At 53.0% G+C, this 57,671-nt stretch carries 53 protein-coding genes, 10 tRNA genes and 5 rRNA genes (2 of these 68 running past the window's edge); 67 read left to right on the forward strand and 1 reads right to left on the reverse strand.

Features of this window, described 5'->3' with window-relative positions; genetic code table 11:
• From ACR1UW_RS02015 to rsmI, 10 genes are all read left to right on the forward strand, one after another.
• Positions 1–507: ribosomal RNA gene (locus ACR1UW_RS02015) — 23S ribosomal RNA — on the forward strand (it extends 2,421 nt beyond the left edge of the window).
• A 240-nt stretch (positions 508–747) separates the two neighbouring features.
• Positions 748–864 (forward strand): 5S ribosomal RNA (rrf, locus tag ACR1UW_RS02020).
• Between the two features lie 34 nt (positions 865–898).
• The gene (locus tag ACR1UW_RS02025) at positions 899–1,189 is read left to right on the forward strand and encodes a sigma factor G inhibitor Gin (protein ID WP_080729565.1); all 291 of its coding nucleotides are present in this window, start codon (positions 899–901) and stop codon (positions 1,187–1,189) included.
• A 318-nt stretch (positions 1,190–1,507) separates the two neighbouring features.
• A complete protein-coding gene (locus tag ACR1UW_RS02030; RefSeq protein ID WP_044746532.1) occupies positions 1,508–2,947 on the forward strand; it encodes an aminotransferase class I/II-fold pyridoxal phosphate-dependent enzyme in 1,440 nt (479 codons plus the stop codon).
• 20 nt (positions 2,948–2,967) lie between these two features.
• Complete coding sequence (gene tmk, locus ACR1UW_RS02035; protein WP_498934419.1) at positions 2,968–3,642, forward strand: dTMP kinase; 675 nt, start codon at positions 2,968–2,970, stop codon at positions 3,640–3,642.
• A 37-nt stretch (positions 3,643–3,679) separates the two neighbouring features.
• Positions 3,680–4,672 carry a DNA polymerase III subunit delta' gene (holB, locus tag ACR1UW_RS02040; protein ID WP_033009012.1) on the forward strand — a complete coding sequence of 331 codons (993 nt, stop codon included), beginning with the start codon at positions 3,680–3,682 and terminating at the stop codon, positions 4,670–4,672.
• 13 nt (positions 4,673–4,685) lie between these two features.
• Positions 4,686–5,513: a PSP1 domain-containing protein gene (locus tag ACR1UW_RS02045; protein WP_033009010.1), complete on the forward strand. Its 828-nt coding sequence runs from the start codon at positions 4,686–4,688 to the stop codon at positions 5,511–5,513.
• Between the two features lie 16 nt (positions 5,514–5,529).
• Positions 5,530–5,892, forward strand: a complete 363-nt coding sequence (yabA, locus tag ACR1UW_RS02050) for a DNA replication initiation control protein YabA (protein ID WP_033009009.1) — start codon at positions 5,530–5,532, stop codon at positions 5,890–5,892.
• A gap of 62 nt (positions 5,893–5,954) precedes the next feature.
• A complete protein-coding gene (locus ACR1UW_RS02055; protein ID WP_498934422.1) occupies positions 5,955–6,704 on the forward strand; it encodes a tRNA1(Val) (adenine(37)-N6)-methyltransferase in 750 nt (249 codons plus the stop codon).
• Positions 6,705–6,719: 15 nt separating this feature from the next.
• On the forward strand, positions 6,720–7,721 hold the full coding sequence (gene rsmI / locus ACR1UW_RS02060) for a 16S rRNA (cytidine(1402)-2'-O)-methyltransferase (RefSeq protein ID WP_498934424.1): 1,002 nt from the start codon (positions 6,720–6,722) through the stop codon (positions 7,719–7,721).
• Here rsmI and abrB read toward each other — a convergent pair.
• Entirely contained in the window at positions 7,647–7,940 is a 294-nt protein-coding gene (gene abrB / locus ACR1UW_RS02065; RefSeq protein WP_237419669.1) for a transition state genes transcriptional regulator AbrB, read from the reverse strand. The genes rsmI and abrB overlap by 75 nt on opposite strands.
• Positions 7,941–8,334: 394 nt before the next feature.
• Here abrB and metG point away from each other — a divergent pair, with 394 nt between their 5' ends.
• The 57 genes from metG to ACR1UW_RS02350 all read left to right on the forward strand — a co-directional run.
• Complete coding sequence (gene metG / locus ACR1UW_RS02070; protein WP_033009006.1) at positions 8,335–10,284, forward strand: methionine--tRNA ligase; 1,950 nt, start codon at positions 8,335–8,337, stop codon at positions 10,282–10,284.
• A 133-nt stretch (positions 10,285–10,417) separates the two neighbouring features.
• The gene (locus ACR1UW_RS02075) at positions 10,418–11,188 is read left to right on the forward strand and encodes a TatD family hydrolase (protein ID WP_033009004.1); all 771 of its coding nucleotides are present in this window, start codon (positions 10,418–10,420) and stop codon (positions 11,186–11,188) included.
• Between the two features lie 197 nt (positions 11,189–11,385).
• The gene (locus tag ACR1UW_RS02080) at positions 11,386–12,591 is read left to right on the forward strand and encodes a G5 and 3D domain-containing protein (protein ID WP_094239407.1); all 1,206 of its coding nucleotides are present in this window, start codon (positions 11,386–11,388) and stop codon (positions 12,589–12,591) included.
• Between the two features lie 258 nt (positions 12,592–12,849).
• Positions 12,850–13,413 carry a ribonuclease M5 gene (rnmV, locus tag ACR1UW_RS02085; RefSeq protein WP_033009000.1) on the forward strand — a complete coding sequence of 188 codons (564 nt, stop codon included), beginning with the start codon at positions 12,850–12,852 and terminating at the stop codon, positions 13,411–13,413.
• Positions 13,406–14,287: a 16S rRNA (adenine(1518)-N(6)/adenine(1519)-N(6))-dimethyltransferase RsmA gene (gene rsmA, locus ACR1UW_RS02090; RefSeq protein ID WP_498934428.1), complete on the forward strand. Its 882-nt coding sequence runs from the start codon at positions 13,406–13,408 to the stop codon at positions 14,285–14,287. Before rnmV ends, rsmA begins: the two co-directional genes overlap by 8 nt.
• A gap of 92 nt (positions 14,288–14,379) precedes the next feature.
• Complete coding sequence (gene yabG / locus ACR1UW_RS02095) at positions 14,380–15,276, forward strand: sporulation peptidase YabG (protein WP_429878382.1); 897 nt, start codon at positions 14,380–14,382, stop codon at positions 15,274–15,276.
• Between the two features lie 181 nt (positions 15,277–15,457).
• Positions 15,458–15,715 (forward strand): biofilm formation stimulator Veg, encoded by a 258-nt coding sequence (veg, locus tag ACR1UW_RS02100; RefSeq protein ID WP_033008996.1) that lies wholly within the window; start codon positions 15,458–15,460, stop codon positions 15,713–15,715.
• A 193-nt stretch (positions 15,716–15,908) separates the two neighbouring features.
• Positions 15,909–16,088 carry a small, acid-soluble spore protein, alpha/beta type gene (locus ACR1UW_RS02105; RefSeq protein WP_011886605.1) on the forward strand — a complete coding sequence of 60 codons (180 nt, stop codon included), beginning with the start codon at positions 15,909–15,911 and terminating at the stop codon, positions 16,086–16,088.
• Between the two features lie 223 nt (positions 16,089–16,311).
• Positions 16,312–17,184 (forward strand): 4-(cytidine 5'-diphospho)-2-C-methyl-D-erythritol kinase, encoded by an 873-nt coding sequence (gene ispE, locus ACR1UW_RS02110; protein ID WP_033008994.1) that lies wholly within the window; start codon positions 16,312–16,314, stop codon positions 17,182–17,184.
• 55 nt (positions 17,185–17,239) lie between these two features.
• Positions 17,240–18,061, forward strand: a complete 822-nt coding sequence (gene purR, locus ACR1UW_RS02115) for a pur operon repressor (RefSeq protein WP_237419671.1) — start codon at positions 17,240–17,242, stop codon at positions 18,059–18,061.
• A 47-nt stretch (positions 18,062–18,108) separates the two neighbouring features.
• On the forward strand, positions 18,109–18,483 hold the full coding sequence (locus ACR1UW_RS02120; RefSeq protein ID WP_033008991.1) for a RidA family protein: 375 nt from the start codon (positions 18,109–18,111) through the stop codon (positions 18,481–18,483).
• 127 nt (positions 18,484–18,610) lie between these two features.
• The gene (gene spoVG, locus ACR1UW_RS02125) at positions 18,611–18,901 is read left to right on the forward strand and encodes a septation regulator SpoVG (protein WP_003247437.1); all 291 of its coding nucleotides are present in this window, start codon (positions 18,611–18,613) and stop codon (positions 18,899–18,901) included.
• A gap of 468 nt (positions 18,902–19,369) precedes the next feature.
• Positions 19,370–20,746 (forward strand): bifunctional UDP-N-acetylglucosamine diphosphorylase/glucosamine-1-phosphate N-acetyltransferase GlmU, encoded by a 1,377-nt coding sequence (glmU, locus tag ACR1UW_RS02130; RefSeq protein WP_498934433.1) that lies wholly within the window; start codon positions 19,370–19,372, stop codon positions 20,744–20,746.
• A gap of 12 nt (positions 20,747–20,758) precedes the next feature.
• Positions 20,759–21,706, forward strand: a complete 948-nt coding sequence (locus tag ACR1UW_RS02135; protein ID WP_050368038.1) for a ribose-phosphate diphosphokinase — start codon at positions 20,759–20,761, stop codon at positions 21,704–21,706.
• A 74-nt stretch (positions 21,707–21,780) separates the two neighbouring features.
• Positions 21,781–22,413, forward strand: coding sequence for a 50S ribosomal protein L25/general stress protein Ctc (locus tag ACR1UW_RS02140; protein WP_033014203.1), 633 nt, complete (start codon positions 21,781–21,783; stop codon positions 22,411–22,413).
• 60 nt (positions 22,414–22,473) lie between these two features.
• The gene (gene pth / locus ACR1UW_RS02145) at positions 22,474–23,034 is read left to right on the forward strand and encodes an aminoacyl-tRNA hydrolase (RefSeq protein WP_033008986.1); all 561 of its coding nucleotides are present in this window, start codon (positions 22,474–22,476) and stop codon (positions 23,032–23,034) included.
• A gap of 102 nt (positions 23,035–23,136) precedes the next feature.
• The gene (gene fin, locus ACR1UW_RS02150; RefSeq protein WP_237419673.1) at positions 23,137–23,367 is read left to right on the forward strand and encodes an anti-sigma-F factor Fin; all 231 of its coding nucleotides are present in this window, start codon (positions 23,137–23,139) and stop codon (positions 23,365–23,367) included.
• 88 nt (positions 23,368–23,455) lie between these two features.
• Positions 23,456–26,989: a transcription-repair coupling factor gene (gene mfd / locus ACR1UW_RS02155; protein ID WP_498934437.1), complete on the forward strand. Its 3,534-nt coding sequence runs from the start codon at positions 23,456–23,458 to the stop codon at positions 26,987–26,989.
• Positions 26,990–27,217: 228 nt separating this feature from the next.
• Positions 27,218–27,754, forward strand: coding sequence for a stage V sporulation protein T (spoVT, locus tag ACR1UW_RS02160; RefSeq protein WP_033014196.1), 537 nt, complete (start codon positions 27,218–27,220; stop codon positions 27,752–27,754).
• A 319-nt stretch (positions 27,755–28,073) separates the two neighbouring features.
• Positions 28,074–29,630: a putative polysaccharide biosynthesis protein gene (locus ACR1UW_RS02165; RefSeq protein ID WP_498934439.1), complete on the forward strand. Its 1,557-nt coding sequence runs from the start codon at positions 28,074–28,076 to the stop codon at positions 29,628–29,630.
• Between the two features lie 6 nt (positions 29,631–29,636).
• Complete coding sequence (gene yabN / locus ACR1UW_RS02170; protein WP_033008979.1) at positions 29,637–31,097, forward strand: bifunctional methyltransferase/pyrophosphohydrolase YabN; 1,461 nt, start codon at positions 29,637–29,639, stop codon at positions 31,095–31,097.
• 12 nt (positions 31,098–31,109) lie between these two features.
• A complete protein-coding gene (locus ACR1UW_RS02175; protein WP_033008978.1) occupies positions 31,110–31,391 on the forward strand; it encodes an RNA-binding S4 domain-containing protein in 282 nt (93 codons plus the stop codon).
• Positions 31,392–31,753: 362 nt separating this feature from the next.
• Positions 31,754–32,059: a sporulation protein YabP gene (yabP, locus tag ACR1UW_RS02180; protein ID WP_237419676.1), complete on the forward strand. Its 306-nt coding sequence runs from the start codon at positions 31,754–31,756 to the stop codon at positions 32,057–32,059.
• The gene (yabQ, locus tag ACR1UW_RS02185) at positions 32,056–32,688 is read left to right on the forward strand and encodes a spore cortex biosynthesis protein YabQ (RefSeq protein ID WP_237419677.1); all 633 of its coding nucleotides are present in this window, start codon (positions 32,056–32,058) and stop codon (positions 32,686–32,688) included. Before yabP ends, yabQ begins: the two co-directional genes overlap by 4 nt.
• A gap of 16 nt (positions 32,689–32,704) precedes the next feature.
• Positions 32,705–33,076 carry an FtsB family cell division protein gene (locus tag ACR1UW_RS02190; protein WP_237419678.1) on the forward strand — a complete coding sequence of 124 codons (372 nt, stop codon included), beginning with the start codon at positions 32,705–32,707 and terminating at the stop codon, positions 33,074–33,076.
• Between the two features lie 118 nt (positions 33,077–33,194).
• On the forward strand, positions 33,195–33,590 hold the full coding sequence (locus ACR1UW_RS02195) for a S1 domain-containing RNA-binding protein (RefSeq protein ID WP_049624445.1): 396 nt from the start codon (positions 33,195–33,197) through the stop codon (positions 33,588–33,590).
• Positions 33,591–33,757: 167 nt separating this feature from the next.
• Positions 33,758–33,834 (forward strand) — tRNA-Met (locus tag ACR1UW_RS02200).
• Between the two features lie 11 nt (positions 33,835–33,845).
• A tRNA-Glu gene (locus ACR1UW_RS02205) sits at positions 33,846–33,917 on the forward strand.
• A gap of 204 nt (positions 33,918–34,121) precedes the next feature.
• On the forward strand, positions 34,122–36,599 hold the full coding sequence (gene spoIIE / locus ACR1UW_RS02210; RefSeq protein WP_237419679.1) for a stage II sporulation protein E: 2,478 nt from the start codon (positions 34,122–34,124) through the stop codon (positions 36,597–36,599).
• Positions 36,600–36,612: 13 nt separating this feature from the next.
• On the forward strand, positions 36,613–37,407 hold the full coding sequence (locus ACR1UW_RS02215) for a vWA domain-containing protein (RefSeq protein WP_080706498.1): 795 nt from the start codon (positions 36,613–36,615) through the stop codon (positions 37,405–37,407).
• Positions 37,370–38,353, forward strand: coding sequence for a serine/threonine protein kinase PrkT (gene prkT, locus ACR1UW_RS02220; RefSeq protein ID WP_033009022.1), 984 nt, complete (start codon positions 37,370–37,372; stop codon positions 38,351–38,353). Before ACR1UW_RS02215 ends, prkT begins: the two co-directional genes overlap by 38 nt.
• Positions 38,354–38,440: 87 nt before the next feature.
• Complete coding sequence (gene tilS / locus ACR1UW_RS02225; RefSeq protein ID WP_033008967.1) at positions 38,441–39,835, forward strand: tRNA lysidine(34) synthetase TilS; 1,395 nt, start codon at positions 38,441–38,443, stop codon at positions 39,833–39,835.
• Positions 39,836–39,846: 11 nt separating this feature from the next.
• Entirely contained in the window at positions 39,847–40,392 is a 546-nt protein-coding gene (hpt, locus tag ACR1UW_RS02230; protein WP_012820458.1) for a hypoxanthine phosphoribosyltransferase, read from the forward strand.
• 94 nt (positions 40,393–40,486) lie between these two features.
• Positions 40,487–42,385 (forward strand): ATP-dependent zinc metalloprotease FtsH, encoded by a 1,899-nt coding sequence (gene ftsH / locus ACR1UW_RS02235; protein WP_063330348.1) that lies wholly within the window; start codon positions 40,487–40,489, stop codon positions 42,383–42,385.
• Between the two features lie 132 nt (positions 42,386–42,517).
• Complete coding sequence (locus ACR1UW_RS02240; RefSeq protein ID WP_033009019.1) at positions 42,518–43,294, forward strand: type III pantothenate kinase; 777 nt, start codon at positions 42,518–42,520, stop codon at positions 43,292–43,294.
• A 14-nt stretch (positions 43,295–43,308) separates the two neighbouring features.
• Positions 43,309–44,187, forward strand: a complete 879-nt coding sequence (gene hslO / locus ACR1UW_RS02245; protein WP_033014188.1) for an Hsp33 family molecular chaperone HslO — start codon at positions 43,309–43,311, stop codon at positions 44,185–44,187.
• Between the two features lie 86 nt (positions 44,188–44,273).
• Positions 44,274–45,200 carry a cysteine synthase A gene (cysK, locus tag ACR1UW_RS02250; protein ID WP_033014187.1) on the forward strand — a complete coding sequence of 309 codons (927 nt, stop codon included), beginning with the start codon at positions 44,274–44,276 and terminating at the stop codon, positions 45,198–45,200.
• A gap of 118 nt (positions 45,201–45,318) precedes the next feature.
• Positions 45,319–46,740: an aminodeoxychorismate synthase, component I gene (gene pabB, locus ACR1UW_RS02255; RefSeq protein WP_049624449.1), complete on the forward strand. Its 1,422-nt coding sequence runs from the start codon at positions 45,319–45,321 to the stop codon at positions 46,738–46,740.
• 5 nt (positions 46,741–46,745) lie between these two features.
• Positions 46,746–47,321: an aminodeoxychorismate/anthranilate synthase component II gene (gene pabA / locus ACR1UW_RS02260; RefSeq protein ID WP_033008961.1), complete on the forward strand. Its 576-nt coding sequence runs from the start codon at positions 46,746–46,748 to the stop codon at positions 47,319–47,321.
• A 7-nt stretch (positions 47,322–47,328) separates the two neighbouring features.
• A complete protein-coding gene (gene pabC / locus ACR1UW_RS02265; RefSeq protein WP_055358735.1) occupies positions 47,329–48,204 on the forward strand; it encodes an aminodeoxychorismate lyase in 876 nt (291 codons plus the stop codon).
• On the forward strand, positions 48,201–49,055 hold the full coding sequence (folP, locus tag ACR1UW_RS02270; protein ID WP_050368050.1) for a dihydropteroate synthase: 855 nt from the start codon (positions 48,201–48,203) through the stop codon (positions 49,053–49,055). Before pabC ends, folP begins: the two co-directional genes overlap by 4 nt.
• Positions 49,048–49,407, forward strand: coding sequence for a dihydroneopterin aldolase (folB, locus tag ACR1UW_RS02275; RefSeq protein WP_287136198.1), 360 nt, complete (start codon positions 49,048–49,050; stop codon positions 49,405–49,407). Before folP ends, folB begins: the two co-directional genes overlap by 8 nt.
• Position 49,408: 1 nt before the next feature.
• Positions 49,409–49,936, forward strand: coding sequence for a 2-amino-4-hydroxy-6-hydroxymethyldihydropteridine diphosphokinase (folK, locus tag ACR1UW_RS02280; protein WP_033008956.1), 528 nt, complete (start codon positions 49,409–49,411; stop codon positions 49,934–49,936).
• The gene (locus ACR1UW_RS02285) at positions 49,888–50,109 is read left to right on the forward strand and encodes a helix-turn-helix domain-containing protein (RefSeq protein WP_033008955.1); all 222 of its coding nucleotides are present in this window, start codon (positions 49,888–49,890) and stop codon (positions 50,107–50,109) included. The genes folK and ACR1UW_RS02285 overlap by 49 nt, the downstream gene beginning before the upstream one ends.
• 15 nt (positions 50,110–50,124) lie before the next feature.
• Entirely contained in the window at positions 50,125–51,123 is a 999-nt protein-coding gene (gene dusB, locus ACR1UW_RS02290; RefSeq protein WP_033008953.1) for a tRNA dihydrouridine synthase DusB, read from the forward strand.
• Between the two features lie 330 nt (positions 51,124–51,453).
• Positions 51,454–52,938: a lysine--tRNA ligase gene (gene lysS / locus ACR1UW_RS02295; RefSeq protein ID WP_033008952.1), complete on the forward strand. Its 1,485-nt coding sequence runs from the start codon at positions 51,454–51,456 to the stop codon at positions 52,936–52,938.
• Positions 52,939–53,445: 507 nt separating this feature from the next.
• Positions 53,446–53,562 (forward strand): 5S ribosomal RNA (rrf, locus tag ACR1UW_RS02300).
• 8 nt (positions 53,563–53,570) lie between these two features.
• A tRNA-Val gene (locus ACR1UW_RS02305) sits at positions 53,571–53,646 on the forward strand.
• A gap of 424 nt (positions 53,647–54,070) precedes the next feature.
• Positions 54,071–54,146 (forward strand) — tRNA-Lys (locus tag ACR1UW_RS02310).
• A 14-nt stretch (positions 54,147–54,160) separates the two neighbouring features.
• Positions 54,161–54,245: transfer RNA gene (locus ACR1UW_RS02315), tRNA-Leu, on the forward strand.
• Positions 54,246–54,256: 11 nt separating this feature from the next.
• Positions 54,257–54,331, forward strand: a tRNA-Gly gene (locus ACR1UW_RS02320).
• A gap of 15 nt (positions 54,332–54,346) precedes the next feature.
• Positions 54,347–54,432 (forward strand) — tRNA-Leu (locus tag ACR1UW_RS02325).
• 3 nt (positions 54,433–54,435) lie between these two features.
• A tRNA-Arg gene (locus ACR1UW_RS02330) sits at positions 54,436–54,509 on the forward strand.
• A gap of 4 nt (positions 54,510–54,513) precedes the next feature.
• Positions 54,514–54,587 (forward strand) — tRNA-Pro (locus tag ACR1UW_RS02335).
• Between the two features lie 12 nt (positions 54,588–54,599).
• Positions 54,600–54,672 (forward strand) — tRNA-Ala (locus tag ACR1UW_RS02340).
• A 204-nt stretch (positions 54,673–54,876) separates the two neighbouring features.
• A 16S ribosomal RNA gene (locus ACR1UW_RS02345) occupies positions 54,877–56,435 on the forward strand.
• 648 nt (positions 56,436–57,083) lie between these two features.
• Positions 57,084–57,671 (forward strand): 23S ribosomal RNA (locus tag ACR1UW_RS02350); it runs 2,340 nt beyond the window's last position.
• The 16S, 23S and 5S rRNA genes sit together here with 8 tRNA genes alongside, the layout of an rRNA operon.

Here is a 57,671-nt window from a genome sequence, read left to right on the forward strand (position 1 = left end):
CCGGTGGTTCCGCATGGAAGGGCCATCGCTCAACGGATAAAAGCTACCCCGGGGATAACAGGCTGATCTCCCCCAAGAGTCCACATCGACGGGGAGGTTTGGCACCTCGATGTCGGCTCATCGCATCCTGGGGCTGTAGTCGGTCCCAAGGGTTGGGCTGTTCGCCCATTAAAGCGGTACGCGAGCTGGGTTCAGAACGTCGTGAGACAGTTCGGTCCCTATCCGTCGCGGGCGCAGGAAATTTGAGAGGAGCTGTCCTTAGTACGAGAGGACCGGGATGGACGCACCGCTGGTGTACCAGTTGTCCCGCCAGGGGCACCGCTGGGTAGCTATGTGCGGACGGGATAAGCGCTGAAAGCATCTAAGCGTGAAGCCCCCCTCAAGATGAGATTTCCCACCGCGTCAGGCGGGTAAGATCCCTCGAAGATGACGAGGTCGATAGGTCCGAGGTGGAAGCGTGGCGACACGTGGAGCTGACGGATACTAATCGATCGAGGGCTTAACCTAGAAAAGTGAAAGCGCCGCGATTAGCTCTCGAAGCCAAATGTTCTTCACCCGCAGGGGTGCTAGCACCCCGAGGGGGAAGGTTATTTGGCAGAAGAGAGCTAGGCGCTGGAACTGGACAAAGAAAAGCGGAGGCGAGCGGCGGCGAGCCGGAGCTAGACAATGAAAAGTGGAGGCGCCGCGGCTTCTTCCCGAAACGGTTATCTAGTTTTCAGGGAACGAATTCCTGACAACCTCATATGGCCTAGTGGTGATAGCAGAGGGGAAACACCCGTTCCCATCCCGAACACGGAAGTTAAGCCCTCCAGCGCCGATGGTAGTTGGGGCCAGCGCCCCTGCAAGGGTAGGTCGCTGCTAGGCGGAAAACAGAGCACCTCATTGTGCATGACGCGCAATGGGGTGCTTTTTTTACCCTTTATCGTCTACTAGTATAGAATGTTATCAGTGTGGGAAACATAGAGAATGGGAGGTGGAGAGCGTGGGGGCGCCGGTGATTGGGAAAAATCGACGTGAAAAAGTTTGTCTCGTTTGTGAGCAAGAAAAAGAGAAGGGCATTTTCCTTTTTGGCCATTTTCTTTGTATTGACTGCAACCAAGCGATTGTACAAACGAATACGGATGATCCAAATTACGCATTTTATGTGCAGAAGCTTCGGAAAATGGTTGCGTCGAAAATTTACTCATGAAGGCCTGTACAGGGCCTGTTTTTATTTTTCTTCGGGAAAAATGGCGGCCGCTGTCTGTTCATTTTCTTTCCGGCTGGTTCATGTTAATATTATTTTTAGCATTTCCCATCAGGCTGGCGAAACACAATGATTTCGGCCGACCCGTGTTTTGGGCTGCAAGGGAAGAGCTGTTTTGAAAAGGTTTCTCATCTTGGAAAAAGCACGTTTGGGGCCGATGGTTCAACCAATCATCAGCCTTCATACATATCGGGTGTCTGTGTACTTTTGGTGCATGCGGCCGTTGCACTTCGTAAATGATGATTAGGAAAGAGGATCATGATGGATCAAGCGAAAACTCCTTTATATGATGCATTGGCACGGCATTGGGCCCGCCGCCCCGTGTCTTTCCATGTGCCGGGGCATAAGTATGGGGCGTTGTTTCCGCCGCAGGCAACGGAATTTTTTGCGCCGTTGCTGGCTCTTGATGCGACGGAGATCGGGGGGCTTGACGATTTGCATCATCCGGAATCGGTTATCGCTGAGGCGCAGTCATTGGCGGCTGAACTGTATGGGGCTGCTAAGACATTTTTCCTTGTCAACGGGTCAACAGCGGGCAATTTGGCGATGATTGCCGCTGTATGCGATAAAAATAAACAGAAAGTCATCGTACAGCGCAACTGCCATAAGTCAGTGATGCATGCGCTGCAAATCGCGGGGGCGGCTCCGGTTCTCCTTTCCCCCGAATTTGACAGCGATGTACGCGTCGCCTCGCATGTTCGTGCCGAAGCTGTCAAGGAAGCGCTTGAGCTTCATCGCGATGCGGCGGCTGTTGTGTTGACCAATCCAAACTATTACGGGATGTCCATTGATGTAACGGACATCGTCCGCTTTGCCCATGAACGCGGCGTTCCCGTTCTAGTTGATGAAGCGCATGGCGCCCATTTTGCGGCTGGCCCGCCGTTTCCTCAGTCAGCGCTTGCCTGCGGCGCCGATGTCGTTATCCAGTCGGCGCATAAAACGCTGCCGGCGATGACGATGGGAGCGTTTTTGCATGTAAACAGCGAGCGGGTTGATCTTGAACGGTTGAAATATTTTTTGCAGTTGTTTCAGTCAAGCAGCCCGTCTTACCCGATTATGGCCTCGCTCGATTTGGCGCGGCGCTACGTCGCTCAGCTGACGGCGGACGATGTCGCGGCGATTGTCGCTGAAATTGACGGATTTAAGACAGCGCTTGATCGTATTAGCGGGGTGGCGGTCGTTTCCTCCCGTCAGCCCGGTGTTCAAACCGATCCGCTGAAGGTGACGGTGCAGACGCGCAGCTCGCTGACGGGCTATGAACTGCAGCGTCGTCTTGAGGAAGAAGGAGTGTTTGCCGAACTGGCTGATCCTTCCAATGTTTTGCTCATTTGCCCGCTTGCTGCCACTGGACGGTTGATGGAGGCGGCGGAGAAAATCAAATGGGCGTGGCGCGATCTGCCGGTTGAGGAAACGCCGCCGTTTGACTTCATCCCTTGCGTACATCCTCCGATGTCGACGGTGGTTCCATACGATGAGTTGCGCCATGTGCGGACAAAAGCCGTCGCGATCGAGGAGGCGGAAGGGTGCATAGCGGCGGAAACGGTTATTCCGTATCCACCCGGGGTGCCGCTCGTTTGGGTTGGGGAGCGGATTGACGGGCGCCATATTGAGCAGATTCGCCGTCTTCTCGGCCATCGGGCGCATATACAAGGAGGGAGCCGGCTTAGGCACGGGCAGCTGGTCGTCTATGAACTCGAATGAGAGAAAGGATGCCGTGAACGATGAACGGGTATTTTTTTTCGTTTGAAGGGCCGGAGGGGGCTGGAAAAACGACGATGGTCGGCAAGCTCGAATCGTTGTTGCGCAAGCGTGGATTTGACGTGATGGCGACGAGGGAGCCGGGCGGGGTGCGCATCGCCGAGGCGATTCGCGCCATTATTTTGAATCGCGATTATACGGAAATGGATGGACGGACGGAAGCATTGCTGTACGCGGCGGCCCGGCGCCAACACTTGCTCGAGAAGATCGTGCCGGCGCTTGAGGCGGGGCGCATTGTTCTTTGCGACCGGTTTGTGGACAGTTCGTTGGCTTACCAAGGGTTTGCCCGTGGGCTTGGCATTGAGGAGGTATGGAAAATTAACGAGTTTGCCATTGATGGATATATGCCATCGCTCACCATTTATTTCGATCTTGACCCAAAAATCGGGCTCGAACGGATTCGGAAACATACGGGGCGGGAGGTCAACCGGCTCGACCTCGAGGCGTTGTCTTTCCATACGAAAGTCAGGGAGGGGTACTGGAAGCTCGCCAAGCGGTTTGCCGACCGAATCGTGGTGATCGATGCGAGCCGGCCGCTCGATGTCGTGTTTGACGAGACGGCCGCGGCAGTGCTCGCCTGCCTGGAAGGAAGATCAAAGCGCGATTTCCATGAATCCGACCGTGATGATTTGCCATAAACATGATAGAATAGAAGGTAAGAAATGAGAGAGAGTGATGGCGATGCGATGGGAGCAGCTGGCCAAGCATCAGCCGGTGGCGGCGAAAATGCTGCAAAGCGGCCTTGAAAAAGGGCGGATTTCCCATGCGTACTTGTTTGAAGGGCAGAGGGGGACGGGAAAAAAAGCCGCTAGCTTGTTGTTGGCAAAAAGCTTGTTTTGCTTGTCCCCGTCAGGAATCGCCCCGTGTTTGGAATGCCGCAACTGCCGGCGCATCGATTCCGGCAACCATCCGGACGTTCGGATGATCAGCCCGGATGGAGGGTCGATCAAGAAAGAGCAAATCGAATGGCTGCAACAAGAGTTTACAAAAACAGCCGTTGAGTCGGATAAGAAGATGTATATCGTCGAGCACGCCGATCAAATGACAGCCAGCGCAGCCAACAGCCTGCTGAAGTTTCTGGAGGAGCCGCATCCGGGAACGGTGGCCGTGCTGTTGACCGAGCAATATCACCGAATGTTAGGAACGATTATTTCCCGCTGTCAAGTTCTTTCTTTCCGACCGCTGCCGCCGGCGGAACTCGCGGCCCGGCTCATGGAGGAGCGCGTGCCGCCTTCGTTGGCGTTGCTGGCGGCCCACGTGACGAACAGCTACGATGAGGCGTTGGCGATCAGTCAAGACCGTTGGTTTGCTGATGCGCGAACGTTAGTGCTACAATTGTATGAGATGCTCGGCAAACCGGAACTGCAGTTGCTGTTTTTCATCCACGATCGTGTGGTTCCGCACTTTTCGGAAAAACACCAGCTTGACCTTGGCCTCGATTTGCTTTTATATATATACCGCGATTTATTGCATATTCAGGTGGGACGGAGCGAGGGCGCCCTCTATCGCGACCATCTTGACCGCCTGCAGCAGTGGGCGCTTTCTTGCCCGCAGCGGCGGATTTTGGACAGCATGGAAGCGATTTTGCAAGCGAAAGCGCGTTTAAATACAACGAACATGAGCCAGGCGCTGTTGATGGAGCAGCTCGTTCTTCAATTAAAGCGGTAAAGGAGGGGGAGCGTTGTATACTGTCGTCGGTGTCCGCTTTAAAAAAGCGGGGAAAATTTATTATTTTGATCCAGGTGATTTCATCATTCCCGTCGGCGAATTTGTCATCGTCGAAACGGCGCGCGGCATTGAATACGGAAAAGTCGTCGTCGCCAATAAACAAGTCGATGAAAACGATGTGGTGCTGCCGCTGAAAAAAGTGATCCGCGTCGCGAACGAAAAAGACAAATGGGTCGTTGAAGAAAATAAAAAAGCGGCGCGCGAGGCGTACGACATTTGTTTGCGCAAAGTGGAAGAGCACGGGCTGGAAATGAAGCTTGTTGATGTTGAATATACGTTTGACCGCAACAAAGTCATCTTTTATTTCACCGCCGATGGCCGCGTCGATTTCCGTGAGCTTGTTAAAGACTTGGCCTCGATTTTCCGGACGCGCATCGAGCTGCGGCAAATCGGGGTGCGCGATGAGGCGAAAATGCTTGGCGGCATTGGACCGTGCGGCCGCATGCTTTGCTGTTCAACCTTTCTTGGCGATTTTGAGCCGGTGTCGATCAAGATGGCGAAGGATCAAAACTTATCGCTCAACCCGACGAAAATTTCCGGGTTGTGCGGACGTCTCATGTGCTGCTTAAAATATGAGAGCGAGGAGTACGAAACAGCGAAAGAACAACTTCCTGATTTAGGGGAATATGTCGAAACGCCGTATGGCTTTGGCAAAGTCGTCGGGTTAAACATTTTGGAGCGGGTGTTGCAGATCGAATTGCCGGAGCACGGGCGGGTCGTTGAATATACGCTCGATGAGCTGATGAAGAACGGGACGCTGTCCATTCGTGTCGCAGATTAATTTGGGGTGGGGCCATGTGGAAAAGGTAGACAAAAAAGAAGTGTTTCAATTGGTGGCCAATATGGAGGAGCAGCTGAGCCATTTTTACCGTGAGCTTGTGCAGCTGAAGCAACGCGTATCAGAACTTCTCGAGGAGAACCATCAGCTGCAGATTGAAAACGCCCATTTGCGCCGGCGGCTCGAGCAGATGTCGGAAGCATGGGATGAGGAGAAGAAAAAAGAAACGAAACAGGGCAAAAAGCTGCTTGACATTGGCGAAGGGTATGACAATTTGGCACGCCTTTACCAAGAAGGATTCCATATTTGCCACGTCCACTACGGAAGCGTTCGCACGGAAGGCGATTGTTTGTTTTGCTTGTCGTTTTTGAACAAAAAATAAAGGCAGTGCTCCCCTTTCCATTTCGGAAAGGTTATTTTTTTCTATGGAGGATTGTGCGCAAAATGGTGGAATTGTACGCAGATGAACGACTTGATTATTTGCTCAATGAGGAGCTTCGCATTATCCAAAGTCCGTCTGTGTTTTCCTTTTCCCTTGATGCCGTGCTGCTTGCCCATTTTGCCTACATGCCGATTCAAAAGGGGAAGATTGTCGATTTATGCACAGGCAATGGGGTCATCCCGCTGCTGTTAAGCCGGCGGACAAAGGGGAAGATTATCGGCATCGAAATTCAGGAGCGGCTTTGCGACATGGCGAGGCGGAGCGTCGCATACAACGGACTTGAAGGACAAATTGAAATCATACACGGTGACATTAAAGAGGCGCCGCAGCGCATCGGCTACAGCCAGTATGATGTTGTCACATGCAACCCTCCGTATTTTCCGACTGTCGGCCGAGAGGAGCTAAGCAAAAATGAACATTTTGCCATCGCCCGCCATGAAATTTACTGCACGCTGGAGGATGTCGTTCGTGTCAGCAGCCAGCTGCTGAAACAAGGCGGAAAGGCGGCGTTCGTCCATCGGCCTGGACGGCTGTCCGACCTTGTGATGTTTATGCGCCGATACCGGCTTGAGCCGAAACGGCTTCGGTTTGTATATCCAAAAGCGGGCAAAGAAGCGAACATGATTTTAATCGAGGGGATGAAAGATGCGAACCCGGACTTAAAAGTGTTGCCCCCGCTCATCGTGTATGGCGAGGATGATGAATATACCGAAGAAACGAAGCGCATTCTATACGGCATCATTTCATCGTAAAGGGGCGGGAGACGGATGCTTTGGCACCAAAAAAGCTTTGCTGACCGAGATAAACAAGGAACGCTGTACATCGTGCCGACGCCGATCGGCAATTTGGAGGATATGACGTTTCGGGCTGTGCGGATCCTGCGGGAGGCGGACGTGATCGCTGCGGAAGACACAAGGCAGACGAAAAAGCTGTTGTCGCATTTCGACATTCATACGCCGCTCGTCAGCTACCATGAACACAATAAATATGCGAGCGGCCGGCAGCTTGTCGAATGGCTGAAAGAAGGGAAAACGGTGGCGCTGGTGAGCGACGCCGGCATGCCCGGCATTTCCGACCCTGGCTATGAGCTTGTTGCTGCTGCACTGGATGAACGGTGCCGCGTCGTGCCGCTTCCCGGAGCCAACGCGGCAGTGACGGCGCTCGTCGCCTCCGGGCTGCCAACGGAGCGTTTTTTGTTCGTCGGTTTTTTGGACCGGTCGAAAAAAGAAAAACGAGAGCAGCTGCTGTCGTTGAAAACAGCGCGGGAAACGTTGATTTTTTATGAGGCGCCCCATCGCTTGAAAGAAACGCTTGCTGTCATGTACGACGTGTTCGGTGAACGGCGCATTGCTCTTTGCCGTGAGCTGACGAAACGGTTTGAGGAATTCATCCGCGGCGATTTGAGCGAGGCGGTTGCTTGGGCCGAGACGGCGGACATCCGCGGCGAATTTTGCCTCATTGTCGAAGGGGCGCGCGGCGGTGGACATGAAGCCATGCAAGAGGAGGGGGCATGGTGGCAGCCGCTGTCGATTGTCGAACATGTCGACTATTATGTTCAAGAGCAGGGCCTTTCCGTAAAAGAAGCCGCAAAGCAGGCAGCGGCTGATCGGCATATGTCCAAACGCGACGTCTATCAACAGTACCATCAGCAGCAAGAAAAAAAGAGTTTCTCTGAAACCAGAGAAACTCTTTTTTTACTCGTTGTCCGCCGCTTCTTGCAAATGCTGGCGGATTTCCTGCAGCAAAATTTCCGCGCCTTCGCGGCTTAAAATGATTTTGCCGCCCGCTAATTTAAAGTTGTCGTCCGATACTTCCCCCGTGACGACGCATGTCATATTCGGCTTATATTTTTTCAAAATGATGCGATCGTCATCGACGTAAATTTCCAATGCATCCTTTTCGTTAATGTCCAGTGTACGGCGCAACTCAATCGGGATGACGATACGGCCCAACTCATCGACTTTACGTACGATCCCCGTCGATTTCATCGTCTGCTCTCCTCTCCGCAATGATTTTTGTCGTTTATTCGTCAATATTCGACAAATTTCCTACACCCTAATCATATCAGTGTTTCCATTATGCGTCAATCCTTTAATATGTAAAATTTAAAAAAAATGTATATTGTTATTGTGGAAAAAAGTTTGTGGTTGGGTATAAAGGAACATGAACCATTTTATTTGCCAAAACTCTATTCCTCTATAATAAATTCGCGGCGATTGCCCAAAATAAGGAGGTATTTTTGCCCATTTGCGTATATTTTTTTCGTCAAGGAGAAATAGATGTTTTTGTACAATGAAAAAATTATGTAAAATAGAAGTAACGCCGCTCTCGTCCTCAGGACGGGGGCTTTTGTGCGCAACAGTACGAGGGAGGGCCTAACCGATGGAGAAAAAGACGTTTTATTTGACGACGCCGATTTATTACCCAAGCGACAAATTGCACATTGGCCATGCTTATACGACCGTGGCGGGGGATGCGATGGCTCGCTATAAGCGGCTGCGCGGCTATGATGTCATGTATTTGACCGGAACGGACGAACATGGGCAAAAAATTCAGCGCAAGGCGCAAGAAAAAGGGGTCACGCCGCAGCAATATGTCGACGACATTGTCGCCGGCATCCAAGAGTTGTGGAGAAAACTGGACATTTCATACGACGATTTTATCCGGACGACACAGGAGCGGCATAAAAAAATTGTCGAAAAGATTTTCGCCCGTCTTGTCGAACAAGGCGATATTTATTTAGGCGAGTATGAAGGCTGGTACTGCACGCCGTGCGAATCGTTTTACACCGAACGGCAGCTTGTTGACGGCAACTGCCCAGACTGCGGCCGGCCTGTTGAAAAAGTGAAAGAAGAGTCGTACTTTTTCCGGATGAGCAAATACGTCGACCGCCTGCTGCAATATTACGAAGAAAATCCAGATTTCATCCAGCCAGAATCGCGGAAAAACGAGATGATCAACAACTTCATCAAGCCGGGGCTCGAGGACTTGGCTGTATCGCGGACGACGTTTGACTGGGGCATTAAAGTGCCAGGTGACCCGAAGCACGTCATTTACGTCTGGATCGATGCGCTGGCCAACTACATCACAGCGCTCGGCTACGGTACGGACAACGATGAAAAGTTTCGCAAATATTGGCCGGCGGATGTCCATCTCGTCGGCAAGGAGATCGTCCGCTTCCATACGATTTACTGGCCGATCATGCTGATGGCGCTCGGCCTGCCGCTGCCGAAAAAAGTGTTCGGACATGGCTGGCTGCTGATGAAAGATGGGAAAATGTCGAAATCGAAAGGCAATGTCGTGGATCCGGTGATGATCATTGATCGTTACGGGCTTGATGCACTCCGCTACTATTTGCTGCGGGAAGTGCCGTTTGGCTCTGACGGGGTGTTTACGCCGGAAGGGTTTATCGAGCGCATCAATTACGATTTGGCCAACGATTTAGGCAATTTGTTGCACCGGACCGTCGCGATGATTGAGAAATATTTTGGCGGCGCGATTCCGCCGTACCGCGGCCCGAAAACGCCGTTTGATCGAGATCTTTCCGAAACGGCGCGCGAGGTTGTCCGTCAATATGAAGAGGCAATGGAGCGGATGGAGTTTTCCGTTGCCCTCTCCGCCGTTTGGCAGCTGATTGGCCGAACGAACAAATATATCGACGAAACGCAGCCATGGGTGTTGGCGAAAGAGGAAAGCAAACGGGAGGAACTTGCCTCTGTCATGGCCCATCTAGCCGAATCGCTCCGCCATACGGCGGTGTTGCTGCAGCCGTTTTTGACGCGCACGCCGGAGCGCATCTTCACCCAGCTCGGCATCAGCGACCGTTCATTGAAAGAGTGGGACAGCCTGTACGATTTCGGCCTTATTCCGGAAGGGACGAACGTGCAGAAAGGGGAGCCGCTCTTCCCACGCTTGGATATCGGCGTTGAAGTCGAGTACATTAAGGCGCATATGCAAGGCGGCAAACCGGCGGAAGCGGCCAAAGAGGAAAAACAAGCGGCTCGGGCGGAGGAAATCTCCATCGACGACTTTGCGAAAGTCGACTTGCGCGTCGCCGAAGTCGTGCACGCCGAGCGAATGAAAAACGCCGACAAGCTGCTGAAGCTCCAGCTTGATCTCGGCGGCGAGAAGCGGCAAGTGATTTCCGGCATCGCCGAGTTTTACAAGCCGGAGGAACTCATCGGCAAAAAGGTCATTTGCGTCGCCAACTTAAAACCGGCCAAGCTGCGCGGCGAATGGTCGGAAGGAATGATTTTGGCCGGCGGCAGCGGCGACGGCTTTTCGTTGGCAACCGTCGACCAGCACGTGCCAAACGGCACAAAAATCAAATAATGCAACGGATGAGGGGGTGTCGTCGTTGACACCTCCTTGTTGCTATTTTGTAATGGAAATGTTACTAAGTTGTGACATACGTAACCAATTTCTATGCTACACTTAACATCAAGGTGGAAAAGAGGGACTTCGTATGCTTTTTGACACTCATGCTCATTTGAACGCCGTCCAATATGAGGAAGACTTGGAGCAAGTGATCGAGCGCGCCCGCGCTGAAGGAGTTTCGCACATCGTGGTTGTCGGGTTTGACCGGCCGACGATTGACCGGGCGATCGAGCTCGCTGAGCGATATCCGTTTATTTATGCAGCGGTCGGCTGGCATCCGGTCGATGCGATTGATATGACCGATGACGACTTGGAGATGATTGAACAGCTCGCCGCCCATCCGAAAGTGGTGGCCCTCGGCGAGATGGGACTCGATTACCATTGGGACAAATCGCCAAAAGACGTGCAGCAAGACGTTTTCCGCCGGCAAATCGCGCTGGCGAAAAAAGTGAAGCTGCCGATCATCATCCATAACCGTGAGGCAACAGCTGATATTTTAAAAATTTTGCAAGAGGAAAACGCTGCTGAAGTCGGTGGGATTATGCATTGTTTCAGCGGCAGCGTTGAGGTGGCCAAACAATGCATTGACATGAACTTTTTCATTTCCCTTGGCGGCCCGGTCACGTTTAAAAATGCGAAAAAGCCGAAAGAAGTGGCGAAAGAAATTCCGCTCCGCCATTTGTTAATCGAGACGGATTGCCCGTATTTAACGCCTCACCCTTTCCGTGGAAAACGAAATGAGCCGAGCTATGTCAAATACGTTGCCGAGGCCATCGCGGAAATTAAAAACGTTTCTTTTGCCGAAGTAGCGGAAACAACGGCGGAAAATGCCAAAAAATTGTTCGCCATCGACCGCTAAAATTAGGCGTCGAATAGCGGGGAGGCTTGTCGAAGGTGCGGCGAAGACGATAAAATTCTACAAATTCAGCCGATATGAACCAACCGCGTGTCGACAAGTCTTCCTTCCTTTTTCACTGAATTTTCTGCATAATAGAGTATGCTCGCGCGTACATGTTAGAGGGAGAGGGGATTTCAGAGGAAAAGGAGGCGTTTCCGATGTTGCCAAACAGGAGAAAGTGGCTGGACTTATGGAGGAAAAATGCGACCGTCACGGCGAGCGGATTTCTCGCCATCTCGGCAACCACAGGGGTGGCCGGCTACGAGATGGCCAAAGATGATGTAACGCTCACGATCAACGGAAAAAAGCAGGAAATCCGCACTTATGCGAAGGATGTGGAGGAACTGCTTGAGGAACAAGGCATTCAGCCTCGCAAGGAAGATTACGTCTATCCGTCTCTAAATACACCGATCACCGACGATCTTCACATCATTTGGGAAGCAAGCAAAGAAGTGACATTGACGATCAATGGAAAAAAGAAAAAAGTGTGGACGACGGCCGATACGGTCGGGGAATTGCTCCGTTCGCAACACGTGGCAGTCGGGCCGCATGACAAAGTGGCGCCGTCGCTTTCCGCCAAAGTTCAAAAAGGCATGAACATCGGCATTGAAAGGGCGTTTCCGGTTCGCCTAAATGTCGGCGGCAAACAGCAACAGGCATGGACCACTTCGACTACGGTCGCTGACTTTTTGAAACAGCAAGGGATCTCGTTGGGCCAATGGGACCGAATTGAACCTTCCTTGCAAGAAACAGTCAAAGCTGGGATGACGGTTTACATCGTTCGGATTAAAAAAGTCACCGATGTAGTGGAAGAGCCCGTCGACTTTGCCGTGGTGACGAAGCGGGACGATTCGCTGCCAAAAGGAGAGCGGCGCGTCATTGCACCCGGGGAAAAGGGAAAAATCGAAAAAACGTATGAAGTGACATTGGAAAACGGCAAAGAAGTGGCGCGCAAATTGCTGGCGACAAGAACGATAAAAGAGAGCAAACCGCGCATTGTCGCCATTGGCACTAAAACGGTGCACCCGGTTGCATCATCCGGCCGGCCGTCCTCGCGCGGCGCCGATCAAGCCGCGAAGGAGTTTTACGTCACCGCCACCGCCTATACCGCCTATTGTGCGGGTTGCTCAGGCATAACGAGCACAGGCATCAATTTGCGCCAAAATCCTTCCGTCAAAGTGATTGCCGTCGACCCGTCCATCATCCCCCTCGGGTCGAAGGTGTATGTGGAAGGATACGGATATGCCATTGCCGCTGACACCGGCTCAAGCATTCGCGGATATAAAATCGACGTGTTTTTCCCGGAACGGTCGGATGCGTTTGGTTGGGGCAGAAAGCGTGTCAAAATACGGGTGCTGCCATAGAAAGGCGATTGAAGAATGCAAGCGGAGGGGTTTTTCCCCTCTGCTTTTTTTCGCTATAATGGCATTGGGCCGCAACAATGCGCGTATTGCTCCATCTGTCTAATTAGACTTCTGATGCAGAAAAAAGTTTCAACAAAGTTGAAAAAATAAAATAGGGGCATGGAGCGGCGGCGGTTCGCTCTACCCTTTATTTTACCGGAAAGGAGGCATTGCAGAAATAGGAAAAATCGCTCATTCCGCTGTTTCTGCAATGATGGGATGAAGATTAAAGAAGTGATTGTCGTGGAAGGGAAAGATGATACAGCGGCGATCCGGCGCGCCGTTGATGCCGATACGATCGAAACAAACGGGGCGGCGGTGGGGGCGGAAGTCATCGAACGGATCAAGCTGGCGAAAGAGCGGCGCGGGGTGATCATCTTCACCGATCCCGACTTCCCCGGCGAGAAAATCCGCCGCACGATTGCCGAGCAAGTGCCGGGATGCAAACACGCCTTTTTGCCGCGCGAAGCCGCGAAAGCGAGAAGCGGGAAGGGCATTGGGGTCGAGCACGCTTCCCCCGACGACATTCGCCAGGCGCTTGCGAACGTGTATGAAGAGACAGCCGATTGGGAAGAAGAAATTACGTTTGCAGAATTGATTGAAGCCGGACTGGTTGGCGGGGAGATGGCGCGCCGGCGCCGGCAGCGGCTCGGGGAGGAGCTGAAAATCGGTTATGCCAACGGCCGACAGTTTCATAAGCGGCTGAAAGTGTTCCGCATTTCCCGAGACGCCTTTTACGCCGCGCTGGCGCAAGTGATGCGGGAGGAGGCGGGCGATGCATAAAGACATTGCAACACCGGGGCGGACGAAAGAAATTTTGGAGCGGTATGGTTTTTCGTTTAAAAAAAGCCTCGGACAAAACTTTTTGATTGACGCGAACATTTTGCGGAAAATTGTTGATGCTGCCGGCGTCTCCAGCGATACGGGGGCGATTGAAATCGGACCCGGCATCGGGGCGTTGACCGAACAGCTCGCACGGCGGGCAAAAAAGGTCGTCGCCTTTGAAATCGATGGCCGGCTGCTGCCGATTTTGGCGGATACATTGTCCCCCTACGACAATGTGCGCATTATTCACCAAGATGTGTTGAAGGCGGATTTGCATGCGGTCATTGCGGAAGAGCTGGCCGATGTGAACGACCGGATGGTGGTCGCTAACTTGCCGTATTATGTGACCACACCGATCATTATGAAGCTGCTTACCGACCGGCTCCCAATCCGCGGCATCGTCGTCATGCTGCAAAAAGAGGTGGCCGACCGCCTCGCTGCCAGGCCGGGAACGAAAGATTACGGCTCGCTGACGATTGCTGTGCAGTATTACACAGAGGCGGAAGTCGTGATGGCGGTGCCGCGCACCGTGTTTATGCCGCAGCCAAACGTCGATTCCGCCGTCATCCGGCTGACGAAACGGGCCCATCCGCCTGTCGCTGTTGAGGATGAGGACGTGTTTTTCCAAGTGGTGCGGGCGAGCTTTGCTCAGCGCCGCAAAACGCTGCTCAATAATTTAGTGAGCAGCTTGCCAGGCGGAAAAGAGAGCAAAGAACAAATCGAACAGGCGCTTGCTGCGGTGGGCATCGATCCGCGCCGCCGCGGGGAAACGCTTCATATAACCGAGTTTGCCTCGTTAAGCAACGCATTGGCGCCGCTTTTTCGCCGTTGAGGCCGCAGCAGCTGAAAACAGGCGTCTATCACCTATTGTCCGCGTCTGCATATCGTATGGATGACAACGATTATGCAATGGAGTGAGCGGTGATGGACGTCAAAATCGGCGATATTGTCGCCCGCAAGTCTTACCAATGCGACGTATTGTTCCGCGTCATTGACCTTAAAGAAAAGGACGGGGAATGGGAAGCCATTTTATATGGCGAGGACGTGCGGCTTGTGGCCGACGCCCCGTGCAGCGACTTGGTCATTATCGATGAGCGGGAGCAACAAGAACGAAAAAGGCGGGAAATCGAACTGATTGAACAGTCATACCGGCTGTTTCGCCAAGATTATCAGATGATCAAGCAAAAAGTCGAGTATCGGGCAACCGGCGGGTACCGGGTGGAGAAAGATTTTTTTCAAATTCCGGGACGCGTCCTTCATTTGGACGGCGACCCGTTATATTTGCGCAAATGCATGGATTTGTATGAACGGGTTGGGGTGCCGGTGCACGGCGTTTACTGTGAGGAAAGCGAGATGCCGGAAAAAGTCGGCTCCTTGATTGAGCAGTTTCGTCCGGATATTTTAGTCATTACCGGTCATGACTCGTATTCAAAGTCAAAAGGGAAGCTTCATGATTTGAAAGCGTACCGCCATTCACGCCATTTTGTTCAAACAGTGAAAGAAGCGCGCAAAAAAGTGCCGCATCTCGATCAGCTCATCATTTTCGCCGGCGCCTGCCAATCGCATTTTGAATCGCTCATCCGCGCGGGGGCGAATTTTGCCAGTTCGCCGGCGAGGGTCAACATTCACGCCTTAGATCCGGTTTATATCGTTTCTCGTCTCAGTTTTACCCCGTTTACGGAAACGGTCGATGTGTGGGATGTGCTTCGCAACACGCTGACCGGGGAAAAAGGGCTGGGTGGAGTCGAGACGAAAGGTGTGCTCCGCACCGGGATGCCGTTTCGCCTGATCGACGAACGGGGGGAAAACCGCCGCAATTGACGGGCGGTTTTTTTATGTCTTTTGCCATATTTTTTACAAAAAAGTTCCACAAGGTACATAAAAAGAAGGATATTGTAGAAAAATATTCATTGACAGCAATAAAAACACGCTGATATAATTTTTATTTTTTGACTTTGAAGACCATCTTTGTTATAATTGCAAATAGTGAGGTGGATGACGAATGCCAAAAACTTTATCCGATATTAAAAAAGCGCTGGACTCTAATATCGGGAGACGTTTAACGCTGCGGGCCAACGGCGGACGCAGAAAAATGATCGAGCGTTGCGGCATTTTGGCGGAGACTTACCCATCGGTATTTGTCATTGAACTGGATCAAAAAGAAAACTCGTTTGAACGTGTATCGTTCAGCTACGCCGACGTGTTGACAGAGACCGTAAAGCTGACGTTTTGGGACGATGAGCAAGCAGGGGGGCAGTAGACAAATTTGTTTGCTGCTTTTTGTTTTGTCATAAATAGGCGGACATAAAGCCGCCTTCCTCACTTCATACTAAAACTGCCGCAGCCGCCTTTCATCTGCCCCATGACCAGGCGAGTCAGCCGGCTGTTGCGCCGGCGGGTTGCACAACGTTTCGCACCTTAACGCCAACGAACATGGAAAGGGGTTGCTGACATTGGGTCGACGCCGCGGGGTTATGTCGCAACGCTTAAAAGAAGAGCTGGCAAAAGAGCTGGGCTTTTACGATGTCGTGCAGCGTGAAGGGTGGGGAGCCATCCGCGCGAAAGACGCAGGAAACATGGTAAGATTGGCGATTGAACGGGCGGAACGGCAGCTGGCCGGAAAAACGGAATAGCGCCGGCGGCGATGGCGCGCTGCGGCAAGGGTGCCCTAGCAGGGGCGCCCTTTTTACATATATCGTTTGGCGACGGCACCAGGACATGGTAATATGGTAAAATGGGTTGATGAAAAAGCGCGAATGTCACGCGGGAAAACGCTGAAAATAGGAAACAACGGGCGGATAGGCGGCTGACCAGAAGCCGTTTATCATCAATGTGCGTGGAAGTAGGTGAAGATGAGTGAGGCTGTCGATCAAAGCGCCGGCAAAAATTAATTTATCACTTGATGTTCTTTATAAACGCCCCGATGGCTACCATGAAGTGAAAATGGTGATGACGACGATCGATTTGGCGGACCGCATTGAGCTTATTCCGCTGCCTGAGGAGGATGTGATCCGCATTGTGTCGCAAAACCGCTTTGTGCCGGATGATTGCCGCAATTTGGCGTACCAGGCGGCGAAACTGATGAAGGAGACGTTTTCGATCCGCCAAGGGGTGGCCATTTCGATTACGAAGCATATTCCGGTGGCGGCCGGCCTGGCAGGGGGAAGCAGCGACGCGGCCGCAACGTTGCGCGGGCTCAACAAGCTTTGGCAGCTCGGATTGACCGTCCGGGAATTGGCTGAGCTTGGTGCGCAAATCGGCTCGGATGTTGCGTTTTGCGTCTACGGCGGAACAGCTGTGGCGACCGGGCGCGGCGAAATCATCACCCCCATCCCGTCGCCGCCGCCATGCTGGGTGGTGTTGGCCAAGCCCCCAATTGGCGTGTCGACGGCCGATGTGTACCGAAATTTGCAGCTTGAGCATGTCTGCCATCCGGATGTCGATGCAATGGTGAAAGCGATCGAACGGCAAGATTATGAGGGCATTTGCCGGTTGGTCGGCAACGTGTTGGAGGAAGTGACCTTAAAAAAATATCCGGAAGTTGCGCATATTAAAGAGCAAATGAAACGGTTCGGAGCTGATGCGGTGCTGATGAGCGGAAGCGGGCCGACAGTGTTTGGGCTGATCGAGCATGATTCGAGAATGCAGCGGGTGTATAACGGACTGCGGGGCTTTTGCGATCAAGTGTTTGCGGTCAGGCTGTTGGGGGAGCGGCATTCGCTTGATTAAACACGTACATTTTTGTTAAAATAAATTTATAATATTCGGTTTTAGGAGGTCGGCTATGAAGCTTAGGCGAAGCGGCCGTTTAGTCGATATGACGCATTATCTTCTCGAACGGCCACATCAGCTCATTCCGCTGACGTTTTTTGCCGATCGGTACGAATCGGCCAAATCATCGATCAGCGAGGACTTGACGATTATTAAACAAACGTTTGAGCAGCAAGGAATCGGGACGGTTCGGACGCTGCCCGGCGCGGCCGGCGGCGTGCAATACATTCCGAAAATGGCTGCCGGGGAGGCGGAGGAAGTGATCGCCTATTTGTGCGAGCAATTGTCGCGCCCGAACCGGCTTCTTCCCGGCGGATATTTGTATATGACCGACATTCTTGGCGACCCCCGTATTATGAACAAAATCGGCCGCCTTTATGCGTCGATGTTTGCCGACCGTCCGGTGGATGTCGTCATGACCATTGCCACCAATGGAATTCCGCTCGCATATGCGATCGCCAATTTTTTGTATGTGCCGGTTGTGATTGTCCGCCATGACAATAAAGTGACGGAAGGGCCGATGGTGAGCATCAACTACGTATCCGGCTCGTCCAAACGCATCCAAACAATGGTTTTGTCGAAGCGCAGCCTGGCGGAGGGAGCCAACGTGCTGATTGTCGATGACTTCATGAAAGCGGGCGGCACGATCAACGGTATGGTCAGCTTATTGCAAGAGTTTAACGGCAACGTCTCCGGCATCGGTGTGCTCGTTGAGTCTGAGGAAGCAAAAGAGCGGCTTGTCGACGAGTACATCTCGCTCGTCAAACTGTCGGCGGTGGACGTGAAAGAAAAGCGGATCACCGTCAAGGAAGGCAATTACAAAGCGTTTTTTTAGGCAGCCTGCTGCCTGATTATAAAACTTTAGAAAGGGGATTTCTTTCAATGAAAAAAGTGGAAACGACCAATGCGCCGCAAGCGATCGGCCCGTATTCGCAAGCGATCATCGTCAACAATATGGTTTACAGCTCTGGGCAAATTCCGCTCACTCCAGAGGGGGAAATGGTAAAAGGCGACATTCAGGCGCAGACGCATCAAGTGTTTCAAAATTTGAAAGCGGTGCTGGAAGCCGCCGGCGCCTCACTCGACACAGTCGTGAAAACAACCGTTTTTTTAAAAAGCATGGATGATTTTGCGGCCATGAACGAAGTGTACAGTCAATATTTCCCGAACCATAAACCAGCGCGCTCATGCGTTGAGGTGGCTCGGCTGCCGAAAGACGCCCTAGTTGAAATCGAAGTCGTTGCCCTCGTGCGATAAAGAGGGGCGCATCCATCTTTTCCCCTGCTGAAATTTAGAAAAAATTTTTTGAAAAAGGAAGGAAATTGCCGAAAGGCGTGGAATTAATTACATCGAGTCTTATATAGGGGAAAAGGTGGTGAACATAATGGAAGTGACAGACGTAAGATTACGCCGCGTCAACACCGAAGGACGGATGAAAGCGATCGCCTCCATTACGTTGGACAATGAGTTCGTTGTCCATGACATCCGCGTCATTGACGGGAATAACGGCCTGTTTGTCGCGATGCCAAGCAAGCGTACACCGGACGGGGAGTTCCGCGATATCGCGCATCCGATCAACTCCGCTACGCGCGGAAAAATTCAAGAGGCGATCTTAGCTGAGTACCACCGCCTCGGGAAGCTGGAAGAAGAACTTGAAGAAGCGGGCGCTTCGTAAACATATGAAAGGGGGCTTAGGTGAAATTCACCAAGCTCCTTATTTTTTGCCAGCCGCATTGTTTCCTTGAAAAGTGCCGTTGATTCATATATATTCAATTATGGGCGAACTACTCCCACTTCGCTTTGCTTGAAGTGGGAGCTTCTCAGTTCCATGACGAAAGCCATTCTTTCGTCTCCCCGAGCGTCACTTCGGGTCGTCCCAACCCTGGTTCGACGATTTGGGGTTTTTTCGCGCCTTTGAATATGGTATGCATGGAAGGCTTCGCTTGTTTTCGCATTGAATGTTCTCCATGCAACCCGCTATATCTAGTTTACAAAGAACATGATATACATTGATTTGATTATGTGTTTTGGCTGATGCCACCGGCATTCCCCCGCTGGTCGTGGGGCTTCGTCTTTCACGCGCTTGAAGCGGGGGGATCTTCTCTTGGGACTATGATTAAAAGGATAATTGGAGGCTTTTCACATGAAGCGATATGCGGTCGTTTTGGCGGCCGGACAAGGAACGCGGATGAAGTCGAAGCAGTATAAGGTGCTTCATCCCGTTTGCGGCAAGCCAATGGTTCAGCACGTCATGGACCAAGTATCCAAACTTGGGGTGGAAAAAACCGTCACGGTCGTTGGATTTGGGGCGGAGCAGGTGAAAGAGCAGCTTGGCGCCCAATGCGAGTACGCATTGCAAGAGGAACAGCTTGGGACGGCGCATGCGGTGATGCAGGCAGCCCCATATTTGCAAGGCCTCGAAGGGGTGACGATCGTCGTCTGCGGAGACACGCCGCTCATCACAGCTGAGACGATGAAGGCGCTCGTCGAGCACCATTTAGCCGCCAAAGCGAAGGCGACGGTATTGACAGCCATCGCTGACGACCCGGCTGGATATGGCCGCATCGTCCGCAACAGTGCCGGCGGCGTTGAAAAAATTGTTGAACATAAAGATGCGAATGAAGAGGAACGGGCTATTCGCGAGATTAACACTGGAACGTATTGCTTTGACAACCAAACATTGTTTCAAGCGCTTACAAACGTGACAAACAACAACGCCCAAGGAGAATATTATTTAACCGACGTGATTGAAATTATCAAAGCGGGCGGCGGCACAGTATCCGCTTATCAGGCGCCGTCATTTGAGGAAACGATCGGGGTCAATGACCGCATCGCCCTTGCCGAGGCGGAGCGGATCATGCGCGAGCGCATTTGCCGCCGGCATATGGAAAACGGGGTTACGATCATCGACCCGGGCTGCACGTATATTTCCGCCGACGCGACGATTGGCCGCGATACGGTCATTTATCCCGGCACAGTCATCGAAGGCGAAACAGTGATCGGCGAGGATTGCACGATTGGACCGCATGCGGAAATTAAAAACTGTCATATCGGCCACCGCACGTCCATCCGCCATTCGGTCGCCCATGACAGCGAGATCGGCAACGATGTCACGATCGGCCCGTTCGCCCATATCCGCCCGCTGTCGAAAATTGATAACGAGGTGCGGATCGGCAATTTTGTCGAGGTGAAAAAATCGACGTTCGGCAAAGGAAGCAAAGCCTCGCATTTAAGCTATATCGGCGACGCGCAAGTCGGCGCCGATGTCAACCTTGGTTGCGGGTCGATTACCGTCAACTATGATGGCGTGCATAAGTATATGACCAAAATTGAAGACGGGGCGTTTATCGGCTGCAACGTCAACTTGATTGCCCCGGTTACGGTCGGCCGGGGCGCTTACGTCGCCGCCGGATCGACGATCACCGACGACGTTCCCGGCCGCGCCCTCGCCATCGCCCGCGCCCGGCAAGTCAATAAAGAACATTATGTTGATCGCCTGCCAGGCAAGAAAAAATCTTAATGGAGGTTTATCATGTCTGAATGCCAGCACCAACTAAAGTTGTTCGCCCTTAACTCGAACATGAGGCTAGCGAAAGAAATTGCGGAAGTCATGGGGATCGAGCTTGGCAAATGTTCCGTTTCCCGCTTTAGCGACGGGGAGATCCAAATTAACATTGAGGAAAGCATCCGCGGCGACCATGTATTTGTCATTCAATCGACGAGCGTCCCGGTCAATGAGCATTTAATGGAGCTGCTCATTATGATCGATGCGTTAAAGCGGGCGTCCGCGCGCACGATCAATATCGTCATCCCGTATTACGGCTATGCCCGCCAAGACCGGAAAGCGCGGGCGCGCGAGCCGATCACGGCCAAGCTGGTGGCGAACTTGCTTGAGACGGCCGGGGCGTCGCGCGTCATTACGCTTGATTTGCATGCCCCGCAAATCCAAGGGTTTTTTGATATCCCGATCGATCATCTAATGGGCGTGCCGATTTTGGCTGATTATTTTAAAAGCAAACAGTTGGATGACATTGTCGTTGTGTCCCCGGATCACGGCGGCGTAACGCGGGCGCGCAAACTCGCCGACCGTCTGAAAGCGCCATTGGCGATCATCGATAAACGCCGGCCGCGCCCGAACGCGGTGGAAGTGATGAACATTATTGGGCAAGTGAGCGGGAAAACGGCCATTTTGATTGACGACATTATCGACACGGCCGGCACGATTACGCTCGCGGCGAACGCTCTTGTTGAACATGGGGCGAAGGAAGTGTACGCGTGCTGTACACATCCGGTGCTGTCCGGCCCGGCGATCGAGCGCATTCAAAGTTCCAAAATTAAGGAACTGGTCGTCACCAATTCGATTGCCTTGCCAGAAGAAAAGAAAATTGATAAAATTGTAGAGCTGTCGGTGGCGCCGCTCATTGCTGAAGCGATTACGCGCGTGTATGAAATGAAGTCTGTCAGCGTCCTGTTCGACTGACATAAAGCATGTTTAGCCCTTCTTGTTTTAGGATAAAGTAGACAATAGATTCTAATTCAGGAAGGTGAGGAAACATGGCGATTGTGTTGGAAGCGAAAGAACGCACAGACAAAAAACGTTCGACATTGCGCCGTATTCGTTCGCAAGGGGGCATTCCAGCGATTTTGTACGGCAAAAAAGTCGAAAACAAAATGATTTTTGTCAGCGCTGCTGAACTGGAGAAGGTGCTTCGTGAAGGTGGGCGCACGAGCTTGATAACGTTGAAAGTCGGCGGCGACGACTATTCGGTGCTCTTGCGCGAGCTGCAGCGCGATCCGCTGCGCGGCGAGCTCCTTCACGCTGATTTTCAAGCGGTCGACATGTCGACAGAAGTCGATATTGACGTAGAAGTGCGATTGGTGGGCGAAGCGCCGGGGGTAAAAGACGGCGGCGTGTTGCAGCAAAACTTGCATGAGTTGTCGATCCGCGTCTTGCCGGCGAACATTCCGCCAGCGATTGAAGTGGACATCTCCGGTTTGCAAGTCGGCGATACCGTCACGGTTGGCGATGTGCAGACAGATGGAAAATTTGAAATTAACCATGAACCTTCCGAAGTGATTGCGACGATCTTGCCGCCGCAGCAGGAAGAGGAAATTCATAGCGGCGAGCAGCAAGAGCCGGGGCAGCCTGATGCCGAGGAAGGAAGAGAGACGACGCCAGAAAAGTGACAGACGTAACCGTTTCGGTTACGTCTTTTGTAGTATCATGCATAGAGAGGGGCGCAACGATTGAAGCTGTTTGTCGGGCTTGGAAATCCGGGCAAGGAATACGAGCAAACGCGGCACAACATCGGTTTTTTCGTCATTGATGAGCTGGCCAAACGTTGGGACGTTTCGTTGAAAACCGCCAAGTTCCGCGGCCTGTTCGGAACGGCGTCCGTTTCCGGCGAAAAAGTGGCATTATGCAAACCGTTGACATATATGAATTTATCAGGGGAATGTGTTCGCCCGCTCATCGATTACTATGGCATCGCCATTGAAGATGTCATTGTCATTTACGATGACCTCGATCTTCCGCCAGGAAAAATCCGCCTTCGCTTGAAAGGGAGCTCCGGCGGTCACAACGGTGTCAAATCGCTTATCCATCACCTCGGCACCGAGCAGTTTAAGCGCATTCGCATCGGCATCGGCCGGCCGGCCGGCGGGCAGCCGGTGGCGGATTATGTGCTCAGCCGTTTTACGGAGGAGGAGAAGCCGGCGGTCGCTGAAGCGGTTTTGCGGGCTGCTGATGCGTGCGAACAGGCGGTGGCGGCGCCGTTTACCCAGGTGATGAACGAGTTTAACAAGTGAATATTTTCCTCCAAACTGGTGCACAATGTGAGTACGGAAGGCATGGGGCGCCGGCTCCATCCGCCCTGTGGACGGAACAGCCCAGTGAGGAGGTTTGCTTCGATGGCATTGCATTACTATTGCCGCCATTGCGGCGCCAAAGTCGGAACTATTGACCAGGTATCCGTCTATAGCGAAAAGCTCGGATTCCACCATTTAACGGAAGAGGAACGGCTTGATATGATTTCGTACAAGCCGAACGGGGATATTCACGTCAAAACCATTTGCGAAGACTGTCAAGAAGCGTTGGCGCGAAATCCGGAGTGGCATCAATACGAAAAATTTATCCATTAGGCGCAGCTTTGGGCGACCAAAGCATTTTTATGTTTTGGCTGAACGCGGAAAGAGAAAGAAACTAGCATTGAGAGGAGGGAGAATAGGGGTGCTTTCATTGCATCGCTATTTAGCTGAGAACCAAGATGTTCGCACCATCATAGAAGGAATCCACGCCCGCCTGAAAGAACAGCTTGTCGCCGGGCTGTCGGGGTCGTCCCGGTCTGTTTTTGTTTCCACGCTTTATAAGGAAACGGGACGCCCGTTGCTCGTAGTGGCTTACAACTTGTTTCAGGCGCAAAAAATGTATGATGACCTCGTTTCGCTGCTCGGTCCGGACGAGGTGTTTCTGTATTCCGTCGATGAAGTGATCGCCGCCGAAATGGCAGTCGCCAGTCCGGAGCTGAAGGCACAACGCCTCGAAATTATGAACCATTGGGTGCAAGGCGGTAAGGGGATCGTCGTCTGTCCGGTCGCCGGCCTGCGGCGCTTGCTGCCGCCGCCATCGCTTTGGAAACAGTATTTGTTCACGTTCACGGTTGGACAAGAGCTGGATCTCGAGCAGTATAAACAGCGGTTTGTCCAAATGGGATACAAGCGGGTGGCAACTGTTTCCGCCCCTGGGGAGTTCAGCATCCGCGGCGGCATCGTGGATATTTATCCGCTCACGGCCGAGCTCCCGTACCGGATCGAGCTGTTTGATACGGAAATCGAATCGATTCGCACGTTCACCCCCGATGATCAGCGCTCGCACGGGCAAGTAGAGAGCATCGCCATCGGCCCAGCCGACGAAATCATTCTCGACGAGGGGACGCGGCAGCGGGGGATTGAACGAATTGAAGCCGGTTTGGCGGCCAGCCTCGAAAAAATGAAGGATGACGCCGCCAAGCAGCGGATGTACGAACAGATCCATGCCGAATTGGAACAGTTGCGCGAGGGCCGGGAAATCGAGCAACAATATAAATATATGTCCCTTTTCTATGAGAACGTTTCAAGTTTGCTAGATTATATGCCGGAAGACGGCGTGCTGCTGATGGATGAAATGAGCCGGTTGCAGGAGACGGCGGAGCGGCTCGACCGCGAAGAAGCGGATTGGTATACAAGCCTGCTTGACAGCGGGAAAATCATTCATGATGTGCCCATTTCGCACTCATTTTCTGAATTGTTGCGAAAACATCGATTCCAGCGGGTTTATTTGTCCTTGTTTTTGCGCCATGCGCCTTATACCCATCCGCAAAATGTCGTCAATATTACGTGCAAGCAAATGCAAAACTTCCACGGACAAATGGCGCTTCTCCAGTCTGAAGTCGAGCGTTGGAAGAAAGCGAATTACGCCGTCGTCTTTTTGGCGCCGGATGCCGAACGGGCAAAAAGGCTGCAGTCAGTTTTGGAAGATTATGGGATCGATGCAGCGCCGCTTCCGCCTGAGGCCGCACTGCTTTACGGCAAATGCCAACTTCTCGAAGGCGATTTAAATACAGGATTTGAGCTGCCGCTGCAAAAGCTGGCTGTCATTACGGAAGAGGAACTGTTTAAGAAGCGAGCGAAACGCCCGGTGCGCCGGCAAAAGCTGTCCAACGCCGAGCGGATCAAAAGCTACGCTGAACTGCAAGTCGGCGATTACGTCGTCCATGTCAACCACGGCATCGGAAAATATTTAGGCATCGAGACGTTAGAAATCAATGGAGTGCATAAAGACTACATCCATATCCAATATCAAGGCGGCGACACGCTGTACGTCCCGGTCGACCAAATGGACCAAGTGCAAAAGTACGTCGGTTCGGAAGGAAAAGAGCCGAAAATTTATAAGCTTGGCGGCTCGGAATGGAAAAAAGTCAAAAAGAAAGTGGAATCGTCTGTTCAAGATATCGCGGAAGATTTGATCAAGTTGTATGCCGAGCGCGAGGCGAGCAAGGGGTACGCGTTTTCGCCGGACACGGAAATGCAGCGCGAATTTGAGGCCGCGTTTCCGTATCAAGAGACGGAAGACCAGCTCCGGTCGATTGAAGAAATTAAGCGCGATATGGAAAGCGAAAAGCCGATGGACCGCCTCCTTTGCGGCGATGTCGGCTACGGGAAAACGGAAGTGGCGCTGCGCGCGGCGTTTAAAGCCATTATGGACGGCAAGCAAGTCGCTTTTCTTGTGCCGACGACGATTTTGGCTCAGCAGCATTACGAAACGGTGCGTGAGCGGTTTCAAGGATTTCCGATTAACGTCGGGCTGCTCAACCGGTTCCGCACGAAAAAACAGCAGGCGGAGACGATCAAAGGGTTGAAAGACGGCACAATCGATATGGTCATTGGCACGCACCGGCTGCTGTCGAAGGATGTCAAGTTTAAGGATTTAGGGTTGCTCATCATCGACGAGGAGCAGCGGTTTGGCGTGGCGCATAAAGAAAAAATCAAGCAGCTGAAAGCGAATATCGACGTGCTCACCTTAACGGCGACGCCGATTCCGCGGACGCTTCATATGTCGATGATCGGCGTGCGCGATTTATCGATCATCGAGACGCCGCCGGAAAACCGGTTCCCGGTGCAGACGTATGTCATGGAATATACGCCGGAGCTTGTCAAAGAGGCGATTGAACGTGAGCTCGCCCGCGATGGGCAAGTGTTTTTCCTCTACAACCATATTGAAGACATCGACTTGAAAGCGGAAGAAATCGCCCAGCTTGTCCCGGAAGCACGCGTCACGTTCGCGCACGGGCGGATGTCAGAAACCGAACTTGAATCAACGATTTTAGCGTTTTTGGAAGGACAATATGACGTGCTCGTGACGACGACGATTATTGAGACAGGCGTCGATATTCCAAACGTCAATACACTCATCGTGTACGATGCCGACCGGATGGGGCTGTCGCAGCTGTACCAGCTGCGCGGGCGCGTCGGCCGTTCGAACCGCGTTGCCTACGCGTATTTCACCTACCGGAAAGACAAAGTGCTGAATGAAACGGCGGAAAAACGGCTGCAAGCCATTAAAGAGTTCACCGAGCTTGGCTCCGGCTTTAAAATCGCCATGCGTGACTTGTCGATCCGTGGCGCCGGCAATATTCTCGGCGCTGAACAGCACGGCTTTATCGACTCGGTCGGATTTGACTTATATTCGCAAATGTTGAAAGAGGCGATCGAAAAACGGCGCGGCTTGAAACGGGAAGACGAGCGGCCGGAAGTGACGATCGACGTGGAAGTCGACGCCTACATTCCGGATGCCTACATTTCCGATGCGCTGCAAAAAATCGAGATGTACAAGCGGTTTAAAGCGGTCGAGACGCTCGAAGATGTTGAAGCGCTGCGCGAAGAGATGGTGGACCGCTTCGGCGATTATCCGGATGCCGTCGCCTATTTGCTGCAGATTGCCGAGATCAAAGCGCTGGCGAAACAGCTCGGTGTTGAATCGATTAAGCAACATAAGCAGCAAGTTGACATTCTATTCACTGAAGAAGCGTCGAAAACGGTGGAGATTCAGCGCTTGTCCGGCGTCGGCCGCCAGTACGGGCGCCTGTTTGGGTTTGGCATGGAGGGGGTGAAGCTGAAAATTGTGCTTTACATTAAGCAAATGAAAGCGCACGAGTGGCTGGCGATTTTATATGAGACGTTGAGGGAATTGTCCGGAGTGAAAAACGAAAAGTCGATCATCGCCTAGCTATAAAGAAAAAATGAGGCGTTATGTTCATTTTATACGTTTACGGTTTTGCTGATGTGGCGATAGTGAAGGATGGGCAATTTTATCTAAAATGGCCAAAATCACTTTCATCGTGCATAGAACGTGGATTGTGAAGGATACTAATGACAACAATGGTGAATTCCCCATTACAACAGGATTCATCGGAGTATCCTTCAAATCCTAGATGAAAGTGAGGGTATACAAGGCATGAAAGCAACCGGTATTGTTCGTCGGATTGACGACTTAGGCAGGGTTGTGATTCCGAAGGAAATTCGCAGAACATTACGCATTCGCGAAGGAGATCCGCTCGAAATATTTGTCGATCGCGATGGAGAGGTCATTTTGAAAAAATATTCGCCGATCAGTGAGCTCGGCGACTTTGCCAAGGAGTACGCCGAGGCGCTGTTTGACAGCCTCGGACAGCCGGTGCTCATTTGCGACCGCGACGTATTTATTGCCGTCGCCGGTGTTTCGAAAAAAGAATACATGAACAAAAGCGTCAGCCCGTTAGTGGAGAGAGCCATGGAAGATCGCAACTCCGTTCTCCATACGGAGGAGGGCGAGGTCGAGCTGGTCGACGGGATGACGGAAACGTTGAAGTCGTATACGATCGGCCCGATTGTGGCCAACGGCGATCCGATTGGAGCCGTCATCATTTTATCGCGCGAGAAAACGCTCGGCGAAGTTGAACATAAAGCAGTGGAAACAGCGGCCAGCTTTTTGGCCCGGCAAATGGAACAATAAATGGAACGCAAAAAGAGGGTGTCCCAAAAGATCGGGACACCCTTTTTGATCGGGCCGCACTTTATCGTTGATGGGAGAAGGTCGGGATCTTTTCCTTTCTGCTTTGTCTGCAATGGGGTTGCTATGTTGGTTGGTCCGTTCCCGTTCCGCTGGACTGAGGCCATGGCCGATGGGCGGCTCCCGCTTTTGTCTCATCGCCTGCATTGCGCTATAATATCGAGCGTAGCCGTTTGTTGCGGTAATGTTGACGGTTTGCGCGGCCAGTGCTCTTGATGGACTGTTCGCCATCTGGCGCCATACAAGCGGGAGGAGAAGGGGCATGGGAAACGTATGGAAAGGTGCAGCTGCCTTGACTGCTGCCACTTTGCTTACGAAGCTGTTAAGCGCGCTCTACCGCATCCCGTATCAAAATATGGTCGGGGATGTCGGTTTTTATATTTACCAACAAGTTTACCCCATTTATGGAATCGTTGTCGCGCTGTCGCTGACCGGTTACCCGGTTGCCATTTCGAAGCTCATCGCTGAGCGGCTGGCGGCGCGGGACGAGGCGGGCGCGGCCGCTGTCGGCCGCATCGCGCTGCTGCTGTTGGGCGGGGCGGGAGCGGTGTTGTTTGCCGTGTTATATATAGGAGCCGGCGCCATTTCGTCATGGATGGGCGACAGGCAGCTTGAAGGGTTGGTGCGGGTGCTTTCATTTTCATGCTTATTCTTTCCGCTCATTGCGGTGTTGCGCGGCGTTTTTCAAGGGCGCCATGACATGGCGCCGACGGCAGTGTCCCAAGTCGGCGAGCAGACGGTGCGTGTGACGGCGATTTTAGGGTTGTCTTATTGGGCGATCAAGCGCGGCGCTGACGCCTATGCGTGCGGCATGGCTGCGGTCGGCGGGACGTTGGCGGGCATGGCGGCCGCGCTTCTCATCTTGCTCTTTTATCTGGTCCGGCGCGGACGGCAAAAACTGGCCGGGCGTACGCCACCCGGCTCGGTGCGACAGGCGGGATGGCATTTGCTTACAGTTGGAACGGTCATTTGTTTCACCAACATGGTGTTGACGCTTGTTCCGCTTGTCGACTCGTTTTTGTTCGTCCCGCTTCTCCAAGAAACCGGGCTGGAGTTGAATGAGGTGAAAGAGTTAAAAGGGGTGTACGACCGCGGCCAGCCGCTGATTCAGCTTGGCACGGCTGTCGGCACATCGCTTTCATTGGCGCTTGTTCCGTTCGTTTCCGGCATGCGGCGCGGGCGGGAGCTGTCCTTTCTGCACAGCATGCTGCCGATCCGGTTCGCCGCGGTCATCGGCGTCGGCGCTTCATCGGGGCTCATTTGCCTCATTCGCCCGATCAACACCATGCTGTTTGAAAACGACCGCGGTTCGTTGGTCCTTGCCGTCTTGTCCGCTTCTGTCTTTTTTGCGACGATGGCGTTGACTGTCTCCGCTTTATTGCAAGGAATGGGGAAAGAGTGGACAGCGGCGGCCGGCGTGGCGGTGGCTTTGGCAGGGAAAATCGTCCTTATGCGCTGGCTTGTGCCGTCGTTCGGCGCCCTTGGCGCCGCCTTGGCGACAACAGGGGCTTATGCGCTTATGGCAGGCTTCTTATACGTGCGTTTGCCGCGTGAATGCCGGTCAGCGCGCGCCCGAGTATGCATATATCCAATTGTGAAGGCGGCTGTCGCCATGATGGCGGTGCTGAAGTTGTATACATGGTTAATGGACGCTTCAGGCGGGGGACGCCTATGGGCGTCCGCCGAGGCGCTTGGCGGCGTCGTTCTCGGCGCGGCTGTCTATATCGCATGCATCGTGAGGGGGAGTGTATTTTCCGAACAAGAGTTGTCCGCTCTCCCGTTCGTTCACAAATTTCATTTACGATTAGGAAGCAGGTGATCAGCGGTGAATACGATTTATATTTTCGGCCTTGGCGCCGGGGATGTGGAGCAGCTGACGGTCGGCGTGTATCGAAAGCTAAAAAAGGCGCATCCGCTTTTTTTGCGGACGAAGGAGCATCCGGCGGCCGAAGGGCTTCAAGAAGAGGGCATCGCGTTTACATCGTTTGATGATGTTTACGAAAAGCATGAGCAATTTGCTGATGTATATGAAGAAATTGCCGGCACTCTCATCGAGCAGGCAAAACACGGGGATGTGTTTTACGCTGTCCCTGGCCATCCGCTTGTCGCCGAACGGACGGTGCAGCTGTTGTTGGAAGCGGAGCAACGCGGCGATTGCCGGGTGGTCATCGAGGGCGGGCAAAGCTTTTTAGATGCGTTGTTTACAGCGGTGCGCATTGATCCAATCGAGGGGTTTCAGCTGTTGGATGCGACCGCTTTCCAAGGGGACGAATGGTCGCCATCGCTGCATGCTGTCTTTTGCCAAGTGTACGACCCGTTCGTCGCTTCGAATGTGAAATTGTCGCTGATGGAACAGCTTCCGGACGACTATCCGGTCTATATTGTGACCGCGGCCGGGACGAAGAGCGAACAAGTGAAGCAAGTGCCGCTCTATGAATTGGACCGTCAGGCGGCGCTTGACAATTTAACGAGCGTCTATGTGCCGCCGGTCAAGGATGAGCCGCTGCTATACCATCGGTTTGAAACGTTGCGCCGCGTCATCGCGACGTTGAGAGGGCCGCACGGCTGCCCGTGGGACCGGAAGCAGACGCATGCGTCGCTGAAGCGGTACTTGCTTGAAGAGGCGTATGAGTTGCTTGAAGCCATTGACGATGATGACGATGACCATATGGTCGAAGAGCTCGGTGACGTGCTGCTGCAAGTGATGCTCCATGCCCAGATCGGCGCTGACCGTGGGATGTTTTCGATTGATGACGTCATCCGGACATTGACTGCGAAGATGATTCGCCGCCATCCGCACGTATTTGGCGATGCGACGGCTGAAACAGCTGAGCAAGTTACAGCGAACTGGGAAAAAATTAAGGAGAAGGAAAAAGGGACCGGCCGGCCAGCGTCGATTTTAGCGGATGTTCCAAAAAGCCTGCCGGGGACGATGCGGGCGTATGAGCTGCAGAAAAAAGCAGCAAACGTCGGCTTTGACTGGGACGATGCCGCTCCCATTTGGGAAAAGGTAGAGGAAGAAATGGCGGAGTTCCGGGCTGAAGCGTCGGGCGGCCGCCGCGCGGCGCTCGTCAGCGAGTTCGGCGACGTATTGTTTGCGCTTATCAACCTTGCCCGCTATTATGATATTCAGCCCGAAGAAGCATTGCAGATGGCGAACGACAAATTCGCCCGCCGCTTCGCCTACATTGAGGAGCAAGTGCGAAAAAGCGGCCGACCGATCACATCGTTCTCGCTCGCTGAGCTCGACCGCTTTTGGGAAGAAGCAAAAGAAAACGAACAGTAAGGGGGAAAGGGCATGCGCCTTGATAAATTTTTAAAAGTATCCCGCCTCATTAAACGCCGCACATTGGCAAAAGAAGTCGCCGACCAAGGCCGGGTGTGGATCAACGGCCACGTCGCGAAGGCAAGTTCAGATGTAAAAATCGGCGATGAACTGACGATTCAGTTCGGGCAAAAACGGGTAACGGTAAAAGTGACTAGCGTAAAAGAAACGGTGAAAAAAGAAGAGGCAGCCGAAATGTACGAGCTCGTTCGCGAGGAACGGACGGCCCCTGATCCGGATCAAGGAGGCGTTTAACGGATTTCCGAAAGACGTCTCCTGTCTCAGGGAGCGCGAAGGGCGAAGCCTAGTGAATAGGGGGAAGTGAATTTCGGCCGGCAATCGCCAATTGAATATCATTCGGTTCTTGTTCGAACGGGCGCCTTCAGAACGAAGGGAAGCGTCAAGGATTCCTGTGCAGGGCTGCCGTTCAGCGGAGCACGCACAAGGCGCTGGAAGCCCCCGCCTCTAAGTGAAGCGCAGGCGGTGGGGGTTCACTTTGTCCTTAAGGCTTGTTCTAAACGATCCCCCGCTGACATACATATGGTACAGACAGCGGATGAGAAACAACGGGCGGCCTAGCCGGCTTTCATTCTAAATCGGAAATGCGGGGGATGAACATGAACCGACATGAGGAATTTGGCGGAAACACGAACAAAGGCCCGGTCCAAGAACACGACGTGATCATGCGCGGCCGGCGCCTCCTTGACATTACCGGGGTCAAACAAGTGGAAAGCTTTGACAATGAGGAGTTTTTGCTTGAGACGGTCATGGGTTTTTTGGCGATCCGCGGGCAGAATTTGCAAATGAAAAACTTTGATGTCGACAAAGGCGTCGTTTCGATTAAAGGGCGCATTTTTGACCTCGTTTACTTAGACGATCATCAGGAGAAGGCTAAAGGATTCTTTAGCAAGTTGTTCAAATGACCATCACCACACAGTTCCTCACCATGCTCGCGATGATTGGCATGGGGGGCTGGCTCGGCATGGCGCTGGACACGTACAATCGGTTTCTCAACCGGCGTGAACGGGCGCACTGGCTCGTTTTCGTGAACGATGTACTGTTTTGGGTGGTGCAGGCGCTTCTCGTATTTTATGTGTTGCTGCTCGTCAACAATGGCGAGCTTCGCTTTTATCTGTTTTTGGCGCTGTTGTGCGGCTATGCCGCCTATCAAAGCCTGCTCCGTTCGTTGTACGTTCGGGTGCTGGAATGGCTCATTCAGCTGGCGGTCAGAACCGGAAACATCATCGCCCAGCTGTTCCGTTACATCGTGATCCGCCCGCTCGTTCTTCTCGGGCAAATGGCGCTTGCGCTTCTTTTGTTTGCCTGGCGGCTTGTGATATGGATGGGACGATTTTTGTTGCTTGCGGTTTGGAAAGCCGTTGTTCTTCTGTTTGCCCCGTTTCGTTGGACGGGCATCGCCGTTTGGCGGTGGATTCCGCCGTCCCGCCGGGCCTGGGTGGAAAAATTTTTTCGCCGTTTGAAGGGATTTGCTGGACAAATCAAGAATACACAAGAGAAAATAGGCATGTGGCTGGCGAAATGGCGAAAGTAAAAGAGGTGCAAAGGCAATGAACATGCCCAGGAGAACAAACGTGACGAAGCTGGCATCGACGTATGCGGCCGAGCAGGAGGAGAAACAGCGGAGGGCGTCGCGAAGACGGCGAATTTTGGCCATCCGTTTTGCCTTTTGGTCGTTGCTGTTGGCCGTGGTCGCCTCCGTCCTTGTCTATGCTTTGCACCTGCAGGCAAAGACGGTTGATGCGAAAAGGGCGGAAAAAGAAAGGTTGACCAAACAGCTTGCGGAACTGAAACGCCAGGAAAAGCAGCTGAAAGAGGAAATGAAAAGGCTGCATGATGATGACTACATCGCTGAGCTGGCGCGAAAAAAATATTATTTGTCAAAGGATGGGGAAATTATTTTTGTGTTGCCCGAAAAGTAACAAATCCCTCCAATGCCCGTTCAATACGGGCATTCGTCATATTGACACTTATTTTTTTTATTCGCTATAATGAAAGCAACACCATCTTTAAAGCGTTTTAAGGAGGAGCACTTTTTTTATGTCGATTGAAGTAGGCAGCAAGTTACAAGGCAAAGTCACAGGCATTACGAAATTCGGGGCGTTTGTGGAGCTGCCGGAAGGTGTGACAGGACTCGTTCATATCAGCGAGGTAGCCGATAACTACGTCAAAGATATCAACGACCATTTGAAAGTCGGCGACACGGTGTATGTCAAAGTCATTAACGTCGGCCAAGACGGAAAGATCGGCTTGTCCATTCGCAAAGCAAAGGATACGCCTTCTTCGCAGCGGCCGCGCCGGGCGCATGACCGCTCTGCGGCTGACAGCTTAGAGCAAAAAATCAGCCGTTTCCTGAAAGAGAGTGAAGACCGATTGGCGTCGTTGCGCCGCCATACCGAATCGAAGCGGGGAGGTCGTGGATCGAGACGCGGGTAACTTGCTGCTGAATGAATGCCGGAAAGATGACGAATAGGGGGACAACAAAGCATCCATGGTCATGGATGCTTCTTTGTTGGGTTTGGCGAAGGAAAGGATGTATTTTCCTGAACGATACATATTGACAATCGGTATGGGCTCCAGTATTATATTAAATGTTGCCACACGGCGGTGTAGCTCAGCTGGCTAGAGCGTACGGTTCATACCCGTGAGGTCGGGGGTTCGATCCCCTCCACCGCCACCAAAATTCAATATGGCCCGTTGGTCAAGTGGTTAAGACACCGCCCTTTCACGGCGGTAACACGGGTTCGAATCCCGTACGGGTCATCATCATTGACGAACGAGCATGCGCCATGAAGCGACATGCTCGTTTTTCGTTTTTGTCTGCTTCTGTCGGAACAAAAACGTTGCCTGCACATTGTCGGGAAAAACGTCGAACGATTTTTTATTTTTCTCCGTTGTTTTGACAAATTTTTGGCAATTTCAAATATATAATAGGGGGTAATAGAAAAGCAAAGGAGAGGATCGGGAATGGAAAGAGTAGAAAGAGGGACGTTGCGCCGTATTTCGGAAGTGCCGATTCATGACACGCAAGCGACTGTATCGCGTTGGATACGCCATGTGAAGCTGCGCCTTGGCCACTTGTTCGTCCATCAAGGATTTTTGCTTCTTCTCGTCGGCTTTTTACTTGGACGAGCACTCATTTTGGCGAAGCTGACCCCGTTTGCGCTGCCGTTTTTCGTTTCCGTCTATATGTTGCGCCGTGACAAGGCGGCCTTTGCTTTGATTGCCCTAATGGCCGGCGCATTGACACTGTCGTTCGATGTTTTGCTGTTTGTCGGCGTTTCCATTTTCGGCTTTCTCTTTATTTACGGATGGGTGCGCAGGGTGATCAGCGAATCGTTAAAAATCGTCCCGTTCGTCGTCTTTGCGGTCTCATTGGCAGCGAAATGGCTGATCTCCTACTACTGGGTCGGGGAGCGGACGGTTTACGGGACGGCCATGGCGGTTGTCGAAGCCGGGCTTTCGCTTGTGCTTACACTGATTTTTATGCAAAGCATCCCTTTGCTGACGGTCCGGAAACACAAACATGCCTTGCGGGCTGAGGAAATCATTTCATTGATTATTTTGCTTGCCTCGATGTTGACAGGGATGATCGGTTGGTCGGCGTATGGCTTGTCGCTTGAGCATGTGATGTCGCGTTATCTCGTGCTGCTGTTCGCATTTGTCGCCGGGGCGGCGACCGGTTCGACTGTCGGAGTGGTCACCGGCCTCATTTTGAGCTTAGCGAACGTCGGCAACTTGTTGGAAATGAGCTTGCTTGCCTTCGCCGGGCTGCTCGGTGGGCTGCTTAAAGAAGGGCGAAAGCTTGGGGTCGCGTTCGGGCTTATCGTCGCGACGTTGTTAATGGGTTTATACGGGAATGGAAAGGCGGAGCTTGTGCCGACGTTGCTTGAATCAGGCATCGCCATTGTGCTGTTTTTGTTCACGGCCCGCTCCTTGACAGAGAAAATCGCCAAATACATTCCGGGTACGGCCGAATATATCAATGAGCAGCAACAATACGTCCGCAAAATTCGCGACGTGACCGCCCAGCGCGTTTCACAGTTTTCGAACGTCTTCCAAGCATTGGCGGAAAGTTTTTCACCCGAACCATTGTCAGATGACAGTGAACATCAGGAGCGCGAAGAAGACTACTTTCTTGGCGATATTACGGGGCAAACGTGCCAAACGTGTTTCAAAAAGGCCCAGTGCTGGGTGACAAACTTTAGTACAACCTATGCGTATATGAAGCGAATGATGCATGAAGCCGAAGAAAAAACATTGGCGCACAACCATCAGCTGCTGCGCGAATGGGAGCGCCATTGCGTAAAAGCAGGCAAAGTCGTTGACGCGATGGAAAAGGAGATGGTCATTTATCAGGCGAATCGCAAACTCAAACAGCAAATTTATGAAAGCCGAAAACTCGTCGCCGAGCAGTTGCTGGGCATTTCCCAGGTGATGGACGATTTCGCCAAAGAAATGCAAAAGGAACAGGAAAACCATTATTTGCAGGAAGAGCAAATTTACCACGCTTTGCAAGAGTTTGGCATTGAAATCGGCCACGTCGATATTTACAGTTTGGAAAAGGGAAATATCGATATTGAAATGAGCATTCCGTATTGCGAGGGGCGCGGCGAGTGCGAAAAACTGATCGCGCCGATGCTGTCGGACATTTTAGGGGAAACAATTGTTGTCAAGCGTGAAGAGTGCGCCGCTTACCCGAACGGCTACTGCCGTGTTGCCTTTGGTTCAACCAAAGCGTTTGTCGTGGAAACGGGAGTCGCGTTTGCGGCTAAAGGGGGCGAGCTCATTTCCGGCGACAGCTATGCGACGATTGAGCTTGGCACCGGCAAATATGCGGTTGCCATCAGCGACGGCATGGGCAACGGCGAACGGGCGCACTACGAAAGCCGCGAGACGCTGCGCCTGCTGCAAAAAATTTTGCAGACAGGGATGGACGAATCGATTGCCATTAAATCGATCAATTCGATTCTGGCGCTGCGGACGACAGAGGACATGTATGCGACGCTCGATTTGGCCATCATCGACTTGCAAAACGCCGCGACAAAGTTTTTGAAAATCGGGTCGACGCCGAGTTTCATCAAGCGGGGCAACAAAGTGATCAAGGTAGAGGCGAGCAACTTGCCGATGGGGATCCTTAAAGAGGTCGAATTTGATGTCGTCAGCGAACAGTTAAAATCGGGCGACTTGCTCATCATGATGAGCGATGGGGTGTTTGAAGGGCCGATGAACGTAGAGAACCATGATGTATGGATGAAGCGAAAAATTCAAGAGTTAAAAACGAACGACCCGCAGGAAGTCGCTGATTTGATCATGGAAGAAGTGATCCGCCAATGCGGCGGGGAAATTGAAGACGATATGACGGTCGTTGTCGCGAAAGTGCGGCACAACACGCCAAAATGGGCGACGATTCCCGCGTATATGTATATGAAAAAGGCGCAGTAATGCGCGTATAAAAATGTTCCCTGGCGGCGATGATGGTAATACTTATTCGCCAAGGAGGGGAACGAACATGCGGAAGGGAACGTTGCGGCAAATTTTGTTGATTACGGACGGCTGCTCAAACCATGGCGAGGACCCGGCTGCGATGGCGGCATTGGCTCGCGAACAAGGCATTACAGTGAACGTGATCGGCGTGTTGGATCAAGACACGATTGACGAAAACGGACGGCGGGAAATTGAAGCGATCGCTGCCGCTGGCGGCGGCATGAGCCAAATCGTGTACGCGAAACAGCTGTCGCAGACGGTGCAAATGGTGACGCGCCAGGCGATGACGCAGACGCTGCAAGGGCTCGTCAATCGCGAGTTGAAACAAATCTTTGGTTCTGACGTTTCGCTTGAGGACTTGCCGCCGGACAAGCGCGGCCAAGTGATGGAAGTCGTCGATGAACTTGGGGAAACGGCCGCACTTGATGTGCTCATCTTAATCGATACGAGCGGAAGCATGAAGACGAAACTGCCGATGGTCAAAGAGGCGCTCCTTGACTTGTCGCTCAGTTTAAACGCGCGCATGGGCGAAAATCGCTTTTCTGTGTTTATTTTCCCGGGCAAACGGAATTACGCTGAGAAAATGATGGATTGGACGCCGAAAATTGAAGAGCTGTCCACCATCTTTCCAAAGCTTTCATCAGGCGGGTTGACGCCGACCGGACCGGCGTTGCGTGAAGCGATGGCCTATTTCGGCCGCAATCGGTCGCTAAGGAGTTGGATCCATGATGGCGATGAGCCATACATCGAAGGATCGTCTTGGTAATCTTCCGCCCGGCACGGTCATCACTGGCAAATGGCACGGCCATTCGTACCGGTTGCTGCGTCGGCTCGGCAGCGGGGCGAACGGCGTCGTCTATCTGGCGGAGAGCGGCCGCCGCCGCGTTGCGCTGAAACTGAGCGACGACTATGCGTCGCTAGCCTCGGAAATGAATATATTGCGCCGTTTTGCCAAGGTCCAGGGAGCCGCCCTCGGGCCTTCTTTGCTGGAAGCCGATGATTGGCAAAGCCCGTTTGCCCGGAGGGTGGTTCCGTTTTATGCCATGGAGTACATTGAAGGGGAGCAGTTCTCCGCTTTCGTCCGCCGGCGCGGAAAAGAATGGGCGCCGGTGCTGCTTATGCAGCTTTTGTCTGTGCTCGGACGGCTTCATGAAGAAGGATGGGTATTCGGTGATTTGAAGCCGGACAATTTGATCGTCACCGGGCCGCCGCCGTCCGTCCGACTGTTGGATGTCGGGGGGACGACGATGCAGGGGCGGGCGATCAAAGAGTTTACCGAGCTGTATGACCGCGGCTATTGGGGGCTCGGGTCGCGCAAAGCAGAGCCGTCGTACGATTTGTTTGCGGCGGCGATGGTGATGATTGCCGCCTGTTATCCGGGGCCGCTCGAGAAAAAAGGGAACGGGAGGGCGCAACTTTTGTCCATCATTGAAACGGATCGTTTTTTAGCCCAATATAAAGAAGTTTTGCAAAATGCGCTTGACGGCCGGTATGCGAAGGCCGAGGACATGCGCCGCGACTTATTGGCTGCCTCTTCCCGCCGCGTGGCGGCACACTATGAGGTCAAGACAGCAGCGGCCGCACCGAACCGCCGGTCGGGGCGGCGGGCCGCCAAGCGCCGCAAAACGGGCAGGATTGCCGAAACGGTGCTGATCGCTGTCTTGCTGCTTGGCGCGTACGGTTTTTATATATACTGGCATCTGTCGATGTAACCTAGTAAAATAAAGAAACGGAAGTTTTGAGAAAATGGGGCGGTCGTGTTACGATGAAGCTAAAAGAGGGTAAAGAGGGTTTCGGCGATGATGGATAAAGTGCGCGCCTTTATTGACAGGCACGGACTGCTTTCAAAAGGGGCGACAGTCATTGTCGGCGTTTCCGGGGGCCCCGACTCGCTTGCTCTGCTGCACGTGTTTCTTTCGCTTCGCGATGAGTGGAAGCTTCGCCTTGTAGCGGCCCATGTCGACCATATGTTTCGCGGGCGGGAATCGGAAGAGGAGATGGAGTTTGTGAAACATTTTTGCGCCGAACACCGTATTTTATGTGAGACGGCGCAAATCGACGTTCCCGCTTTCCAGCGCCGCACGGGCCTTGGCGCCCAAGAGGCGGCGCGCAACTGTCGATACCGCTTTTTTGCCGAACTGGTGAAAAAACATCAAGCCCAGTATGTCGCTGTCGGCCATCACGGCGATGACCAAGTCGAGACGATTTTAATGCGGCTTGTGCGCGGCAGCACAGGAAAAGGATATGCCGGCATCCCCGTCAAGCGGCCGTTTCACGGCGGGTATCTCATCCGCCCGTTTTTAGCCGTCAGCCGGGCGGACATCGAGGAGTATTGCGAAAAGGCAGGGCTCGCCCCGCGCCGCGACCCAAGCAACGAAAAAGACGACTACACGCGCAACCGGTTCCGCCGCTATATTATTCCGTTGCTGAAACAGGAAAATCCGCGCTTGCATGAGCGATTTCAACAATATAGTGAAATGATGGCGGAAGATGAGCAGTTCTTGGAGGAATTGGCAATCGACGCGCTGAATAAAGTAATGGAAAAACAATATAATGAAGTTGTGTTGCATCTCCGCCCGTTTCTCGCATTGCCTCGGCCGTTGCAGCGTCGGGTGTTGCAGCTTTTGCTGCTTCGCCTTTACGACGCCGTTCCGGCGGCGTTGACTTTTGTACATATCGGTCATATACTGATGCTTTGCGAACGCGCCCGCCCTTCCGGACAAATTGATTTGCCAAAAGGGCTCAAAGCGATCCGCTCGTATGACCGCTGTTTGTTTACGTTTGGCGTCCAAAGCGGCGCTCCAAGCTATCAGCTTGACTTGCCGGTTCCAGCGCTATTGCCCCTCCCAACCGGTGGTGCAATCGTGAGTGAATTTAGGGAACACTATCCGAAGGGACGGCTGGGAAACGATTCGTTTGTGGTTGACCCCGATGCGGTGTCCCTTCCGCTTCGCGTGCGGACGCGCCGCGAGGGCGACCGGATGGTGCTGAAAGGGACGGGAGGCACGAAAAAAATTAAAGAGATTTTCATTGAAGCCAAAGTTCCGCGGACGGAAAGGGATGGCTGGCCGATCGTCGAAGATGCCGACGGCCGCATTCTCTGGGTGCCCGGGCTGAAAAAATCGGCTTTTGAAGCCGAAGACCGCGGGCAAGCCCGTTATATCCTGCTCCATTATGAGGCGATGAACAGCTAGGAGGAAAAAAGATGGGAATGAAAGACGATATTCAAAAAGTGTTGATCACTGAGGAGGAAATTCAGGCGAAAGTCAAAGAACTCGGCGGCTTGTTGACGAAAGAGTATGAGGGGCGTTTTCCGCTCGCCGTCGGCGTCCTCAAAGGGGCGATGCCGTTTATGGCCGATTTGCTCAAACATATCGATACATACTTGGAAATGGATTTTATGGATGTGTCAAGCTACGGCAATGCGACTGTTTCATCCGGTGAAGTGAAAATTGTCAAAGACTTAAATACATCGGTTGAGGGCCGCGACATTTTGATCATTGAAGACATTATCGACAGCGGGTTGACGCTCAGTTATTTGGTGGATTTGTTCCGCTACCGGAAAGCGAATTCGATTAAAATCGTCACCCTCCTTGACAAGCCGTCGGGCCGGAAGGCGGATATTCAGGCTGATTACACTGGATTTACCGTCCCCGACGAATTCGTTGTCGGCTATGGCCTCGATTATGCTGAAAAATACCGCAACCTCCCGTTTATCGGCGTCTTAAAGCCAGAAGTGTACCAAAAGTGAAGCGATTGTCGTGCACCGGCCGAATTGTTTGTATTTAAGCAAATTTCTATGCTAGTATTGAGTATAGTGTGTTTCATATGGGAGGAGGCAAGAAATGAACCGGATTTTCCGCAACACCATCTTTTATTTGCTGATTTTCCTCGTCGTGATCGGCGTCGTCAGCTTTTTTAACGGCACGAACCAGCGGACTGAGCCGATGACGTACGATGCGTTTATCACTCATCTGGAAAACGGGGACGTTGAGTCGTTTTCCATTAAGCCGGAGCGCGGCGTATATGAAATCAAAGGCCGATTGAAAACATACAATGAAGGTCAGTATTTTTCCACTTATGTCATGAACAGCGACAAAGTGCTGGACCGCATTGATGCAGCGGCGGCACGGACGCGGGTGGAAGTTGTGCCTGCGGATGAAACGAGCGGATGGGTGACGTTTTTCACTTCCATCATTCCGTTTGTGATTATGTTTATTTTGTTTTTCTTTCTGTTGAATCAGGCGCAAGGCGGCGGCAGCCGGGTGATGAATTTCGGCAAAAGCCGGGCGCGGCTGTATACGGATGACAAGCGGAAGGTCCGTTTTCGCGATGTGGCTGGAGCGGACGAGGAAAAAGAAGAGCTCGTGGAAATTGTTGAGTTTTTGAAAGATCCGCGCAAATTCGCCGAACTCGGCGCCCGCATTCCAAAAGGGGTGTTGCTTGTCGGGCCGCCGGGGACCGGGAAAACGTTGTTGGCGCGCGCGGTTGCCGGGGAAGCGGGCGTGCCGTTTTTCTCGATCAGCGGGTCGGATTTCGTAGAAATGTTCGTTGGGGTTGGCGCTTCGCGCGTGCGCGACTTGTTTGAAACAGCGAAAAAGAACGCACCGTGCATCATTTTCATCGACGAGATTGACGCCGTCGGCCGCCAGCGCGGCGCCGGCCTTGGCGGCGGCCATGATGAGAGGGAGCAGACGCTCAACCAGCTGCTTGTGGAAATGGACGGTTTTAACGGCAATGAAGGCATCATCATTATTGCGGCAACAAACCGGCCGGACATTTTAGACCCGGCGCTGTTGCGCCCGGGCCGCTTCGACCGGCAGATTACCGTCGACCGGCCGGATGTGAAAGGGCGCGAAGCGGTGTTGCGCGTGCATGCCCGCAACAAGCCGCTCGATGAGTCGGTTGATTTGAAGGCGATCGCCATGCGCACGCCAGGATTTTCCGGCGCCGATTTGGAAAACTTGTTGAACGAGGCGGCGCTCGTTGCAGCGCGCCGCAACAAAAAGAAAATCGACATGAGCGACATCGACGAGGCGACCGACCGCGTCATTGCCGGACCGGCGAAAAAAAGCCGCGTCATTTCGGAAAAAGAGCGGCGGATCGTCGCGTTTCACGAAGCTGGGCATACGGTCATCGGCATGGTGCTTGCCAACGCGGAAATGGTGCATAAAGTGACGATCGTTCCGCGCGGCCAAGCCGGAGGCTATGCGGTCATGCTGCCGAAAGAAGACCGGTACTTTATGACGAAAGCCGAATTAATGGATAAAATCACCGGCCTGCTCGGCGGGCGCGTCGCCGAGGAAATCGTGTTCAACGAAGTGAGCACGGGGGCCCACAACGATTTTCAGCGGGCGACAAACATCGCGCGCCGGATGGTGATGGAGTTCGGCATGAGCGAAAAGCTTGGTCCGCTGCAATTCGGCCAACCGAGCGGGCAAGTGTTTTTAGGACGCGACTTGCATAATGAGCAAAATTACAGCGATAAAATTGCTTACGAAATTGACTTGGAAATCCAGCGCATCATTAAAGAGTGCTACGAAAAGGCGAAGCAGATTTTAACGCAGCACCGTGACAAACTGGATCTAATCGCCACAACGCTGTTGGAAGTCGAAACGCTTGATGCGGAACAAATTAAACATTTATTTGAGCACGGCACGCTGCCGCCCGACCGCAAAGGCCGCGATGAAGCAGGCAAGGGCGACATCGACGTGAAAATTAATATTCAAAAGAAAGAGGAGTAATCGATGTCTCTATTCAGAGGCATCTTTTTTTTAGCCGCGGCCCCGTAGGTTGGCGCTGTTTTTTTCCGCGGGAAAATCAAGTATGATATGATAGAGAAAGGAACTTATTGAAGAAAAGTGGGGAATGAGGCCATGATTTTTGTGTTGGACGTCGGCAACACCAATACCGTGTTGGGGGTTTATGACGGCGATGAATTAAAACACCATTGGCGCATCGAGACGAGCCGGGCGAAAACGGAAGACGAGTATGGCATGACCATCAAGGCGCTCTTGAGCCATGTCGGCTTGCAGTTTTCCGACATCCGCGGCATCATCATTTCTTCGGTTGTGCCGCCGATTATGTTTGCCCTTGAACGCATGTGCTTAAAATATTTCCACGTAAAGCCGCTCGTTGTCGGACCGGGCATTAAAACCGGGCTGGACATTAAATACGATAATCCGCGCGAAGTGGGCGCCGACCGGATCGTCAATGCGGTCGCGGGCATCCATTTGTACGGCAGCCCGCTCATTATTGTCGATTTTGGCACGGCGACGACGTATTGTTATATTAACGAACATAAACAATATATGGGAGGGGCTATTGCCCCGGGAATTATGATTTCGACGGAGGCGCTGTTTGCGCGGGCAGCAAAATTGCCGCGCATTGAAATCGCCCGTCCGGACGATATCATCGGCAAAAATACAGTCAGCGCCATGCAGGCCGGCATTTTATACGGCTATGTTGGACAAGTGGAAGGCATCGTGTCGCGCATGAAGGCGAAAAGCAAAGTTCCGCCGAAAGTCATCGCCACTGGCGGCCTTGCGCCTCTCATTGCCGGCGAATCGGACGTGATCGATGTCGTGGATCCGTTTTTGACGCTGACAGGCTTAAAATTGTTGTACGAGAAAAATACCGAGAAAAAAGGATGAAGGGCTTGGTGAAGATGGGAGATTACTTAGTCAAAGCGCTCGCCTATGACGGACAGGTGAGGGCGTATGCGGCAAGGACGACGGAGACGGTGGCGGAAGCGCAGCGCCGCCATCAAACGTGGCCGACCGCCTCGGCGGCGCTCGGACGGGCGCTGACGGCCGGCGTTATGATGGGAGCAATGTTAAAAGGGGATGAAACGTTGACCATCAAAATTGATGGCGGCGGGCCGATCGGCACGATTTTAATCGACAGCAATGCCAAAGGGGAAGTGCGCGGCTATGTGACCAATCCGCACGTGCACTTCGAGCTGAATGAACACGGGAAACTCGATGTCGCGCGGGCGGTCGGCAAAAACGGGATGCTGACGGTCGTCAAAGACCTCGGGCTGCGCGACTTTTTCACCGGTCAAGTGCCGATCATCTCGGGGGAGCTCGGTGAGGATTTCACCTATTATTTCGCTTCTTCCGAGCAAATCCCGTCGTCCGTCGGCGTCGGCGTGCTCGTCAACCCCGATTACACGATCCGGGCCGCGGGAGGGTTTATCATTCAATTGATGCCTGGAACGGAAGAACAAACGATCAGCCGCATTGAGGAGCGGTTGAAACAAATTCCGCCTGTGTCGCGCATGATTGAAAACGGCCTAACACCGGAGCAAATATTGGAACAATTAGGCGGCGGCGTCCGGGTGTTGGAGACGATGCCGGTGTCATTTGTCTGCCGCTGTTCGCGCGAGCGGATCGCGGATGCGCTCATCAGCCTGGGGCCAGGGGAGATTCAAGATATCATCGACAAGGAAGGGCAGGCGGAAGCGTCGTGCCATTTTTGCAATGAAACATACCATTTTGCGAAAGAAGAGCTCGAACAGCTGAAGCAACTTGCCGAAAAACGGTGAAAACGCGAAAATGATTGACAATTTCACTAATAGCTGATACATTGGAGATAAATTCGATAAAATTAATCGGGATTAGGGGTGGAACCATGGCACGCACAGTCAATTCTGTAACGGAACTGATCGGCGATACACCAGCCGTGAAACTAAATCGTATCGTCGATGAGGACAGCGCTGATGTTTATGTAAAATTGGAGTTCATGAACCCGGGCAGCAGCGTCAAAGACCGGATTGCATTGGCGATGATTGAGGCGGCGGAAAAAGAAGGGAAACTGAAGCCAGGCGATACGATCGTCGAACCGACAAGCGGCAACACCGGAATCGGGCTGGCAATGGTCGCGGCGGCGAAAGGATACAAAGCAGTGTTGGTCATGCCGGATACGATGAGCTTAGAGCGCCGCAACCTGTTGCGGGCGTATGGAGCTGAGCTGGTGCTCACGCCGGGCGCTCAAGGAATGCGTGGTGCGATCGAAAAAGCGGAAGAGCTCGCTCGCGAGCATGGCTATTTTATGCCGCAGCAATTCAAAAACGAAGCCAACCCGGAAATTCATCGTTTGACAACGGGCAAAGAAATCGTCGAACAAATGGGCGACCAGCTTGACGCGTTTGTGGCCGGCATCGGGACGGGCGGAACGATCACAGGCGCCGGCAAAGTGTTGCGTGAAGCGTATCCAAACATTAAAATTTATGCGGTTGAGCCGGCTGATTCGCCGGTCTTGTCGGGCGGCAAACCGGGCCCGCATAAAATTCAAGGAATCGGAGCCGGATTTATCCCGGATATTTTGGATACAAGCATTTACGATGAAGTCATTACCGTCACAACCGACGAAGCGTTTGCGGCTGCCCGCCGTGCCGCCCGCGAAGAAGGCATCCTTGGCGGCATTTCGTCCGGCGCTGCCATTCATGCGGCGTTGAAGGTGGCGAAAGAGCTCGGCAAAGGGAAAAAAGTACTTGCCATCATCCCGAGCAATGGGGAGCGCTATTTGAGCACGCCGCTTTACCAATTCGAAGACTAAGCAGCTTTACTTTCGGCAGGGGTGACCCTGTCGAACTTTTTTATGTTTATGGGTGATATGAGCGCCGACTCATTGTACAATAAGGATAATGATGAGCGTCGTAAGGGGGTTGGCTGTGATGAAACAAAGACGAAGGCGGCTGAAGCGGACCATTCATTACAGCGGGCGGGATTGGTTTTATCAGTATGAGCAACTGGCATACGGCCGGCGGCACCACGTGTTGCTGGAGAGCGGACAAGGGGGAAGATACAGCATCATCGGCCTCAATCCGAGCGGGATCATTCGTGCCGCCGGGCATCAGCTGTCCATTATCTATCGTGGAAAAGAAACGGTGCTGAACGGGCCACCGCTCGAGTTGCTGCAGCAATGGTTTTCACAACGTGTGGCGCCGGGGGAGGGGGAGCCGCTCCCGTGCCAAGGCGGGTTGGTCGGCTATATCAGCTATGACGCTGCTCGTTATATCGAACGGCTTCCATCGCTGGCTGTAGATGATTTGCAGCTGCCGTCTATGCAGTTTTTTGTATTTGACGATGTGGCGATTTACGATCATCAAACCGATCGCCTTCATTTGCTCGCTTATGCAGATGAAGGGGAAGAAGGAGAAGCGGAGCGGCGGTTGGAGATGTACGAACGGCTTTGGCTTGAAGAGCGAAGCAGCCCGCCGGTTTGGCCGTCCGTTGTCTCATCGGCTTGTCCATCGGTTTCCATGACAAAGGAGCAGTTTATGGAAGCGGTCCGCCGCGTTCAACATTATATTGCAGCGGGCGATGTGTTCCAAGTCAATTTGTCGGTGCGCCAGTCCCGTCCGCTGTTGACCCACCCGTTCGCTGTTTACAAACAACTGCGGACCATTAACCCGTCGCCGTACATGGCGTATGTGCATACCCCTGAATGTCAAATTGTCAGCGGTTCGCCGGAGCTGCTCGTCCGCAAGCAGGGAGAACGGCTGGAAACACGCCCGATAGCCGGAACCCGCTCGCGCGGACGCACGGAAGCGGAAGACGGGCAAATCGCCCGCCAACTGCTAGCCAGCGAAAAAGAGCGGGCCGAGCACGCCATGCTCGTTGATCTTGAGCGGAATGACCTTGGGCGTGTCTGTGTCTATGGGACGGTGCGTGTCGATGAGTGGATGACGGTGGAAAAGTATTCGCATGTGATGCATATTGTTTCCCACGTATCCGGCATCATGGCTCCGGAACATGATGCGTTTTCTGTTATTCGTGCGATGTTTCCCGGCGGAACGATCACCGGCGCTCCGAAAGTGCGGACGATGGAAATCATCGAAGAATTGGAGCCGGTTCGCCGCGGTTTGTACACCGGTTCGATCGGCTGGATCGATTTTCAAGGGAATATGGAGCTAAACATCGCCATCCGCACGATGGTTGTGAAAAACGGGCTGGCCCATGTGCAAGCAGGCGCAGGCATTGTCATCGATTCCAACCCGGAGCACGAGTACAAAGAATGTTTGAAAAAAGCCGCTGCCCTCTGGAAGGCGAAAGAGCTGAGCGAAGCAGAGACTTTATTTCAGAGCATGAGGTGAGAAGGATGATCGTCATGATCGATAACTATGATTCGTTTACGTACAATTTGGTGCAATATTTAGGGGTTTTAGGCGAAGAGCTGCTCGTAAAGCGGAACGACGAAATTACGGTGGACGAGATTGAGCGGCTTCATCCCGATTTTATCATGATTTCCCCCGGCCCATGTACACCGAATGAGGCGGGAATCAGCTTGGCCGTTATCGATCGCTTCGCCGGCCGCATCCCGATTTTTGGCGTCTGCCTCGGCCATCAGGCGATCGCCCAGGCGTTCGGCGGCCGCGTCATCCGTGCCCCAAGGCTGATGCACGGGAAAACGTCGTCCGTTTACCATGACGGGGAAACGATTTTCCGCGGCGTGCCAAGCCCGTTTACAGCGACGCGCTACCATTCCCTTATCGTTGAGAAAGAGACGCTTCCAGACTGTTTCATCGTGTCGGCTTGGACGGACGAAGACGAAGTGATGGCCATTCGCCATAAAACATTGCCAATCGAAGGAGTACAGTTCCACCCGGAGTCGATTATGACCAGCCATGGGATGCAGCTGCTGAAAAATTTTATTGATACGTACAAAAAGGCGTGATGGGCATATGTATGTGTATGTCAATGGGGAGATTGTCCCGTATGAGGAGGCGAGGGTTTCGGCGTTTGACCACGGTTTTTTATACGGGATCGGCTTGTTTGAGACGTTCCGCACGTATGAGGGACATCCGTTTTTGCTTGACGATCATTTAGCGCGGCTAAATCGCGGGCTTTCCGAGTTGCGCATCCAAAAGCAGGTAAGCCGTGCGGAGGCGCTCGGGATCATCGAGCGGTTGCTCAGGGCCAATGGTCTTCAGGACGCCTATGTACGTTTCAACGTCTCGGCTGGGGTTGGCGGTCTTGGCTTGTCGATGGAGCAGTATAGCCATCCAACGGTGATCGTCTATATGAAGCCGCTGCCGCCATCCGCCCCTCCAGAAGGGAAAGAAGGGGTCGTTTTAACAACGAGGCGGAACAGCCCTGAAGGCGATGAACGGTTAAAATCGCATCATTATTTAAACAATATAATTGGAAAGTGGGAGCTTGGCCGCCGTGTGGATGTGGAAGGCATTTTTTTAAATCGGGACGGGCAAGTAGCCGAGGGAATCGTTTCGAATATTTTTTGGGTCAAGGACGGCGTTGTCTACACCCCGGCGCCGTCTGTTGGCATATTAAACGGCGTTACGAGGCAGTTCGTCATCGCCTTGCTCGAACGGCTTCATATCCCGATTAAAGAGGGAGCGTATCCCCTGTCCCATTTGCAGGAGGCTGATGAGGTCTTTATTACGAATTCACTGCAGGAAATTGTGCCGCTTCACCGCATCGGCCGCCGCTCTTATAGCGGAAAACATGGCCCGGTGACCTGTGCGCTGCAACATCATTACCGCCGCTTTACCGATACATTATGGACGAGGAACGAACTGAAAGAAAGGATGAACGAATGATGGCAACGATGACGCGTTCCTTTGTATTAAAATGCCGCGGGCATGAGCTGGATTTGCGCCAAAAAACGTTGATCATGGGCATTGTCAATGTGACGCCTGACTCGTTTTCCGACGGCGGCCGGTTTTATGAAGTGGAAAAAGCGGTCGAGCATGCGAAACGGCTCGTGGCGGAAGGAGCCGACATCATTGACATCGGCGGTGAATCAACTCGTCCGGGGGCGGATCCAGTGCCGCTTGATGAAGAGCTACAGCGCGTCATTCCGGCAGTCAAAGCGATCGCCGATGCGGTGGACGTGCCGATTTCCGTCGACACGTATAAAGCCGAGGTCGCAAGGCAGGCCATTGAAGCGGGAGCGCATATCATCAACGACGTTTGGGGCGCCAAAGCCGATCCGGATATGGCCCACGTCGCCGCTTCGTACGGAGTGCCGATCATTTTAATGCACAACCGTCACGATATGGCATACCGCGATCTCATTTCCGACATGATCGCCGACTTGAAGGAGAGCATCCGTATTGTCAAACAGGCGGGAGTAAAAGAGGAAAACATTATTGTAGATCCGGGGATCGGATTTGCCAAAACGGTTGAACATAACCTGGAAGTGATGCGGCGTCTCGATGAGTTTGCTGCTTTGGGATACCCACTTTTGCTTGGCACATCGCGCAAACGGTTTATCGGCCATGTGCTCGATGTGCCGGTTGAGGAGCGGGTCGAAGGAACGGGGGCGACGGTTTGCCTTGGCATCGTGAAGGGGGCGCATATCGTCCGCGTCCATGACGTATTGCCGATCGCCCGCATGGCGAAAATGATGGATGCGATGCTCGGGAAAGGAGAGAGCGGCCATCGATAAAATTTATATTCAAGGTATGGAATTTTACGGTTATCACGGAGTGCTCCGAGAAGAAAACGTCCTCGGCCAGCGGTTTTTGGTCGATGTGGCCCTTGAGCTCGACTTGCGTCCAGCCGGCCGGAGCGACCGTCTCGAGCATACGGTGAACTATGCGGAAGTATACGAGCGCTGTCGGACGATCGTGGAAGAGAGGACGCTCGCCTTGATCGAAGCGGTTGCCGAGGCGATCGCGGATGAGCTGCTTGCCGCTTTCCCCGCCGTTCAGCGGTGCACGGTGAAAGTAATCAAGCCGAATCCGCCCATTCGCGGCCATTATCAGCATGTCGCCGTTGAAATCTACAGGGGGCGGTAAGATGGAAAACATTGCGTATATTGCTTTAGGTTCCAACCTTGGAGATCGTGCGTACTATTTGCGTTCAGCCGTCGCGGCGCTTCATCGCCATAAGGGAATTTTTGTCACATCGGGTTCGTCCATCTATGAAACCGACCCGGTCGGTTACGTCAACCAAGACAAGTTTTTAAACATGGTGATTGAGGTGGCGACCGCTTTGTCGCCATTTGCTTTGTTTGACGTGACGCAACAAATCGAACAGGAATTTGGCAGGAAAAGGGAAACTCGCTGGGGGCCGCGCACGTTAGACCTTGACATTTTGTTGTACAATCATGAAAATATTGAAACAGAGCGACTTGTCATTCCGCATCCGCGCATGGCGGAGCGGGCGTTTGTTTTAATCCCGTTGCTCGAGATCAATTCCCATTTGACAATACCGAACGTTTCGGAACCGTTAGCAGACATTATTGACCGACTACCCGACAAAAAAGGAGTTCGTGTATGGAAGCAGAAAGATGGGGAAGACGTATTCGCGCTTTTCGAAAGCTGAAAGGATATACACAAGAAAAGTTGGCCAAGGAACTCGGCATTTCCGTTTCGATTCTCGGCGAAATTGAACGGGGGAACCGGATGCCGTCCGACACGCTTGTCGGACAGATCGCCGAGCGGCTGAACGTATCGGTTGAGGAGCTGGCACCGCCAAAGTTCGAATCAAACAGGTAGAAAGGAGGCGTTTTTATGTTTCGCATTGGTGATGTGGAAATTCAAAACCGTGTCGTCCTTGCGCCGATGGCAGGCGTGTGCAATTCGGCTTTCCGCCTGACCGTAAAGGAGTTCGGCGCCGGTCTTGTATGCGCAGAGATGGTGAGCGATAAAGGAATCGTATACAACAATGAAAAGACGTTAAATATGCTCTATATCGACGAACGCGAAAAGCCGCTCAGCTTGCAAATTTTCGGCGGTGAAAAGGAAACACTTGTCAAAGCAGCGAAATTTGTCGACAAAAATACAAATGCCGATATTATCGACATCAACATGGGCTGCCCAGTGCCGAAAATTACGAATTGCGATGCCGGAGCGAAATGGCTCCTCGACCCGAACAAAATTTACGATGTCGTCGCCGCCATTGTCGACGCCGTCGAAAAACCCGTCACGGTCAAGATGCGAATCGGTTGGGATGACCAACATATTTACGCTGTTGAAAACGCCCAAGCGGTCGAACGCGCCGGCGGCAAAGCCGTCGCCGTCCATGGACGGACAAGGGTGCAAATGTATGAAGGGAAGGCGAATTGGGACATCATTAAGCAAGTCAAAGAGGCCGTCAACATTCCAGTCATCGGAAACGGTGATGTCAAAACGCCGCAGGATGCCAAGCGGATGCTCGAAGAAACTGGGGTTGACGGCGTGATGATCGGGCGGGCGGCGCTCGGCAACCCGTGGATGATTTATCGCACGGTCCGCTATTTAGAAACAGGGGAGCTCATTCCCGAACCGACCCCAAGGGAAAAAATCGATGTCTGCCTGCTGCACTTGGACCGTCTGATCGCCCTTAAAGGCGAGTACATTGCGGTGAAAGAAATGCGCAAGCACGCGGCTTGGTATTTAAAAGGCATTCGCGGCGCAGCGAAAATCCGCAACGCCATCAACGAGTGCGAGACGCGGGACGAATTGGCCGCGCTCTTGCTTCAAGTCGCCGAAGAAGCGGAAAGCCGGGCGGCGAACGCCGAAGCCGTTTAACGGATTTCGGAAAGAAGTCTCCCACCTCAAGGAACGCGAAGGGTGTAACCCAGTGAGTAAGTGGGAGATGAATGTTGGTTGGCGTTAGCCAACGAATAGGATAGAATATGGCTAGAACGGACACCTTCGGAACGAAGGGAAGCGTAAAGGGTTCTGGTGTGTGGCTTACCGTTCGGCGAACACGCACAAGTCGCTTGAAGCCTTCACCTCTAAGCGAAGCGTAGGTAGCGGGTAGTTCACACAACGGAGATGACGTTCATGCAGCGGAAGACTGCCAGCGGGTGCTGGCAGTATTTTTCGTAAAAAATCGCTAAATGGAGTGAATGAGGTATGAGCCATGAAGAATTGAACGACCAACTGCGCGTCCGCAGGGAAAAGCTGAAAAAAATTGAGGAATTGGGTGTCGATCCGTTTGGCAAACGGTTCGAGCGCACGCATAAAGCGGAAGAGCTGTTTGAACTGTACGGAGATTTGTCAAAAGAGGAACTCGAAGAGCAACAAATCGAAGTCGCCGTCGCCGGCCGCATCATGACAAAGAGAGGCAAGGGAAAAGCGGGCTTTGCTCACATCCAGGACGTGACGGGACAAATTCAAATTTACGTCCGCCAAGACGATGTTGGCGAACAGCAATACGAGCTGTTTAAAATCTCCGACCTCGGCGACATCGTCGGCGTGCGCGGCACGATGTTTAAAACAAAGGTCGGCGAACTTTCGATCAAAGTATCGTCGTATGAATTTTTAACAAAAGCGCTGCGTCCGTTGCCGGAAAAATACCACGGCTTAAAAGATATCGAGCAGCGCTACCGCCAACGCTACCTCGATTTAATTATGAATCCGGAGAGCAAAAAGACGTTCATCACCCGCAGTCTCATTATTCAATCGATGCGCCGCTATCTTGACAGCCATGGCTACTTGGAAGTCGAGACACCGATGATGCACGCCGTAGCAGGCGGTGCGGCGGCGCGCCCGTTCATTACGCATCATAATGCGCTCGATATGACGCTGTATATGCGGATCGCCATCGAGCTGCATTTGAAACGGCTCATCGTCGGCGGCTTGGAAAAAGTGTATGAAATCGGGCGCGTTTTCCGGAATGAAGGCATTTCCACCCGCCATAACCCGGAGTTTACGATGCTCGAATTGTACGAGGCGTATGCCGACTTCCGCGATATCATGAAATTAACGGAGAACTTGATCGCTCATATTGCCACGGAAGTGCTTGGCACAACAAAAATCCAGTACGGCGAACATCTTGTCGACTTGACGCCTGAATGGCGGCGCCTCCATATGGTCGATGCGATCAAGGAATATGTCGGCGTCGATTTCTGGCGGCAGATGAGCGACGAAGAGGCGCGGGAGCTGGCCAAAGAACACGGTGTCGAAGTCGCGCCGCACATGACGTTCGGCCATATCGTCAATGAATTTTTTGAACAAAAAGTAGAGGATAAACTGATCCAGCCGACGTTCATTTACGGCCACCCGGTCGAAATCTCGCCATTAGCCAAGAAAAACCCAGACGACCCGCGCTTTACCGATCGGTTTGAGCTGTTCATCGTCGGGCGCGAACATGCGAACGCCTTTACGGAACTAAACGACCCGATCGATCAGCGTCAACGGTTTGAGGAGCAGCTGAAGGAGCGCGAACAAGGAAACGATGAAGCGCACGAAATGGACGAAGATTTCCTCGAAGCGCTCGAATACGGCATGCCGCCGACGGGCGGACTCGGGATCGGGGTCGACCGGTTAGTCATGCTTTTGACCAATTCACCGTCCATTCGCGATGTATTGCTCTTCCCGCAAATGCGCCATAAATAACCACGATCGTCCCCTGTTGCGAACAACGGCAGGGGACAGTTTGTTATGAGAACTCGATTCAAGAAAAAGCCGGCTGCTGCCAGCCCCTAAGAAGGCCGGTGAAAAACAACGGATTCGTTTGGTTTTTGAGAAATCGAAAGGAACGAAGTTATAGTGTTGCAAAGTTTCTCAATTTGCCGCCCGTCCTAGACAAATGGAAAGATCTAAACCGGAAAATCGTTGATCATTACTATCGTCTTGGCAAATCATATTTGCATCATACACCACTCGCATTTGCCTATAACACGTACCAACGCTAATTTTCGTTCGACGATTGACTTTTGGTCATAGAATGTATATAATGAGCAATGTTGTTTTTGAGAACAAAACAAAAAACGAAATGAGTTGACAAGCTTTCTTCAGTGTGTTATATTATGATAGCACGTGAGACGTCAATAATGACGCACAAAACGATATTGACAAGCAAACAAATCTGATTATAATATAACTTGTCTGTTCTGTTGACTGCCTAGTGATGATAGCGGAGGGGAAACACCCGTTCCCATCCCGAACACGGAAGTTAAGCCCTCCAGCGCCGATGGTAGTTGGGGCCAGCGTCCCTGCGAGAGTAGGTCGTCGCTAGGCAACAGCGTGGAGGATTAGCTCAGCTGGGAGAGCACTTGCCTTACAAGCAAGGGGTCGGCGGTTCGATCCCGTCATCCTCCACCATTTATATACCATGAGCCATTAGCTCAGTAACGAGCGTTGCATCTTCGGATTTGCTTCGAGTTGCCCCGACGCACTTGACTTCTTCGAATAAGCTTGTAGAGGAAGGGGCAGGTAGAGTGAAATGAAGCTTAGAGTGTATACCCAACCATGAGCCATTAGCTCAGTAACGAGCGATGCATCATCGAGTTTGCTTCGAGTTGCCTCGACGCACTAGGCATCTGTGAAACAGCTGGGAGAGGAAGAGGCAGGTAGAGTGAAACGAAGCTGTAGAGTGTTATCCTAACCATGAGCCATTAGCTCAGTAACGAGCGATGCATCATCGAGTTTGCTTCGAGTTGCCTCGACGCACCTAGCTTCTTTGAATAGGCTGGCAGAGGAAGAGGCAGGTAGAGCTAGGTAGTACCTGGAGTGTATACCCAACCATGAGCCATTAGCTCAGTAGGTAGAGCATCTGACTTTTAATCAGAGGGTCGGAGGTTCGAGTCCTCCATGGCTCACCACCAACTATATATTTGCGGGTGTGGCGGAATTGGCAGACGCGCTAGATTCAGGGTCTAGTGCCCTTTACGGGCGTGGGGGTTCGAGTCCCTTCACCCGCATAATGATTTGGGCGGAAGTAGTTCAGTGGTAGAACACCACCTTGCCAAGGTGGGGGTCGCGGGTTCGAGTCCCGTCTTCCGCTCCATTTATTTGCCTATTAGCCGGGGTGGCGGAATTGGCAGACGCACAGGACTTAAAATCCTGGGGTAGGTAACTACCGTGCCGGTTCGAGTCCGGCCCTCGGCACTTGCGCTCGTAGCTCAATTGGATAGAGCATCTGACTACGGATCAGAAGGTTAGGGGTTCGAATCCTCTCGAGCGCGTTAGCGGGAAGTAGCTCAGCTTGGCAGAGCACATGGTTTGGGACCATGGGGTCGCAGGTTCAAATCCTGTCTTCCCGATAGCGTCCGCATGGGGCCTTAGCTCAGCTGGGAGAGCGCCTGCTTTGCACGCAGGAGGTCATCGGTTCGATCCCGATAGGCTCCATTATCGTTCCTTGAAAACTGAACGAAACGAAGCGCGACGAAAAGCGGAGGTCCGCGGGTCGCCGCGATGGGCAAATGTTCTTCGCCTGCAAGGGTGCTTGCACCCGGAAGGCGAAGGTTATTTGACCCCGAGCGGCGGCGGACCGAAGCTGGACAATACGAAAAGCGGAGGTCCGCATGGGCCGAAGCAAAAGCCAATCAACTTTCTTTGGAGAGTTTGATCCTGGCTCAGGACGAACGCTGGCGGCGTGCCTAATACATGCAAGTCGAGCGGACCGGATTGGGGCTTGCCTTGATTCGGTCAGCGGCGGACGGGTGAGTAACACGTGGGCAACCTGCCCGCAAGACCGGGATAACTCCGGGAAACCGGAGCTAATACCGGATAACACCGAAGACCGCATGGTCTTCGGTTGAAAGGCGGCCTTTGGGCTGTCACTTGCGGATGGGCCCGCGGCGCATTAGCTAGTTGGTGAGGTAACGGCTCACCAAGGCGACGATGCGTAGCCGGCCTGAGAGGGTGACCGGCCACACTGGGACTGAGACACGGCCCAGACTCCTACGGGAGGCAGCAGTAGGGAATCTTCCGCAATGGGCGAAAGCCTGACGGAGCGACGCCGCGTGAGCGAAGAAGGCCTTCGGGTCGTAAAGCTCTGTTGTGAGGGACGAAGGAGCGCCGTTCGAAGAGGGCGGCGCGGTGACGGTACCTCACGAGAAAGCCCCGGCTAACTACGTGCCAGCAGCCGCGGTAATACGTAGGGGGCGAGCGTTGTCCGGAATTATTGGGCGTAAAGCGCGCGCAGGCGGTCTCTTAAGTCTGATGTGAAAGCCCACGGCTCAACCGTGGAGGGTCATTGGAAACTGGGGGACTTGAGGGCAGGAGAGGAGAGCGGAATTCCACGTGTAGCGGTGAAATGCGTAGAGATGTGGAGGAACACCAGTGGCGAAGGCGGCTCTCTGGCCTGCACCTGACGCTGAGGCGCGAAAGCGTGGGGAGCAAACAGGATTAGATACCCTGGTAGTCCACGCCGTAAACGATGAGTGCTAAGTGTTAGAGGGGTCACACCCTTTAGTGCTGCAGCTAACGCGATAAGCACTCCGCCTGGGGAGTACGGCCGCAAGGCTGAAACTCAAAGGAATTGACGGGGGCCCGCACAAGCGGTGGAGCATGTGGTTTAATTCGAAGCAACGCGAAGAACCTTACCAGGTCTTGACATCCCCTGACAACCCAAGAGATTGGGCGTTCCCCCTTCGGGGGGACAGGGTGACAGGTGGTGCATGGTTGTCGTCAGCTCGTGTCGTGAGATGTTGGGTTAAGTCCCGCAACGAGCGCAACCCTCGCCTCTAGTTGCCAGCATTCAGTTGGGCACTCTAGAGGGACTGCCGGCGACAAGTCGGAGGAAGGTGGGGATGACGTCAAATCATCATGCCCCTTATGACCTGGGCTACACACGTGCTACAATGGGCGGTACAAAGGGCTGCGAACCCGCGAGGGGGAGCGAATCCCAAAAAGCCGCTCTCAGTTCGGATTGCAGGCTGCAACTCGCCTGCATGAAGCCGGAATCGCTAGTAATCGCGGATCAGCATGCCGCGGTGAATACGTTCCCGGGCCTTGTACACACCGCCCGTCACACCACGAGAGCTTGCAACACCCGAAGTCGGTGAGGTAACCCGCAAGGGAGCCAGCCGCCGAAGGTGGGGCAAGTGATTGGGGTGAAGTCGTAACAAGGTAGCCGTACCGGAAGGTGCGGCTGGATCACCTCCTTTCTAAGGACGAAAAGCGGAGGCTCGCGGGTCGCCGCGATGGGCAAATGTTCTTCGCCTGCAAGGGTGCTTGCACCCGGAAGGCGAAGGTTATTTGACCCCGAGCGGCGGCGAGCCGGAGCTAGACAATTCGAAAAGCGGAGGCCGCAATGGCCAACTGTCGATACACAGCGCTTTCGTTTCGTTCGGTTTTGAGGGAATGAGAAATTCCTTCACTTGTTTTGCGCCTGCGTCTTCTAGCAGATTCAAGGAAGATGGATTCCTCGGCGCAAAGCTGCAAGGAAGCAGACTCAAGGCAGTCGCTTCGTTCAGTTTTGAAGGAATGAGAAATTCCTTCAAAAGCGCCTGTGCCTGCGTCTGCTAGCAGGTTCGGGGAAGCAAGATTCCTCGGCGCAAAGCTGCAAAGAAGCAGACTCAAGGCAGCAGCTTCGTTCCTTGAAAACTAGATAACCGGAAAAGCGGAGGCTCGTAATTTCGCCTAAAGGCAGCCCGCGTCCTGCGGGCAACGGCGAAATATCGCCATCGTGGCGATCGCGATGGGCAAATGTTCTTCGCCTGCAAGGGTGCTTGCACCCGGAAGGCGAAGGTTATTTGACCCCGAGCGGCGGCGAGCCGACGCTAGACAATAAGGAAGAAGCCGAGAGCGCTGTAGGTTAAGCTAGAAAGGGCGCACGGTGGATGCCTTGGCACTAGGAGCCGATGAAGGACGGGGCAAACGCCGAAACGCTCCGGGGAGCTGTAAGCAAGCGTTGATCCGGAGATGTCCGAATGGGGGAACCCACTGTCCGTAATGGGGCAGTATCCATGCCTGAATCCATAGGGCATGGAGGGCACACCCGGGGAACTGAAACATCTTAGTACCCGGAGGAGAAGAAAGCAAACGCGATTCCCTGAGTAGCGGCGAGCGAAACGGGAACAGCCCAAACCAAGAGGCGTGCCTCTTGGGGTTGTAGGACCGCTCATTGTGGGAGTGAGAAAGGAACGGGGTAGACGAACCGGTCTGGAACGGCCGGCCAGAGAAGGTGACAGCCCTGTAGTCGAAACTTCGTTCCCTCCCGAGCGGATCCTGAGTACGGCGGGACACGGGAAATCCCGTCGGAAGCAGGGAGGACCATCTCCCAAGGCTAAATACTCCCTAGTGACCGATAGTGCACCAGTACCGTGAGGGAAAGGTGAAAAGCACCCCGGAAGGGGAGTGAAAGAGAACCTGAAACCGTGTGCCTACAAGTAGTCAGAGCG

The sequence above is a fragment of the Geobacillus lituanicus genome (assembly GCF_050994965.1).
Lineage (GTDB): Bacteria > Bacillota > Bacilli > Bacillales > Anoxybacillaceae > Geobacillus > Geobacillus stearothermophilus.

Coding starts and splice junctions, on each gene's coding strand:
- yabQ (WP_237419677.1), top strand. CDS start 32,056: ATGACCATCACCACACAGTTCCTCACCATGCTCGCGATGATTGGCATG.
- rsmI (WP_498934424.1), top strand. CDS start 6,720: ATGCTTTGGCACCAAAAAAGCTTTGCTGACCGAGATAAACAAGGAACG.
- ACR1UW_RS02215 (WP_080706498.1), top strand. CDS start 36,613: ATGTTCCCTGGCGGCGATGATGGTAATACTTATTCGCCAAGGAGGGGA.
- ACR1UW_RS02195 (WP_049624445.1), top strand. CDS start 33,195: ATGTCGATTGAAGTAGGCAGCAAGTTACAAGGCAAAGTCACAGGCATT.
- spoIIE (WP_237419679.1), top strand. CDS start 34,122: ATGGAAAGAGTAGAAAGAGGGACGTTGCGCCGTATTTCGGAAGTGCCG.
- prkT (WP_033009022.1), top strand. CDS start 37,370: ATGGCGATGAGCCATACATCGAAGGATCGTCTTGGTAATCTTCCGCCC.
- tilS (WP_033008967.1), top strand. CDS start 38,441: ATGATGGATAAAGTGCGCGCCTTTATTGACAGGCACGGACTGCTTTCA.
- tmk (WP_498934419.1), top strand. CDS start 2,968: ATGAACGGGTATTTTTTTTCGTTTGAAGGGCCGGAGGGGGCTGGAAAA.
- hslO (WP_033014188.1), top strand. CDS start 43,309: ATGGGAGATTACTTAGTCAAAGCGCTCGCCTATGACGGACAGGTGAGG.
- veg (WP_033008996.1), top strand. CDS start 15,458: ATGCCAAAAACTTTATCCGATATTAAAAAAGCGCTGGACTCTAATATC.
- ACR1UW_RS02030 (WP_044746532.1), top strand. CDS start 1,508: ATGGATCAAGCGAAAACTCCTTTATATGATGCATTGGCACGGCATTGG.
- ftsH (WP_063330348.1), top strand. CDS start 40,487: ATGAACCGGATTTTCCGCAACACCATCTTTTATTTGCTGATTTTCCTC.
- hpt (WP_012820458.1), top strand. CDS start 39,847: ATGGGAATGAAAGACGATATTCAAAAAGTGTTGATCACTGAGGAGGAA.
- spoVT (WP_033014196.1), top strand. CDS start 27,218: ATGAAAGCAACCGGTATTGTTCGTCGGATTGACGACTTAGGCAGGGTT.
- rnmV (WP_033009000.1), top strand. CDS start 12,850: ATGAAGATTAAAGAAGTGATTGTCGTGGAAGGGAAAGATGATACAGCG.
- metG (WP_033009006.1), top strand. CDS start 8,335: ATGGAGAAAAAGACGTTTTATTTGACGACGCCGATTTATTACCCAAGC.
- fin (WP_237419673.1), top strand. CDS start 23,137: ATGGCATTGCATTACTATTGCCGCCATTGCGGCGCCAAAGTCGGAACT.
- spoVG (WP_003247437.1), top strand. CDS start 18,611: ATGGAAGTGACAGACGTAAGATTACGCCGCGTCAACACCGAAGGACGG.
- abrB (WP_237419669.1), bottom strand. CDS start 7,940: ATGAAATCGACGGGGATCGTACGTAAAGTCGATGAGTTGGGCCGTATC.
- yabG (WP_429878382.1), top strand. CDS start 14,380: ATGGACGTCAAAATCGGCGATATTGTCGCCCGCAAGTCTTACCAATGC.
- folP (WP_050368050.1), top strand. CDS start 48,201: ATGATGGCAACGATGACGCGTTCCTTTGTATTAAAATGCCGCGGGCAT.
- ACR1UW_RS02075 (WP_033009004.1), top strand. CDS start 10,418: ATGCTTTTTGACACTCATGCTCATTTGAACGCCGTCCAATATGAGGAA.
- cysK (WP_033014187.1), top strand. CDS start 44,274: ATGGCACGCACAGTCAATTCTGTAACGGAACTGATCGGCGATACACCA.
- lysS (WP_033008952.1), top strand. CDS start 51,454: ATGAGCCATGAAGAATTGAACGACCAACTGCGCGTCCGCAGGGAAAAG.
- ACR1UW_RS02135 (WP_050368038.1), top strand. CDS start 20,759: ATGTCTGAATGCCAGCACCAACTAAAGTTGTTCGCCCTTAACTCGAAC.
- rsmA (WP_498934428.1), top strand. CDS start 13,406: ATGCATAAAGACATTGCAACACCGGGGCGGACGAAAGAAATTTTGGAG.
- ACR1UW_RS02080 (WP_094239407.1), top strand. CDS start 11,386: ATGTTGCCAAACAGGAGAAAGTGGCTGGACTTATGGAGGAAAAATGCG.
- pabC (WP_055358735.1), top strand. CDS start 47,329: ATGTATGTGTATGTCAATGGGGAGATTGTCCCGTATGAGGAGGCGAGG.
- ACR1UW_RS02165 (WP_498934439.1), top strand. CDS start 28,074: ATGGGAAACGTATGGAAAGGTGCAGCTGCCTTGACTGCTGCCACTTTG.
- purR (WP_237419671.1), top strand. CDS start 17,240: ATGAAGCTTAGGCGAAGCGGCCGTTTAGTCGATATGACGCATTATCTT.
- glmU (WP_498934433.1), top strand. CDS start 19,370: ATGAAGCGATATGCGGTCGTTTTGGCGGCCGGACAAGGAACGCGGATG.
- dusB (WP_033008953.1), top strand. CDS start 50,125: ATGTTTCGCATTGGTGATGTGGAAATTCAAAACCGTGTCGTCCTTGCG.
- folK (WP_033008956.1), top strand. CDS start 49,409: ATGGAAAACATTGCGTATATTGCTTTAGGTTCCAACCTTGGAGATCGT.
- ACR1UW_RS02140 (WP_033014203.1), top strand. CDS start 21,781: ATGGCGATTGTGTTGGAAGCGAAAGAACGCACAGACAAAAAACGTTCG.
- ACR1UW_RS02175 (WP_033008978.1), top strand. CDS start 31,110: ATGCGCCTTGATAAATTTTTAAAAGTATCCCGCCTCATTAAACGCCGC.
- pabA (WP_033008961.1), top strand. CDS start 46,746: ATGATCGTCATGATCGATAACTATGATTCGTTTACGTACAATTTGGTG.
- pabB (WP_049624449.1), top strand. CDS start 45,319: ATGAAACAAAGACGAAGGCGGCTGAAGCGGACCATTCATTACAGCGGG.
- ACR1UW_RS02025 (WP_080729565.1), top strand. CDS start 899: ATGGGGTGCTTTTTTTACCCTTTATCGTCTACTAGTATAGAATGTTAT.
- ACR1UW_RS02190 (WP_237419678.1), top strand. CDS start 32,705: ATGAACATGCCCAGGAGAACAAACGTGACGAAGCTGGCATCGACGTAT.
- ACR1UW_RS02240 (WP_033009019.1), top strand. CDS start 42,518: ATGATTTTTGTGTTGGACGTCGGCAACACCAATACCGTGTTGGGGGTT.
- holB (WP_033009012.1), top strand. CDS start 3,680: ATGGCGATGCGATGGGAGCAGCTGGCCAAGCATCAGCCGGTGGCGGCG.
- ACR1UW_RS02120 (WP_033008991.1), top strand. CDS start 18,109: ATGAAAAAAGTGGAAACGACCAATGCGCCGCAAGCGATCGGCCCGTAT.
- ACR1UW_RS02285 (WP_033008955.1), top strand. CDS start 49,888: ATGGAAGCAGAAAGATGGGGAAGACGTATTCGCGCTTTTCGAAAGCTG.
- ACR1UW_RS02055 (WP_498934422.1), top strand. CDS start 5,955: ATGGTGGAATTGTACGCAGATGAACGACTTGATTATTTGCTCAATGAG.
- yabP (WP_237419676.1), top strand. CDS start 31,754: ATGAACCGACATGAGGAATTTGGCGGAAACACGAACAAAGGCCCGGTC.